General features: G+C 71.2%; 53 protein-coding genes and 2 pseudogenes (2 of these 55 running past the window's edge). 33 read left to right on the top strand and 22 right to left on the bottom strand.

All coding sequences use genetic code 11. From position 1 onward, the window contains the following. A protein-coding gene (locus ACIQBL_RS29345; RefSeq protein ID WP_401946384.1) for an ABC transporter ATP-binding protein crosses the window boundary here: on the top strand, nt 1-458 show its 3' portion. The gene continues 274 nt to the left of window position 1, outside the view; only the last 458 of its 732 coding nucleotides appear in the window; its start codon lies off the left edge, out of view; the stop codon is at nt 456-458. Between the two features lie 93 nt (nt 459-551). Beyond that, on the top strand, nt 552-779 hold the full coding sequence (locus ACIQBL_RS29340) for an aldehyde dehydrogenase family protein (protein WP_401946381.1): 228 nt from the start codon (nt 552-554) through the stop codon (nt 777-779). Here the strand turns inward: ACIQBL_RS29340 and ACIQBL_RS29335 are convergent. Continuing rightward, nucleotides 739-3609 (bottom strand): AAA family ATPase, encoded by a 2871-nt coding sequence (locus ACIQBL_RS29335; RefSeq protein WP_401946378.1) that lies wholly within the window; start codon nt 3607-3609, stop codon nt 739-741. The genes ACIQBL_RS29340 and ACIQBL_RS29335 overlap by 41 nt on opposite strands. A 196-nt stretch (nt 3610-3805) precedes the next feature. Between ACIQBL_RS29335 and ACIQBL_RS29330 the strand changes: the two genes are divergently transcribed. Then, nucleotides 3806-6649, top strand: a complete 2844-nt coding sequence (locus tag ACIQBL_RS29330) for an AAA family ATPase (RefSeq protein ID WP_401946375.1) — start codon at nt 3806-3808, stop codon at nt 6647-6649. Nucleotides 6650-6657: 8 nt separating this feature from the next. Here the strand turns inward: ACIQBL_RS29330 and ACIQBL_RS29325 are convergent, their stop codons facing one another. After that, complete coding sequence (locus tag ACIQBL_RS29325; protein ID WP_401946372.1) at nt 6658-7593, bottom strand: hypothetical protein; 936 nt, start codon at nt 7591-7593, stop codon at nt 6658-6660. Between the two features lie 380 nt (nt 7594-7973). Between ACIQBL_RS29325 and ACIQBL_RS29320 the strand changes: the two genes are divergently transcribed. From ACIQBL_RS29320 to ACIQBL_RS29310, 3 genes and pseudogenes are all read left to right on the top strand, one after another. Further along, nucleotides 7974-8615 (top strand): response regulator transcription factor, encoded by a 642-nt coding sequence (locus ACIQBL_RS29320; RefSeq protein WP_401946370.1) that lies wholly within the window; start codon nt 7974-7976, stop codon nt 8613-8615. 155 nt (nt 8616-8770) lie between these two features. Next, nucleotides 8771-9622 (top strand): annotated as a pseudogene (locus tag ACIQBL_RS29315) (CocE/NonD family hydrolase). After that, nucleotides 9598-9879: a CocE/NonD family hydrolase C-terminal non-catalytic domain-containing protein gene (locus tag ACIQBL_RS29310; RefSeq protein ID WP_401946368.1), complete on the top strand. Its 282-nt coding sequence runs from the start codon at nt 9598-9600 to the stop codon at nt 9877-9879. Before ACIQBL_RS29315 ends, ACIQBL_RS29310 begins: the two are co-directional and overlap by 25 nt. 175 nt (nt 9880-10054) lie before the next feature. On the opposite strand, the gene ACIQBL_RS29305 is transcribed toward ACIQBL_RS29310, so the two are convergent. Continuing rightward, complete coding sequence (locus ACIQBL_RS29305) at nt 10055-10420, bottom strand: hypothetical protein (protein ID WP_401946366.1); 366 nt, start codon at nt 10418-10420, stop codon at nt 10055-10057. A 164-nt stretch (nt 10421-10584) separates the two neighbouring features. Between ACIQBL_RS29305 and ACIQBL_RS29300 the strand changes: the two genes are divergently transcribed. The 3 genes from ACIQBL_RS29300 to ACIQBL_RS29290 all read left to right on the top strand — a co-directional run bounded on the left by ACIQBL_RS29300 (nt 10585) and on the right by ACIQBL_RS29290 (nt 12226). Beyond that, nucleotides 10585-10935, top strand: coding sequence for a hypothetical protein (locus ACIQBL_RS29300; protein WP_401946364.1), 351 nt, complete (start codon nt 10585-10587; stop codon nt 10933-10935). Further along, nucleotides 10932-11771: a hypothetical protein gene (locus ACIQBL_RS29295; protein WP_401946362.1), complete on the top strand. Its 840-nt coding sequence runs from the start codon at nt 10932-10934 to the stop codon at nt 11769-11771. The genes ACIQBL_RS29300 and ACIQBL_RS29295 overlap by 4 nt, the downstream gene beginning before the upstream one ends. A gap of 86 nt (nt 11772-11857) precedes the next feature. Continuing rightward, nucleotides 11858-12226 (top strand): roadblock/LC7 domain-containing protein, encoded by a 369-nt coding sequence (locus tag ACIQBL_RS29290; protein ID WP_401946360.1) that lies wholly within the window; start codon nt 11858-11860, stop codon nt 12224-12226. A 14-nt stretch (nt 12227-12240) separates the two neighbouring features. On the opposite strand, the gene ACIQBL_RS29285 is transcribed toward ACIQBL_RS29290, so the two are convergent. Continuing rightward, on the bottom strand, nt 12241-13173 hold the full coding sequence (locus ACIQBL_RS29285) for a LacI family DNA-binding transcriptional regulator (protein ID WP_401946358.1): 933 nt from the start codon (nt 13171-13173) through the stop codon (nt 12241-12243). Nucleotides 13174-13339: 166 nt separating this feature from the next. Between ACIQBL_RS29285 and ACIQBL_RS29280 the strand changes: the two genes are divergently transcribed. After that, nucleotides 13340-14341 (top strand): alpha/beta hydrolase, encoded by a 1002-nt coding sequence (locus ACIQBL_RS29280; protein ID WP_401946356.1) that lies wholly within the window; start codon nt 13340-13342, stop codon nt 14339-14341. Beyond that, on the top strand, nt 14338-16794 hold the full coding sequence (locus tag ACIQBL_RS29275; protein ID WP_401946354.1) for a glycoside hydrolase family 2 TIM barrel-domain containing protein: 2457 nt from the start codon (nt 14338-14340) through the stop codon (nt 16792-16794). The genes ACIQBL_RS29280 and ACIQBL_RS29275 overlap by 4 nt, the downstream gene beginning before the upstream one ends. A gap of 310 nt (nt 16795-17104) precedes the next feature. Here the strand turns inward: ACIQBL_RS29275 and ACIQBL_RS29270 are convergent, their stop codons facing one another. From ACIQBL_RS29270 to ACIQBL_RS29255, 4 genes are all read right to left on the bottom strand, one after another. Continuing rightward, nucleotides 17105-17950, bottom strand: a complete 846-nt coding sequence (locus tag ACIQBL_RS29270; protein WP_401946351.1) for an MOSC domain-containing protein — start codon at nt 17948-17950, stop codon at nt 17105-17107. A gap of 61 nt (nt 17951-18011) precedes the next feature. After that, complete coding sequence (locus tag ACIQBL_RS29265) at nt 18012-18701, bottom strand: M24 family metallopeptidase (RefSeq protein ID WP_401946349.1); 690 nt, start codon at nt 18699-18701, stop codon at nt 18012-18014. A gap of 60 nt (nt 18702-18761) precedes the next feature. Next, nucleotides 18762-19967, bottom strand: a complete 1206-nt coding sequence (locus ACIQBL_RS29260; RefSeq protein ID WP_401946347.1) for a molybdopterin molybdotransferase MoeA — start codon at nt 19965-19967, stop codon at nt 18762-18764. A 110-nt stretch (nt 19968-20077) separates the two neighbouring features. Then, a complete protein-coding gene (locus ACIQBL_RS29255) occupies nt 20078-20413 on the bottom strand; it encodes a hypothetical protein (protein WP_401946344.1) in 336 nt (111 codons plus the stop codon). Between the two features lie 229 nt (nt 20414-20642). Here ACIQBL_RS29255 and ACIQBL_RS29250 point away from each other — a divergent pair, with 229 nt between their 5' ends. The 6 genes and pseudogenes from ACIQBL_RS29250 to ACIQBL_RS29225 all read left to right on the top strand — a co-directional run. Next, nucleotides 20643-21062, top strand: coding sequence for a molybdopterin-binding protein (locus ACIQBL_RS29250; RefSeq protein ID WP_401946341.1), 420 nt, complete (start codon nt 20643-20645; stop codon nt 21060-21062). Between the two features lie 188 nt (nt 21063-21250). Next, on the top strand, nt 21251-21895 hold the full coding sequence (locus tag ACIQBL_RS29245; RefSeq protein ID WP_401946338.1) for a molybdopterin-dependent oxidoreductase: 645 nt from the start codon (nt 21251-21253) through the stop codon (nt 21893-21895). An 87-nt stretch (nt 21896-21982) separates the two neighbouring features. After that, nucleotides 21983-22924 (top strand): alpha/beta fold hydrolase, encoded by a 942-nt coding sequence (locus ACIQBL_RS29240; RefSeq protein WP_401946336.1) that lies wholly within the window; start codon nt 21983-21985, stop codon nt 22922-22924. A gap of 54 nt (nt 22925-22978) precedes the next feature. Next, on the top strand, nt 22979-23536 hold the full coding sequence (locus tag ACIQBL_RS29235) for a YciI family protein (RefSeq protein ID WP_401946333.1): 558 nt from the start codon (nt 22979-22981) through the stop codon (nt 23534-23536). Nucleotides 23537-23816: 280 nt separating this feature from the next. Continuing rightward, on the top strand, nt 23817-24185 hold the full coding sequence (locus tag ACIQBL_RS29230; protein WP_401946330.1) for an NUDIX hydrolase: 369 nt from the start codon (nt 23817-23819) through the stop codon (nt 24183-24185). A 74-nt stretch (nt 24186-24259) separates the two neighbouring features. Continuing rightward, nucleotides 24260-24517: pseudogene (locus tag ACIQBL_RS29225) on the top strand (DUF1778 domain-containing protein); the annotation flags it as partial. Between the two features lie 44 nt (nt 24518-24561). Here ACIQBL_RS29225 and ACIQBL_RS29220 read toward each other — a convergent pair. After that, on the bottom strand, nt 24562-24993 hold the full coding sequence (locus ACIQBL_RS29220; protein ID WP_401946327.1) for a MarR family winged helix-turn-helix transcriptional regulator: 432 nt from the start codon (nt 24991-24993) through the stop codon (nt 24562-24564). A 181-nt stretch (nt 24994-25174) separates the two neighbouring features. Between ACIQBL_RS29220 and ACIQBL_RS29215 the strand changes: the two genes are divergently transcribed. After that, nucleotides 25175-26584 carry a DHA2 family efflux MFS transporter permease subunit gene (locus tag ACIQBL_RS29215; protein WP_401946881.1) on the top strand — a complete coding sequence of 470 codons (1410 nt, stop codon included), beginning with the start codon at nt 25175-25177 and terminating at the stop codon, nt 26582-26584. A 49-nt stretch (nt 26585-26633) separates the two neighbouring features. On the opposite strand, the gene ACIQBL_RS29210 is transcribed toward ACIQBL_RS29215, so the two are convergent. The 10 genes from ACIQBL_RS29210 to ACIQBL_RS29165 form a co-directional block, all read right to left on the bottom strand. Continuing rightward, the gene (locus tag ACIQBL_RS29210; protein ID WP_401946324.1) at nt 26634-28100 is read right to left on the bottom strand and encodes an FAD-binding protein; all 1467 of its coding nucleotides are present in this window, start codon (nt 28098-28100) and stop codon (nt 26634-26636) included. Nucleotides 28101-28232: 132 nt separating this feature from the next. Beyond that, entirely contained in the window at nt 28233-28427 is a 195-nt protein-coding gene (locus tag ACIQBL_RS29205) for a hypothetical protein (protein ID WP_401946321.1), read from the bottom strand. 81 nt (nt 28428-28508) lie between these two features. Continuing rightward, nucleotides 28509-29396 (bottom strand): PfkB family carbohydrate kinase, encoded by an 888-nt coding sequence (locus ACIQBL_RS29200; protein WP_401946319.1) that lies wholly within the window; start codon nt 29394-29396, stop codon nt 28509-28511. After that, a complete protein-coding gene (locus ACIQBL_RS29195; RefSeq protein ID WP_401946316.1) occupies nt 29377-29616 on the bottom strand; it encodes a hypothetical protein in 240 nt (79 codons plus the stop codon). The genes ACIQBL_RS29200 and ACIQBL_RS29195 overlap by 20 nt, the downstream gene beginning before the upstream one ends. Nucleotides 29617-29776: 160 nt before the next feature. Beyond that, nucleotides 29777-30628, bottom strand: coding sequence for an MHYT domain-containing protein (locus ACIQBL_RS29190; protein WP_401946313.1), 852 nt, complete (start codon nt 30626-30628; stop codon nt 29777-29779). Between the two features lie 694 nt (nt 30629-31322). Next, entirely contained in the window at nt 31323-32693 is a 1371-nt protein-coding gene (locus tag ACIQBL_RS29185) for a dihydrolipoyl dehydrogenase family protein (RefSeq protein WP_401946310.1), read from the bottom strand. Between the two features lie 95 nt (nt 32694-32788). Then, nucleotides 32789-33406, bottom strand: a complete 618-nt coding sequence (locus ACIQBL_RS29180; protein WP_401946307.1) for a VOC family protein — start codon at nt 33404-33406, stop codon at nt 32789-32791. A gap of 94 nt (nt 33407-33500) precedes the next feature. Beyond that, entirely contained in the window at nt 33501-34550 is a 1050-nt protein-coding gene (locus ACIQBL_RS29175; protein WP_401946304.1) for an alpha/beta fold hydrolase, read from the bottom strand. A gap of 203 nt (nt 34551-34753) precedes the next feature. Continuing rightward, complete coding sequence (locus ACIQBL_RS29170) at nt 34754-37144, bottom strand: ATP-binding cassette domain-containing protein (RefSeq protein WP_401946302.1); 2391 nt, start codon at nt 37142-37144, stop codon at nt 34754-34756. Between the two features lie 131 nt (nt 37145-37275). Further along, a complete protein-coding gene (locus ACIQBL_RS29165) occupies nt 37276-38508 on the bottom strand; it encodes an MFS transporter (RefSeq protein ID WP_401946299.1) in 1233 nt (410 codons plus the stop codon). Between the two features lie 100 nt (nt 38509-38608). Between ACIQBL_RS29165 and ACIQBL_RS29160 the strand changes: the two genes are divergently transcribed. Next, nucleotides 38609-39181: a CGNR zinc finger domain-containing protein gene (locus ACIQBL_RS29160; protein WP_401946297.1), complete on the top strand. Its 573-nt coding sequence runs from the start codon at nt 38609-38611 to the stop codon at nt 39179-39181. On the opposite strand, the gene ACIQBL_RS29155 is transcribed toward ACIQBL_RS29160, so the two are convergent. Beyond that, the gene (locus ACIQBL_RS29155; protein ID WP_401946295.1) at nt 39174-40163 is read right to left on the bottom strand and encodes a helix-turn-helix domain-containing protein; all 990 of its coding nucleotides are present in this window, start codon (nt 40161-40163) and stop codon (nt 39174-39176) included. The two genes, ACIQBL_RS29160 and ACIQBL_RS29155, sit on opposite strands and share 8 nt — an antisense overlap. Before the next feature lie 360 nt (nt 40164-40523). Between ACIQBL_RS29155 and ACIQBL_RS29150 the strand changes: the two genes are divergently transcribed. Further along, complete coding sequence (locus ACIQBL_RS29150) at nt 40524-41126, top strand: GNAT family N-acetyltransferase (protein ID WP_401946293.1); 603 nt, start codon at nt 40524-40526, stop codon at nt 41124-41126. On the opposite strand, the gene ACIQBL_RS29145 is transcribed toward ACIQBL_RS29150, so the two are convergent. Then, a complete protein-coding gene (locus ACIQBL_RS29145; RefSeq protein WP_401946291.1) occupies nt 41111-42229 on the bottom strand; it encodes a hypothetical protein in 1119 nt (372 codons plus the stop codon). The genes ACIQBL_RS29150 and ACIQBL_RS29145 overlap by 16 nt on opposite strands. 337 nt (nt 42230-42566) lie before the next feature. Between ACIQBL_RS29145 and ACIQBL_RS29140 the strand changes: the two genes are divergently transcribed. The 12 genes from ACIQBL_RS29140 (at nt 42567) to solA (ending at nt 56035) form a co-directional block, all read left to right on the top strand. After that, nucleotides 42567-43370, top strand: coding sequence for an N-acyl homoserine lactonase family protein (locus ACIQBL_RS29140; RefSeq protein WP_401946289.1), 804 nt, complete (start codon nt 42567-42569; stop codon nt 43368-43370). A gap of 152 nt (nt 43371-43522) precedes the next feature. Beyond that, nucleotides 43523-45178 carry an ABC transporter substrate-binding protein gene (locus tag ACIQBL_RS29135; RefSeq protein WP_401946286.1) on the top strand — a complete coding sequence of 552 codons (1656 nt, stop codon included), beginning with the start codon at nt 43523-43525 and terminating at the stop codon, nt 45176-45178. Then, entirely contained in the window at nt 45171-46088 is a 918-nt protein-coding gene (locus ACIQBL_RS29130) for an ABC transporter permease (protein WP_401946283.1), read from the top strand. The genes ACIQBL_RS29135 and ACIQBL_RS29130 overlap by 8 nt, the downstream gene beginning before the upstream one ends. Further along, complete coding sequence (locus ACIQBL_RS29125; RefSeq protein WP_401946280.1) at nt 46085-47155, top strand: ABC transporter permease; 1071 nt, start codon at nt 46085-46087, stop codon at nt 47153-47155. Before ACIQBL_RS29130 ends, ACIQBL_RS29125 begins: the two co-directional genes overlap by 4 nt. 5 nt (nt 47156-47160) lie before the next feature. Continuing rightward, nucleotides 47161-47850, top strand: a complete 690-nt coding sequence (locus ACIQBL_RS29120) for an alpha/beta hydrolase (protein WP_401946278.1) — start codon at nt 47161-47163, stop codon at nt 47848-47850. Continuing rightward, entirely contained in the window at nt 47847-48851 is a 1005-nt protein-coding gene (locus ACIQBL_RS29115) for an ABC transporter ATP-binding protein (protein WP_401946276.1), read from the top strand. The genes ACIQBL_RS29120 and ACIQBL_RS29115 overlap by 4 nt, the downstream gene beginning before the upstream one ends. Then, nucleotides 48848-49831, top strand: coding sequence for an ABC transporter ATP-binding protein (locus ACIQBL_RS29110; RefSeq protein WP_401946274.1), 984 nt, complete (start codon nt 48848-48850; stop codon nt 49829-49831). The genes ACIQBL_RS29115 and ACIQBL_RS29110 overlap by 4 nt, the downstream gene beginning before the upstream one ends. A gap of 19 nt (nt 49832-49850) precedes the next feature. Further along, nucleotides 49851-50615, top strand: coding sequence for an amidohydrolase family protein (locus tag ACIQBL_RS29105; RefSeq protein WP_401946271.1), 765 nt, complete (start codon nt 49851-49853; stop codon nt 50613-50615). A 20-nt stretch (nt 50616-50635) separates the two neighbouring features. After that, nucleotides 50636-51070 carry a cytidine deaminase gene (locus ACIQBL_RS29100; RefSeq protein WP_401946268.1) on the top strand — a complete coding sequence of 145 codons (435 nt, stop codon included), beginning with the start codon at nt 50636-50638 and terminating at the stop codon, nt 51068-51070. A 29-nt stretch (nt 51071-51099) separates the two neighbouring features. Then, complete coding sequence (locus ACIQBL_RS29095; protein ID WP_401946265.1) at nt 51100-51951, top strand: creatininase family protein; 852 nt, start codon at nt 51100-51102, stop codon at nt 51949-51951. A 32-nt stretch (nt 51952-51983) separates the two neighbouring features. Then, entirely contained in the window at nt 51984-53441 is a 1458-nt protein-coding gene (locus ACIQBL_RS29090; protein WP_401946263.1) for an aldehyde dehydrogenase family protein, read from the top strand. Continuing rightward, entirely contained in the window at nt 53438-56035 is a 2598-nt protein-coding gene (gene solA, locus ACIQBL_RS29085) for an N-methyl-L-tryptophan oxidase (protein WP_401946261.1), read from the top strand. Before ACIQBL_RS29090 ends, solA begins: the two co-directional genes overlap by 4 nt. A gap of 29 nt (nt 56036-56064) precedes the next feature. Here the strand turns inward: solA and ACIQBL_RS29080 are convergent, their stop codons facing one another. Beyond that, nucleotides 56065-56769: a GntR family transcriptional regulator gene (locus ACIQBL_RS29080; RefSeq protein ID WP_401946258.1), complete on the bottom strand. Its 705-nt coding sequence runs from the start codon at nt 56767-56769 to the stop codon at nt 56065-56067. Nucleotides 56770-56918: 149 nt separating this feature from the next. On the opposite strand from ACIQBL_RS29080, the gene ACIQBL_RS29075 reads away from it, so the two are divergent. Next, on the top strand, nt 56919-57514 hold the 5' portion of the coding sequence (locus ACIQBL_RS29075; protein WP_401946255.1) for a cyclase family protein. The gene runs 58 nt beyond the window's last position; the window shows 596 of its 654 coding nt (coding positions 1-596); it begins with the start codon at nt 56919-56921; its stop codon lies beyond the right edge, outside the window.

Here is a 57514-nt window from a genome sequence, read left to right as displayed (position 1 = left end):
CGCTCTTCACCCAGCTCACGGTGCGGGACAACCTGACGCTTGCGCGGCGGCGCCGGGGCAGCACCGTGGACCAGGTGCTGGACTACTTCCCGGCACTGGGCAAACGGCTGAAGGTCGCGGCCGGGATGCTCTCCGGCGGGGAGCAGCAGATGCTGGCCCTGGGCCGGGCCATGATCCAGGACCCCCGGGTGCTGCTCGTCGACGAGTTGAGCATGGGGCTGGCGCCGGTGATCGTCGAGGAGCTCCTGCCGGTCGTACGGCGGATCGCCGAGGACACCGGCACGGCGGTCGTGCTGGTCGAGCAGCATGTCCGGCTGGCCCTCGACGTGGCGGACCGGGCTGTGGTCCTGGTCCACGGGGAACCGGTGTTGAGCGGATCCGCGGCGGGGCTCGCGGCGGACCCCGGCTTGCTGGAGCGTGCCTATCTCGGCGAGCAGGCACCGGAACCCGTCGTCTGACCACGCTCCCGAGTCCCCAATGAGGATACTCATTCTGTCTCTCGGGTACGGAGGGATCGTCATGGGTCTCACGACACGGAAACGGAACGAGGGGTGGAACATACGGAGGTCTTCGGCCCCGTACTGCTGGTGTTCGAGTTCACGACCGAGGACAAGGCGGTAGCCCTGGCCAACAGCACGCCGTACGGGCTCGGCGCCAACATCCAGTCGACGAGTTCCTGCGCTACAAGACCGTGTCGATCATCCAGCCGGAGTGAGGGGGAGGCAGGCCGCGCCGGACCTACGTGTCGGAGCCGAGCCGGCGCGTGCGGTCGCCGGTGAGTACGGCGGTGACGACTTCGGTGCGGGACCGCAGCCCGGTACGGGCGAACAGGCGGGAGAGGCGGTTGGCGACCGCGTCCTCCGTGAGCCGTAGCACCGTGGCGATCTGACGGTTGGTCAGTCCTTCGGCGATCAGCGTGGCGAGCAGGCGCTCGCTCTCGACGGTGGCCTGTTTGCGGCCGGGGACGGTGATCCCGGCCGTGCGCATGGCGGTCCGGGTGTGGAAGCGGTCCAGGGCGGCGCCGCTCCGCCCGAACAGTTCGTAGGCCTCGCGCAGCAGTGCGGGTGGGCCGGCGCCCGCGTCGGCGGCGGCGACGAGGGTCAGCGCCGTCTCGTAGGGCTGGCTGCGCGCGCGTGCCAGTTCCACGGCCTCCCGGAGCCGCTCCCCCGCGATGGCGGGACTGCCCTGCCCTAGCACCCGGGCCGATGCGAGGAGAAATCTCAGCCGTGGCCTTCCCGTGCCCATCCGGTCGGAGACACGTTCCAGGTGTTCCAGACAGGTCGCCGCCTCGGACGTGCGTCCCGTTTCCGCCAGCAACTCCGCGAGGGGAGCCCACAGTTGGTCGGTGCCGGCGAGCTGCCCGTGCGCGTCCGCCGCGTCCAGGCCGCGCCGCAGCGCCTTCTCGGCGCCGGTCGGATCGCCGAGGGTGCGCAGCAGCTCCGCCTCGGCGGCGTCCAGTGAGTACTCCGGTGGGCCCTCCCCCGTGACACGCACGCTGTCGACCACGCGGCGGGCGCTCGTGACGCGGCCCCGGGCGAGCAGGATCGCGGCGGTCCGCGCGGGGATCACGTACTTGTCCAGCGCCGGCGTGTGGAACTGGTTGTTCGCCAGCATCCAGCGGGAGGGCTCCAGCGCCTGGTCCCACTCGCCCCGGAGATGGTGCAGGAGGAACAGGCTGGAGCGGGGCAGTAGTTCGCGCGTGATGCCCTGCGCGGCGAGGAGGGCTTCCGCGGCGTGCAGGTCCCCGCCGTTGAGGAGCTCGTCGGACTTGGCGACGGTCAGCGCGTACGCGTGGTCGGGACCGATGTGCGGCGCTTCCGGGAGGGCCAGGGAGCGTGTGAACCGTTCGGGCCGGCCCAGCGCCAGTTCCGCCGCGTCGCGGAAGCAGGCGATGTTGGCGCGGGCACGGACATCGGTGCTCCAGACGGGTTCCGTCCGGGCCAGGAGGTCCAGCGCTTCGCGCCATCTCGCCAGGAGGCACAGGGCCAGGGCCCGGCCGGTCGTGCCGGCTAGGACGGGCAGCGGCAGTTCGTCCCACCACTGCTCCGTGGCCAGCCGGGACAGTGCCCGCCAGTCCAGGTCGTCGGCCGTCGCCGCCGTGAACAGCGTGGCGGTCTCCTGCAGTTCGAGTCGGCCGAGGATGTCCGGGCGGTCGCGCAGGATCGACTCGGCGATGGTCCGCGCGGTGCGGAAGTCCCCCGCGAAGTAGGCGGCGACGGCGTACCGGTGCAGGGCCGGGACCCGGTCGGCGGGACGCTCGACGAGGTGGCCGGCCGCCCGGCACCACCGCAGCATTCCCCTGCCCTCGGAATCGGGACGCAGACGCTCCCCGGCGGCCGTCAACTCGGCGACCGCGCGGTCCCGGTCGACGAGGAGCCCCGCTTCCGCGATCCGGTCCGCCAGGTAGGCCACCGCGTCGACCTCGTCGAGCCCGACCGTCGGCGGCTTCACCCCGGAGGTGGCCCCCGCCGCATCCGCATCCGCATCCGCATCCGCATCCGCCCACAGTGTCTCCACGGCCAGGGCGGACAGCCGACTGCGTTCCAGCGGCCCGAGCCGCTCCCGTACGGTATGTGCGGCGAGCGGAACGCCGAACGTCCAGCCTTGTGCGGCAGTGCCCTCGGGCCCGGGGAGTTCTTCGACGATCCCGGCGTCATTCAGATCCCGGACGGCGTCGCGGACGGCGTCGGCGGACAGCCCGGCCGACACCACGATCAACTCCACGACCCGGCCGCCGAGAGGCCACAGGACGCTCAGCGCCCCGGCCACCGTGCGACACGGCTCGCCCAACGCGTCCAGCGCCCGCATGAACCGGTCACTGTCGCGCAGCACAGGCGTCGGCGTCCGCACCCCGACGAAGGCGTGCCCGTCCGCCACCCTGATCGCCCCTTGCCGTGCCCACTCGGTGAGCAGAACGTCGACCGCGCCGGGCAGCCCGCGCGTGAGGTCCCGCACCCGCCGGGCCAGCCCGGTGTCGGGGACCGCCCCCAACCGCCGCGCGACCACGGCAGTGATCTCGTCCGGGGCGAGACCGGACAGCACGACCGTGCGGGCCCCCTGAACGCCCGCCAGTTGTCCCACGGTCCGGTCATCCGGCTCCTTCCGGGAGCCGGACATGTTCCCTCCCTCTCCACCAGCGCCGCGCCCCGCGGCCGAGGCCAACAACCGGACACCGGACGGCACCCCCGCGAAGTCGGTCCCGCCGAGCAGGGCCAGCGAGTCGGCGTCCGCGTGCCGGAGATCGTCCACCACCACGACCACGGACGCGGACCGTGCCAGCGCGACGCGCAGCAGTCGTCCCGTCGCCGCCCCGTCCCGTCGCCCGGCCGCCCGCAGCGCCTCGGTGGACCGGCGCTCCTCCAACGCCATGACGAGCCGCAGCGCCAGCAGGAAGGGCCGTGCGCCGTCGCCCGGCACGCACACCACGGCGCGCACGAAAGCCCCCTCGGCACGCAGCCGTTCGGCGACCGTGTGCACGAACACCGTGCGCCCTACGCCCAGTTCGCCCCGGACCAGCACCAGACGTGGCCCGCCCGCGTCCTTCAGCCAGCCGTGGACCTCTTCCAACTCCCGTTCGCGGCCGACGAGGCAGTCGCTCGCTGGCCCCACCCCTGCGGCCGTCCCGCCGCGGGCTGACCAGGGGTTCTCAGAGGGAACAGTCACAGTCCACCGCGCTCTCTTCGACGACATGTGCCGGGCGGGCGGTGACGGGCCCGGGTGTTCCCGGCATCTCCGGTCGGCCATGTGTTCGGTTCTGGTCCCGCGGCCACATTATGATCACACCCCGAACCCGGAAGAGGTGAACGTGCGGGAGTGGGGACCTGTCATCGGCAGGGACGGCGAGATCCGGGAGGTGACGGAGACCCTGCTGTCCACCGGCGCTTCGGCCCGCACCCTCCTGATCCTCGGAGGCCCGGGAACGGGCAAGACCGCTCTGGTGGAACAGGCCCGGCGAGCGGCCACCGAGGAAGGCGCCCACGTCCTACGGCTGCGCTGTCCCGACGGTGCGAGCCCACCCGGTGCCGGGGCCCTGGCCGACGGCGTCCACTCGGTGCTCGCCAAGTTCCACGACCGTCGCAGCCCGGTCCGCGTCGGCGCGGTCCGCCGGATCCGGCTCCAAACGACCGGCCAGGACGGCGAGTTGGCGTTGCTGTCGGTGCTGAGCGAGATCCTCACGGACGCGGCGGCCCACATCCCCTTCGCGGTGGTGGTCGACGACGTGGAACAGATGCCCCAGCCCACAGCTTCCGCCCTCGGCCTGCTGCTGCGCGTCTTCCGCCCGGCCGGGGTGCCGATGGTGCTGGCGGGCCGGCCGATCCCCCCGGGGGACGACGGAGCCTCGCCCCTGACGGCGGCGGCCGACCGGCTGCTCGAACTGCCGCCGCTGCGGCCCTCCGACATCGAGACCCTCGTCGTACGACGGCTCGGCCGCCCGGTCGAACCGGCCCTCGTGACGGCGGTGCTGCGTGCCCTGGGTCCGCTGGCGGGCACCCCCGAGGCCGTGCTGTCGGTGCTCGACGCGATGGAGGAGCACGGTGACTTCCTGGAACTCGACGGCCACATCTGCCTGACCGAACCGGAACGAGCCCTGCGGTTCACCGACGGCATGACGGACCTGAGCCGATTCCGCCGGCCGGGTTCGCCGCCGTACGGCGTCAGCCTGGAGGCGACGGCGGCGGTGGCCCGCGTCGTCGCACACGCCGAAGTACGGCTGGACGATCTGCTCCGGCTGAAGCCGGGCGGCCCCCGGCGGGCCGGTCTCGTCGACCGGTCGCTCACCCCGCTGGTCGAGGACGGGATTCTGACCGTGGACGGGGACGGCCGGATGGCGTTCGCCGTGCCGGCCCTCGCGGCGGCGCTGCGCACACTGCCGACCCCCTTTGACGTGTCGTCGCTGCACGCCCTGATCACCAGGTCGTTGACCGATCGGCTGGGCGCGGAGACCGCGGGCAGCTGCTACCCCCGGCTGGCCGACCATGTGACCGCCGCCGGGGCCGAGTTGGACGACGCCCTCGCGGTGGACGTACTGCTCGCGGCGGCCCGTGCGGACGCCAGGTCGGACTGGCCCCGCTCGGTCCGCGCCTACGCGTCGGCGCTGCGCCGCCTGACACCGTGCGACCCCCGCACGCCCGACGTCCTGCGCGAGTCCGCCGAGTTGAGTCTGCGTCACGCGGACCACGCCGGTGCGCTGGCGCTGGGCGAACCGCTGCTCGCCCACCTGGCCGCGTCGCCCGCCGAGCAGGACCGGGGCCGTCCGGACTTCGTCGCCGGGGTGTGGGCTCTGGCGGCGCTGCACGAGCACTGGTTGCCGTACACCCAGATAGGCGACATCCGGGACCGGGTGGGCGCCGTTGCTCAACTCGCCGAGCTGGCCTGTCCGTTCGGGCTCGTGCCCGTGCCGGCCGGCGCGGGCGGCGGGACGCACCGGCCGTCGACCGACGGACACCGGACGGGATCCGGGCCGCTGCCGTCCGCGCCGGAGCTGCGGCTGCTGGCCGCCGCCGCGGGCAGCCGCGCCGACCTGTCGGCCGCCCTGGACACCCGGCCATCCGGCGCGAACGGCGCACCGGATCTGGACGGTCTGCGGACCGCGGCCGTCCACGCGGACCTGGCCGGTGCCCTGACCGCCGTACTCGGTGACCGCTGCACAGGGGCGGGGCACAGCACCGCCGCGTGGTACCACGCCATGGTCCGCGACTATCTCGAAGGCGACTGGGACCAGGCCCTGGTGTCCGCCCGCCGGATCGAGGCACGCAGCCGGACCCGGGGTACGACGGCGGGCGCCGCGCAGCCGGCCAGGGCACTCGCGGCCGAAATCCTTTGCGTACGGGGCGAGTTGGGGCGCGCGTGGGCTTGGCTGGACCTCGTTCCGGACACCGTGCCGCATCCGCTGGTCGCCTGGGCCAGGCTGGGCCTGCGGTACTGGTCCGGCCAGGTGGAGGAGGCGTTCGAGGGGGCCCTCACGGACGTAGGTCGGGCTCACGGGAAGGGTCTGTACGCGGGAACCGAGAAGGTGCTTCTGCGGTATGTCTCCTTCGCGCTGGTGGCGGACATGCCCCAGGCCATGCCGGAGGCCCTGGCCGAACTGGAGGCGCTGCACGAGGTGGTGGGCTCTCCCACGACACACGAGGCGATGCTCCTCGGCCGCGGTCTGGTGCACGGCGACGCGGACAGCGCGCTGGCCGCCCTGCGGTCGGTGCGACGACGGGGCGACGCCTACCTGGGACTGCTCTGCTGCCTGGCCCTGATGGAGATCGGTGACGAGTCCGAGCAGTGGTTGGCGGAGGCCTCGCGGATCGCGCAGTTGCTGGGGATCGGGCGGGCCACCCGTCACACGCTCGGTCATATGACCCGGCGGCGGACCTTCGGACTGCCGAGGACACGTCCGGCCAAGGAGGAGTTCGGTGAGGAGGACGTCAGGCTGACCACGATGGTCAGCGACGGGGCGACCAACCGGCAGATCGCGGCGCGGCTCGCGTGGAGCGAGAAGACCGTGGAGCGGCGGCTCACCCGGCTCTTCCAGCGCACCGGGTGCCGTTCCCGGGTGGAACTGGCCGCGGCCTGGCTGGACGGCAGCCTCGCCCGCCGCCTCCTGGTACCGGACGGAGCGCCCCGCACGGGTGGGGGTCCCGTGCCGGGCCGGCCGTGACCGAACGGTCAACCGAGTCGGGCCGTGTGGGTGTCGATGAGTACACCGAGTCGGCCGGTCTTCAGGGAGCCGTCGGGCCTCACCTGGAAGTTCCACTCCAGAGCGGGGATGTAGCCGAGCACCAGAAGCGCGTCCGTCCCGCGCAGCGGGGTGTCGCCCCATCGCTCGTTGCGGTACTGGGCCGCGGTCACCACGAAGAGCCGCCGGGCATGGGTCCGGGCGTTCGCGCCCTCGCGGTCCCTGCCCCTGTGCAGGGTCTGCAGGGCCGATTGACCCCGGCCGCCTCCGGGCGACGTGTTCTCTCCTACGGCCAGTGCCTCGCCCCGGGTGGCCGCGGTGTGCAGGCGCGTCGATCGCGCGCCCAGCCCGTCGGTCACCGAGGGAGTGGCCGCCGAGCCCACCAGGACGACGGTGGCGAGGGTACCGACCGGACCGGAGATCAGCTCGAAGATCAGGGCCTGCGCCAGGAGCAGGACATCGTTGTCGTCTCCCGTCAGGGCGATCGGCCCGCTCAGCCGCGAGAGGTCGACCAGTGTCCTTTCACCTCTGTGCAGTCCGAGGGTGACGGTCAGGGAGTACGGATGCGTGGGCCCGCCGCCCCCGTTGCGGGTTCGCCGCAGACTCGCCGTGTCCACCGACCACTCCTTCCCGGAGACGTCCGCGGTCCAGGGCGCCGGTGCTTCCAGGTCCGCCTCGGCGAGCCGCAACGTCAGCCGCTTCCCCGAGTGGACGACGGTGTACACCTCCGGCAGCGGGCGCCCGCCGTGCGGACGCCCCGCGGCCACGGCCCGCAAACCCAGCGCGACCGATTCGAGCGCCTTGCGGTCGGCGCCCGACAGCACCGAACGGCCCTGCCCTGAGGAGGAGTTACGCCTGCGCCGGACCAGCGCGACCCCGAACAGGAGCAGGCCGAGCACCCAGCACAGGGCAATGGACGCGATCATGCGGCCACCTTTGTTGCTAGAAGTTGTCAGAGACGGACACCGGCCCGTGAAGACGCGGGCCGTGGACGTGGAACGCCGACGACGCGGCGGGCCGGCATCCGAAGGGCGTGAGAACGCGCTTCCCCCGGCATCGTCGCGCGCCCGCCGTGTCCGGTGACAGGCGAACCCGCCAACCTTGCCGATCCGTACAGGAGTTGGCGGGATCTCCCGCCCGAGGCCGTCGTGACGTCCGTACCGGGATCGGAGCCGCTCGACCGCTCGCGCCAGATTTCCCTCGGCTATCGGGCGAGGGACCCGTGACACGGATGCGCGGTCTTCGCCGCTGGCAGCATCGTCCTTCCGAACCTCTTGGACGACCTCAGGTGCGAGGTGGGGGGCGCATGCCTCAGCGAGTACCCGGCGAGACCCTGCGCGTGGCGATTCACGCGCCCGCTCCCCCGATCCGCGCCGGACTGGCCGGCTTCGTCGCCATGGAGCCGCGGCTGCGCGAAGTGCCGCGCGACAGGATCCGGGAGGCCCACGCGATCGTGGTCGCCGTGGACGCGACGGACGCCTCCGTCCTGGACCTCCTCCCCAGCCTGTCCGACGAGCCGGACGCGCGCTTCCTGCTGGTCGTGGGCAAGCAGTGGCAGGCCGACGCCCCGGCCGAGCGCCACCCGGGCGTCCGCGCCGTCGTACGGTGGGACTTCTGCAGCCCCGACCTCTTCGTCCGCACGGTGCGCGCCGTGGCCGGCGAGGACCGGAGCGAACCCTCCGCCCCGCCCCCTCCCCCAGCTCGGACACTCGACTCGGTACAGAGGGAACAGGCCCTCGTGGCCTCCCGCGACCGCGCCGCGCTGACCCCGCGCGAGGCGGCCGTGCTGCGCCTGATCGCCGAGGGAAAGCAGTGCGACGAGATCGCGACGGAACTCTCCTATTCCGAGCGCACGGTGCGGTACATCCTCTACGGCGCGATGAAGCGCCTGCGCACCCGCAACCGCGCCCATGCCGTCTCGTACGCCATACGGGCCGGACTGATCTGAGCCGCCGTCGCCCCGCCCGCCGCGACATCGGCCTCCGGCACCGGAGTTGACGGAGGCCACACCGACGAACCTGGGCAGCCACCTCACGCAGCGTCTCCTGCGCCCCGCCACCCCTCACCCGTGATCTGGCCGTCGCGCACGACCTACGGGTGCCGATGCGCGACGGCGCCGTCCCGCCGGCCGACCGCTGGGCCCCGAAGTCCGGCGGCGACGGGCTGCCGACCGTGCTTCTCCGCGCCCCCTACGGCAGGGCAGGCGCCATCGCGGGGCCGATGGTCCGGCCGTTGGCCGAGCGTGGCTTCCAGGCGCTGATCCAGAGCACGCGCGGGACCTTCGGTTCGGGCGGCACCTTCGACCCCCTGCGGCAGGAGCGCGAGAACGGGCTCGACACCCTTGAGTAGGTGATCCAGCAGCCCTGGTTCGGCGAGCCGATGGTGCTGTACGGCATGAGCTACCTCGGCTTCGTCCACTGGGCCGTCGCCGGTCGACTGCCGCCACAGGTAAGGGCGATGGTCCCGGCGGTGTCGGAATCGGCGCTCACGCTGGAGTTCCTCCGCACGGACGGGTTCTCCCTGGAGACACCGTTCGGCTGGGGCGTCATGGTCGACGGCCAGGAACGCCGGTGGGCGATACCGCGCCAACTCCTGGGCGCGAGGCGGGTGCGCCGCGCGATATCAACGCTGCCACGCGCCGAGGCCGACGTCGCCGCGCTGGGCCACCGGTCCGACTACGTCCAGGACGTCCTCGCCCACGACGCCGGTACGCCGCGTTGGACGGCGCTCGACCACAGTCGCCGGGTGGCCGACGTCGCCGTACCGGTGAGCCCGGTCGCCGGCTGGTACGACGTCGTCCTGCCCGGTCAACTCCGCGACCACCAGGCCCTGCGGACGGGCGAACGACAGGCGCGACTCACGGACGGCCCCCGGTCGCACACCTCCAGGGGCGTGACAGTCGCTTGGACACCGGGGGCCGCTCGACGAACGTGTGCGACGGTCTGGTCGGTCTGACCGACGCCGACCGGGTCTCCTGCGCGAGGGTAAGGCTGTGGCCGACGGCGTACCGCTTCCGGCGCGGTCACCGCATCCGGGTCCAGGTGTCCAGCGGGGCGTTCCCGCGCTACGACCGCAATCCGGGCACCGGCGAACCCAGGGCGACCGCCACGACGCTCCGCGCGGCGGACCAGGAGGTGTTCCACGACCCCGGACACCCGTCGGCGGTGCTCCTGCCGGTCCGCTCAACGGAGCGTACGAAACGGCTTGGTTGAGCCGGACCGCGATAAGAGGACTGGACATTGGTGGACCAGACATTAATGCCGCTTCAATCGCGGCGCGATGTCCCGGAATAGGGCATACCCAAGTCCCGGCCGGTCCCGGCGCGCATTTCCGCACCGAGACCGAACCGGCGTCGCGACTACTCAATTGTCATATGCCACTGGACGCTTATACCTCCAGAGCGGCCTCAAGGCGCTTGAGGTTATGCCGCGCCAGTGCCAGATTGCTGCGCTCCCGGTCCAGCGCCAGGTACAGGAAGAGCGAGCCGCGCGCGCTGGCCAGCGGCCTGATCAGGTGGTACTGCCGGCCGAGGGTGATCAGGATGTCCTCGATCTGGTCGTCCACGTTGATGGACTTCAGCGTGCGCTGCTTCGCCCGCACGACCTCGGTGTTGCCCGCCCCCGCGACCTCCAGGTCCAGATGCGGCCCACCGCCCAACGCCCCCAGCGTCATGCCGCTCTCGTAGTCGACCAGGGACACCCCCAGGGCCCCGTCGATAGTCATCGCTTCCTTGAGTGTCGCCTCAATGTTCACGTGGTGCCTCGTTTCCCCTCACGACCCGGCAAGACACGGGATCTCGCCACGAATACGGTCTCAATGCGAACCGTGCGGGTATCAGACAACACCATCTTTGGTCAGAGTTGCGATAGTTGGCAAACAAAGTAGTCTGCTCCCCAGAGTGACTGAAGGGGGGACCTTTGTCATCGCTCGACGCCGCACTTGGCCGCGCCCTGACTACGCCCGGCATCAGCGGAGCCGCACTGGTGGATGCCGTCACGGGCCTTTCCTATGCGGAGCTGGGTGATGTGAGTGCCAGTCAGGACTCCTGCGAAATAGCGGAGATCGCCCGCATCCGCCTCACTCGGGCGGGTGCGTCGGGGGAGTTGGAGAACGTCATCGTGACGACCTCCACCCAGCATCTGGTGACGATCCAACTCGCGCGGCAGGGCGACCCCTTGCTGCTGTGCGCGACCGTCGACCGCGAACTCACCAACCTCACCTGGGCGCTGCGCGAACTGAACCGGCACGCCGACGAGTTGCTGGCATGACGGAAGGCACCAAGGAGCCGCTCCCCGACTCCCGCAACGTTCCCTCCCTGTTGGCGGCCCTCCAGACCCAACAGCGTTCCTGCACCGTGATCGTCACCGGCACCCCGGGTGGCTCGATCCATGTGCGCGACGGCCTGGTGGTCGCCATGGAGACCCCTGGCGCACCCGGTGTCGAGGGCCTGCTGCTGAGGTCGGGCCGGATCGCCGAGGAGGCGTGGGCCGCGGTCCGCGCCGCCGACACCACCCACGAACACCTCGCGGCCGAGCTCGTGCACCGCGGGCTGGTCGGCGCCGGCGAACTCGAGGTCATCAGCCTGAGCGCGCTCTTCGACGCCGCCTTCGCGCTCTCCCTCGCCGTACCCGACAGCTGGGAAGTGACCGACCCCGTACCGACGTTGTACCGCAACACCGGCGTCACCCCCGAGCGACTCCTCGGCGAGGTGTCCCGGCGTGTCAACCTGCTGGCCGGGGAGTCCGGTTCAGTCGCCGCGCTCGCCCGCACCCGCCTTCGGCCGGCGTCCACCGCGCGCATCCCCGGACTCGTCGGCAGGCTTCCCGCCCGCCACCAGGCCGTCCTGACCACCACGGACGGGCGCAGGACGGCGAGGGACATCGCCTTCACTCTCGGCCGAGGTCTCTTCTCCGTCATGATCGACCTACGACTCCTGCTGGACCGCGGTCTCGTCCGACCGCACTCGCCCTCCACGGAGCAGCGGCCGAGCACGGCGCCGCGCAGCGCACCCTCCGCGGCGGCGCCCTCCGCGCTCGACTCCTCGTCGCTCCCGCGGCGCCTCCCGGGCCGGCACTCCGCGCCGGCACAACGGCCCCACGACTGAACACCGCCTGCCCCCGGCCTCGTTCGGACCGGGCTCCCCTCCTGCCTCGTTGTCCCTCCGCCTGCACGCAACAGGAAGAAGACGCCATGAGCGACCCCGTGACCGACCTCCTCATCGCCCTGCGGGACAACGTAATGGGAGTCACCGAGACCACCCTGGCCACCAGCGACGGACTCGTCGTGGCCAGCGACGTGAACAAGACCCATCCCGAATCCATGGCCGCGGTCGCGGCGGCGACCATCGCTCTCGGGCACCGGCTCGCCGATCAGGGCGGCACCGGACACCTGCGCGAGATCAGTGCGCGGTGCAGCACCGGCCATGTGATCGTGACGGCCGTCGGAGAGCGGGCACTCCTCGCCGTCGTGGCGGACGACGGTCTGGACGAGGCGGCGTTCCGCCGTGAGATCCCCGCCATCACCGCGAAGCTGCGCCAGCACCTCGACAACGACGTCTAGGACGTTCAGGACGTCTACGCGGACTCCCGCACGATCACCCGTGCCGGTTCGGAGGCCCTGTCGGCCGCCGGCAGACCCAGCGCGCAGCGTGCGGCACCGCGCCCGACGGCCTCCGCGTCGATGTGCACGGTGGTGAGAGCGGGTGAGAACAGCGCTCCGTGCGGGGTGTCGTCGAACCCGATGACGGCGAGGTCCTCGGGCGCCCGCAGCCCGAGGCGCCGCATCGCGGCCAGCGTGACGAGGGCGAGGTCGTCGTTGTAGGCGAGGACGGCCGTGACGTCCGGGTGTTCGGTACGGAACGCCCGCAGCCGCTCCTCGGCGGTGTCGAGACCGCCGGGCAGGACGAGCGTCGGGCAGTCGGGCAGGCCAGCGGCGTGCGTGGCCTGCCGGACGAGCCGCCCCCGTAGACCGGCCAGAGTCTGGAGTTCGGGGGTGTCCGGCATGACGGTGGCCAGGTGCCGGTGGCCCCGGTCGACCAGATACCGGACCGGTACGTCGGCCTGGGCGGAGAAGACGTCGAGCGGCGTCTCGGCGTCGGAGACGAGGCCGTCCGCGCGGCCCACGTCGCCCAGGTCGATCACGGCCCGCGCGGAGACGGCCTGTGCCACGTCGGACAGGGCCTGCGAGGAGAGATGGCCGTGCAGCACCAGCAAGACGTGCTGGTGCGCGGCGAGTTCGGCGTCCAGGCCCCGGATGTAGCTGCCGAGGCTGCTGCCGGTGGGGACTCCCTCGACGTTCAGCAGGACGATACGGGACGCCCCCTTGCGCAGCGCCTGCGCCGAGCCGTTGGGGACGTAGCCGAGTGTGCGGGCGGCCTGCCGCACCCGTTCCCGTGTCTCCTCGGAGACGTGCCCGGCCGCCCCGTTCAGGACGAAACTCACCGTGGTCTGGGAGACACCACTGGCCCGGGCGACGTCCTTGGCTGTCGCGCGCGGGGACCTGCTCACTGTCTCGCTCCTCGGAACGGGGGCCCGGCGGCCGGGCTTCTGCGTGCGTTCTGATCTGGGGCTTGTGCGGTGCGGGATGCGCTGGATACGGTACCGCAGGCAGGTGGTAATACGATTTACCACGTGCGGCACACGTGCTTCCGACCGGATTCGAGGAGAGCCGCCCATGAAGCTCGACGCGGTCGACCCGGAACTGCGCCGCGCCGTCGCGCGGATACCGCGACTGCCCGTCCGTCGGAAGCGGGCGCGGCGCGTGGTCCGCGCCCTGGTCGTCCGGCGCGGACCGGGCGAGCCGGTCGAGGGCGTCGACGTCCGCGTCCTCGACGAGGGCCGGGGCATACGCGTGTACACGCCCGCCGGTGGCGGCTCGGGGGCGGCACTGCTGTGGGTGCACGGCGGCGGATGCGCCATCGGCGATGTCGTCCAGGACAACGCCTTCTGCGCCACGACAGCCCGCGACCTCGGCATCGTCGTCGTCTCGGCGAACTACCGCCTCGCCCCCGAACACCCCTTCCCGGCCGCGCTCGACGACCTCTGTGCCGCGTGGCGGTGGCTGCGGGAGTCGGCCGGATCCCTCGGGATCGACCGGGCGCGCGTCGCCGTAGGCGGTTCCAGCGCGGGCCCGGGCCTGGCCGCCTGCCTGGCGCAGCGGCTGTACGACGACGGGGGGACGCGACCTGCCGCGCAGTGGCTGTTCTTCCCCATGCTCGACGACCGCACGGCCGCGCGCCACGAACTGGACGGAGTACGGCACCGGGTGTGGGACAACACGGCGAACCGGACCGGTTGGGCCGCCTGCCCCGGCACCGCGCCCGGCGGCCCGCACACCCCCGAGCACGCGGTCGCGTCCCGGCGCGCCGACCTGAGCGGGCTGCCACCGGCCTGGATCGGCGTCGGCGACATCGACCTGCTCGCCGACGAGTGCCGCGCCTGCGCCGGCCTGCTGCGCGAGGCGGGCGTGGACTGTGTGTTCGACCTCGTCCCCGGCGCTCCCCACGGCTTCGAGACCTGGGCCCCCCGACACACGCGTCGCACGGGCGCCGCTGGAGCGCGGCCGTGCCTGGCCGGCCGCACGGGTGACCGGATCGACGGCGACGGTACCCGACGACGCATGAGCCGCCGGCCGCCCGTACAGGTGACCACCCCACAACTCACGGAGCCCACATGATCCGCACGTCCTTCAACGACGGCTGGCAGACCCGCCCCAAGGTCAATCCCTTCGCCGAAATGTCCGGTACGAAGGTGGCGTTCAGGCCGGTGACACTGCCGCACGACGCGATGATCGAGCGGGAGCGTACGGCTCCCGACGGCGAACTCACGATGCAGGGTGGCGCCGAGGCGTACTTCCCGGGCGGGACCTACGAGTACCGCAAGACGTTCGCCGTCCCCGAGGAGCACCGTGGCAAGCGCATCCTCTTCGAGTTCGAGGGTGTCTACCGCGACGCCGTCGTCTTCGTCAACGGGGACTACGCGGGCCAACGCCCCGCCGGCTACTCGCACTTCCACATCGACGCCGACCGTTTCCTGCGCTACGGCGAGGACAACGAGATCCGCGTCGAGGCCCGGACGCATCGTGACTCGCGCTGGTACACCGGCGCCGGTATCTACCGCGACACCTGGATGCTGGTCGGCGAAGTGGTCCGGATCGCGCCCGACGGGGTCCGTGTCACCACCCCGGACATCGACGGCGAGCGGGCAGTGGTCGAGGTCGCGACGAGGGTCGAGAACGACTCGATCGCGATCCGGACGGTCGATGTCGTCACCGAGATCCGCGACGGCGAAGGGACCGTCGTCGCGAGCGACTCCTCCAAGGTCACAGTGTTGCCGGGAGAGCCCGCGACCGTACGCCAACGCCTCTACGTACGGGCCCCGTTGCTGTGGAGTACCGCTTCGCCCGCCCTGTATGCCGCCACCGTGACCCTGAAGGACCTGGACACCGAGACCGTCCCGTTCGGCATCCGGTCACTGCGTCTCGACCCCGAGCACGGGCTGCGGATCAACGACGAGACGGTCAAGCTGCGCGGCGCATGTGTCCACCACGACAACGGGGTTCTGGGCGCCGCCACCTTCGCCCGCGCCGAGGAACGCCGGGTCCAGCTCCTCAAGGACGCCGGGTTCAACGCGCTCCGCATGTCCCATCACCCCATGAGCAAGGCGATGTTGGACGCGTGCGACCGGCTCGGCATGCTCGTCGTGGACGAGGCCTTCGACGTGTGGACGTCCGGCAAGAGCGAGTTCGACTACAGCCTGAACTTCCCCGAGTGGTGGGAGCGCGACATCGAGGCGATGGTCGCCAAGGACTTCAACCACCCCAGCGTCATCATGTACTCGATCGGCAACGAGATCCCGGAGACCGGTACGCCCTCCGGTGCCGCGTGGGGTCGCAGACTCGCCGAGAAGGTCCGCTCGTTGGACCGCACGCGCTACGTCACCAACGCGGTCAACGGCATGCTCGCCGCCATGTCCGAACTGGGCAAGTTGGTGGGGCAGTCACAGGAATCGGCGGAGCGGGCGGCCGGTGAGGGCGAGGAGAAGGGCATCAACACCCTCATGGCCGACGTGGGCGACATGATGAACGCGCTCAGCGCGTCCAGCCTCGTGACCGAGAAGACCGCCGAGTCCTTCGCCGTGCTCGACGTCGCCGGCATGAACTACGCCGAAGCACGCTACGCCCTGGACAAGGACCTCTTCCCCCACCGCGTCATCCTCGGCACCGAGACCTTCCCCACCCGCATCGACGGCAACTGGCGCCTGATCAAGCAACTCGGCCACGTCATCGGCGACTTCACCTGGACCGGCTGGGACTACCTCGGCGAGGTCGGCATCGGCCGCCCGCAGTACCTCACCCCCGAGGGCCCGCGCCCCGAGCACACCGCGCCCTACCCCTACCTCCTCGCGGGCTGCGGCGACCTCGACATCACCGGCCACCGCCGCCCCGCCTCCTACTACCGCGAGATCGTCTTCGGCCTGCGCACCGAGCCCTACATCGCGGTCCGCCGCCCCGAGCACCACGGCAAGACCTGGGCCGGAACACCCTGGTCCTGGAGCGACTCGATCTCCACCTGGACCTGGCCCGGCCACGGGGACCAACCGGTCGCGATCGAGGTCTACGGCGACGCCGACGAGGTCGAACTCCTCCTCAACGGGCGCTCGTTGGGCCGTCGCCCGGTGGGAGAGGACCACCGCTTCCGCACCGAGTTCGACACGACGTACGAACCCGGCGAACTCCTCGCCGTCGCCTACCGCGACGGCGCCGAAACCGGCCGCCACACCCTCCACACGGCGACCGGCCCGATACGGCTCAACGCCGAATCCGACCGCCCGAGCATCACGGCGAACGGCGGCGACCTCGCGTACGTCACCCTCACCCTGACGGACCCGGACGGCACCCCGCACACCGCGGCCGACCGCCCGGTCGCCGTCGAAGTCTCCGGCGCGGGCGCCCTGTCGGGCTTCGGCAGCGCCGACCCGTCCACCGAGGAACGCTTCGACACCACCGAACGCCGTACCTACGAAGGCCGCGCCCTCGCCGTCCTCCGCCCGACCGGCCCCGGCAAGATCCACCTCGTCGCCTCGGCACCGGGGTGCGCGCCGGTGGAAGTCGTCGTCGCCGTGGAGTAGCAGCCCGCTCCCGGGCTGCCTCGACTCAGCCCGGCGCGTCCATCAGCAAGGGCGTGTCGAATGCGCCGGTCCCCGATCGACGTGAGGGTGAAGGCAGCACCTCCACGACTCAGGAGCACCACCGTGACCGTAACGGCGGATCCGGCTCTTCGGGGGACCGGGCACAGGGCGGCACCACATCGAGCCGGTCCGGGTGATCGCCACTCCCCTCGCCACGCACCTGAAGTACCGCTTCACGAAGTGATGCGACCGGCAGGGTCTGATGGACCACCTAGGGGTAGCCAACCCGCGCCCCACCCGGTGGAAGCGGTCACGCAGCCTCCTCCACCGCGATCGGATCGCCCACCCGGACCGTCCCCGCCTCCAGCACGTCCAGGTACACCCCGAGGCACGACAGCCGGCCCAGGTCGAAGACCGGTACGCGGTGCTCGCGGGCGACGGCACGCATGATGCCGGGGTCGGGCGGCAGTTCGTCATGGCCGAGGGTGGGGATCACGCAGCGCGGTGTCGGCACCAGCACCCGGAACAGCGCCTCCCCCACCCGCAGGCGCGACCCCACCCAGGCGTCCTCCGGAAAGCCGGGCCCGCCAAGGGTGTTCACGACCAGGTTCGGGCGGAAGCGGCGCGCGTCGAAGTCCCCGGCGGGGTGGACGGTACGCATCCGGTCCAGGGCGGCCGTGGTGACGAGATGGACCCGGCCGAAGTCGAAGAACGTCCCCGGGGCGACACCGCCGGTCGTGATGCTGTCCCCCGTCGCGTCGACGGTCGCCGACTCCCGCACGGCCTCCGGGACACCGCCCTCGTAGTCGGGTACGGCCCGCTCCAGCCGACTGTGCTCCGGTACGACGGCCGACACGAACACCTGGCGGCCCAGCAGCTTGGACAACTCCCCGTCCAGGTCCGGGTCTTCGACCGGCAGCGCGGTCCCGTCCGGCAGGACGACCCGGACCGCGCCGGAGTCGTCCAGCCGGCTCCGGCAGCGCAGCAACTCGCCCCATTTCCGCGGGTGTTTGGCGCTGCCCACCGCACCCGTCCCGTCGAGGACGGCGTACACCCGGTCCCCCGAGAGCCCTCTCTCCGTGACCGCGGCGGCGATCACGGCCTCACCCGACATCGACTTCACCGGATACCGGTACAGCGCTGCCACAGTCCCCATGGATCAACTATGGCCGCCGGACCGCCGCCACCTCAGCGAATTTCCGAGGCGCCAACCGCCGTCAGAGGGTGAGCAGTTCCTCGTAGAAGCCCCCGAACTCCCGCTCGCGGTCGATGAGATGGACCTCCAGGATCCAGTGGCAGGTGCGGCCCGCCTTGTCGGTGCGGCGGATCGGGGTGTCGTTCTCGGGGGTGATGTACGACTCGACGTGGGCGCCCTCGATCGTCTCGTGGGGGAACTCTCCGACGAGGTGTCCGGCGTGCCAGCCGCCCAGCTCCCAACCCGCCTTGTCGGCAAGGCGGGTGACCTCGGCGTGCAGGCGCCGGCCGGTGATGTCCGGGGTGTTCTGGAAGAAGCGCCGGCCGGCCGCGAACACCGTGGCGAGGTCGTCGCGCAGTCGGTGCTTGACCGGGTCGTCGCCGAGGACGAAGGTCCGGCCGAAGTCGGCCTCGTACTCCTCGAAGATCGGCCCGAAGTCGGCGAACACGATGTCGTCCGCGCCGATCACCCGGTCCGGCGGGTTCTCCTTGTACGGCTTGAGCGTGTTCGGTCCCGAGCGGACGATCCGCTTGTGCCAGTGCCGGGTCGTGCCGAACATCTCGTTCGCCAGGTCGCGGATGCGGTCACTGACCGCCCGTTCCCCCTCGCCGGGCGCCACGAGCCCGCGTTCCTCGATCTCCGCGAAGAGCAGCGTGGCCTTGGCCTGGGCATCGAGCAGGCGTGCGGCCCGCGTGGGTTCGTCATCAGCCATGAGCCGAACCTAGCCAGCTAGATCGTTCCCGGCAACGCGATTCCGTACGGCGGACTCGCTTCACCCCGTGAGCAGGATCAGGGGTACCGGCCGGCCGGGCCGCCAGTCCGGTGCCACGGCCGCGAGGGCGTCCGCGAGGGCCGCGCCGTGCAGGAAGGCGGGACGGTGTCCGCCGACGGGGCGCGCGGTGGCGCCGTCCCAGGTGACCGGGATCAGGCGCGTGCGGCCGGGGGCGGCGCGGATGTCGCCGGTCAGGAGGATGTGCGGCAGGAGTGGCAGTGGTCGTCCGGTGAGGCCGGACAGGAGCGGGGCGAGCAGGGTGTGGGCGGCGGTCAGGGCGGCGTACGGGTTGCCGGGCAGGCCCAGGATCCAGTGGCCGTCCGGGAGTTGGGCCAGCAGTTGCGGATGCCCGGGGCGGCAGGCGACGGCGTCGACCACCCATCGGGCGCCCGTGTCGGCCAGCAGCAGGCGCAGTTGGTCGGTGGGCCCGACGGAGGTGGAGCCGGTCACCACGGTCACGTCCGCGTCGCCGTACGACAGGGTGTGCACGGCCCCGGCCAGGGACCCGCGGGGCCGGTCCGGGACATGGTGGACGGCGACGGTCTCGCCGCCCAGGGTCTCGACGAGGGGTGGCAGCAACGGGCCGAGCGCGTCGCGTACTTGACCGGGTGCGGGGTGGCCGGCGCGGGTCAGTTCGTCGCCGGTGACCAGGAGGCGTACGCGGGGGCGGGGTCGTACGGGAAGGGTGTCGTGGCCGCAGGCGGCGGCCAGGCCGAGCAGCGCGGGGCCGATGCGGGTGCCGGGCGGGGCCAGCGGCGCTCCGGCCGGGGCGTCCTCGGCGGCGCGGCGGATGTGCCTGCCTTGGGCCGGAGCGGGTCCGTGCACGAACGCGCCGGTCCGCTCGGTATGTTCCAGGGGGATCAGCGCTCGCGCACCGGCCGGGACCGGCGCGCCCGTGGAGATCGCGACCGCCTCACCCGCGCCCAGCTGACCGTCCTTCCAGAGGGCACCCGCCCGCACCTCGCCCCTTACCCGCCAGGGGCCGGTCCCGGGGCCGACCGCGTAGCCGTCCATGGCGGCCGTGTCGAACGCCGGCATCGGCCTCGGGGTGCGCAGGGCGTCGGCCAGGGTCAGCCCTGCTGCCCGCGCGAGCGGAACCTGCCGGGCGGGCAGCGGGTTCGGGGCGGCGTGGGCGAGTGCGCGGGCGCTCGCCCACGGCACGTCGCGGCAGGAGGCGGGCGCGGCTGCGGGTGTGAGGACGGTCATGTCCGGCAGCCTCGCGCCGGCGTTTTGCCGTCTGCCGCGCTCCCGGTTGCCGCCGTGGCACGGGCCGCTCACTCGCGCCGCGCCCGGTGCGTGAGGTCAGGGGCTGACGATCAGGCGGACCGCGCCGTGGAACTCCGGCTGCTGTCGAGGGCGGGGTAGCGGACGGCTTCGGCGACCCGGAGTTCGGGGACGTGGTCCATGAGCCACAGCCGGTCCAGTCCGTCGCCGTCGAAGGGCAGGTGTGCGGCGACGCCGTGGATGGCGGGTGCCAGGTGGGCGGGGCGCCGGGCGCGCAGGGCAGGGGACGGTTCGACGGCGAGGACGTGGCGGTCGGGGGGTTCGTGACTGCCCGCGCCCGCACCGACGTTGACGATGGTGCGGGCGTCACCGAGGGCAGCGTGGACCGGGGCGGCGACATCTGGATCACAGGCTGCCACCTCCCGCACGACCGTACCCGCGCGACCCCGACGTACGCGCACACCCCCGACGCGACGACCGTCCGGCGAGAGCCGACGACCCTGTTCGCCGGTTCCTCCGATGTGCCAGGGCGAAGCGAACTCCGAGGTGGCGGATGCGACGGGGTCTGTGACGGGCGCGGCCGGAGAGACTAGCTTGTGGACGCACAGTCATCAACAAATCCGGCAATCCGGACCTTTCTCTGTGAGGCGTTCCGTCATGAGCTTGAGCATCCGCAACCAGATTCCCGGCACCGTCACCGCCGTCACGCCCGGCGCGGTGATGGCGACCGTGAAGGTGCGCCTCGACGGCGGCCAGGACCTCACCGCGGCGATCACGCTGGAGGCCGTGAAGGACCTGGGGCTCACCGAGGGCACGGCCGTCCGCGCCATGATGAAGTCCACCGAGGTCGCGCTCGCCACGAGCCGGGTCGAGGGGCTGTCCATCCGCAACCAGCTGCCCGGCACGGTCAGCGATGTCGCCACCGGAGGAGCGATGGCCGTCGTCAAGGTCACCGTCGACGGGGGCGAGCTGACCGCGGCGATCACCAAGGACGCGGTCGGCGACCTGGGCCTGCGGACCGGTTCGCCGGTGGTGGCGCTGATCAAGTCGACGGAGGTGTCTCTGGCGACGGTCTGACCCGCTCGGGGCCGCCCCGGTCAGACGGTGGTCGGGCGTGGACGCGCGCGGTCGGCGCGGTGGCAGTGGCCACCCGCGTCACGCGCAGGCGCACCGGGACCCGGCCTCCGTCGCGCCGGGTGTGAGCGCCTACGCTGCTCGGGGAAGGTAGCCGTCACCAGGCCACCAGCGAAGAGGGGACGTCCCGCGTGGCAAGCGACCGACAAGACACGGCCGAGGCCGCCGGCGACACGTCCCGCCGTATCCCGCCCGGACAGCGTCATGTGCACGGGTGGCCGGTCTCGCACTACGGGCCCGTCCCCCGTTTCCGCCCCGAGCGCTGGAACCTGCGGGTCCACGGTGCCACCGCCGACGGCGCCGAGCACAGCTGGACGTTCGACGAACTGGCGCCCCTGCCGCACGTCACGGTCGTCGCCGATCTGCACTGCGCGTCGGGCCCGACCTCCACCGACCACGAGTGGTACGGCATCCCCGCCACCGCCGTCCTGGACCTGGTCCCGCCGGCGCCGGCGGTCACGCACGTCATGGCCTGGGCGGAGTACGGCTATTCCGCCAACCTCCGCCTCGCCGACTTCACGGCCCCGCAGACCCTGCTGGCCACCCACCACAACGGCGAGCCCCTCACCGCCGAACACGGCTTCCCGCTGCGCCTGGTGGTCCCGCACCTGTACGGCTACAAGAGCCCCAAGTGGCTGCGCGCCCTCGAGTACCTCACGGAGGACCGGCGCGGCTTCTGGGAGGAGCGCGGCTACCACAACATCGCCGACCCGTGGAAGGAGCAGCGCTACTCCTACCAGGAGCAGGACGACGACGATTCGGGGCAGAACGACTGAGGGTCCGGGATCACTCCTCAGGTCCACAACCCGCCCCGCCACCCGACGATCACGGCACGTAGGCTCGTCTCCATGGTTGCGCATCGCATGGTTGACGTGAACGGTATTCGGCTGCACATCGCCGAGCAGGGCGAGGGCCCCCTGGTGGTTCTCCTGCACGGCTTCCCCGAGTCCTGGCACTCCTGGCATCACCAGTTCGGCCCCCTGGCCGACGCGGGCTTCCGGGTGGTCGCCCCCGACCAGCGCGGGTACGGAAGCAGTGACCATCCGGACGACGTCGAGGCGTACACCATCCTTCACCTGGTCGGCGATGTCGTCGGCCTGATAAAGGAGTTGGGCGAGGAGAAGGCGTACGTCGTCGGGCACGACTGGGGCGCGCCGGTCGCCTGGCACACCGCGCTGCTGCGGCCTGACATGGTGCTCGGGGTGGCCGGTCTGAGTGTGCCGCCGCCGTTCCGGGGGCCGCACCGTCCGCTGGCCATGATGCATGAGCTGTTCGGAGGCCGGTTCTACTGGAACTACTTCGCCCGCCCCGGTGTCGCCGACGCCGAGTTCGCGAGGGACACCCGCACCACGCTCCGCAAGTTCTTCTACTACGCCTCCGCCGCGGCCTCTCCCTCCGGCGAGATCACGCAGCCGATGGTCGACCCCGAGCGAGGCTGGCTCGCGGACATGGAGGACCCCGAGGTGCTGCCGGAGTGGCTCACCGAGGACGATCTGGACGCGCTCACGGAAAGCTTCTCCGGGGGCTTCACCGGTGCCCTCAACTGGTACCGCAACCTCGACCGCAACTGGGACCTGACCGCGGCGTGGGACAACGCGGTGGTCACCCGGCCCTCCCTGTACATCTACGGCGACCGCGATCTCGTCCCCGCCTTTCCCGGCGCCCGCGACATCATCGAGCAGCTGCCGGCCTTGATGCCCCACATGCATCGCAAGCCCGTCGAACTGGCCGACTGCGGACACTGGACCCAGCAGGAACGTCCCGACGAGGTGAACGCGGCGCTCATCGACTTCCTCACGGCGTAGGGGAATCCCGAAACCCGCTCGCCCCGCCCACCCCCACGAGGAGATCCTTCGGGCATGGAGTTTCTCTGCCACCACCGCGACCGGCCCAACTCCCTCGCCCTGCGCGACGAGTTGCTGGAAGAACACTGGTCCTACATGGACCGGTACGCGAAGGAGATGATCGCCCGGGGCCCCACCCTGGCCGACGACGGTGACACCCCCACCGGCAGCGTGCACATCCTCGACCTGCCCGATCCGGCCACCGCCCGCGCGTTCGCCTTCGACGAGCCGAACTACCAGGCCGGTGTCTACCGGGACGTCCTGCTGCGCCGGTGGCGCAACACGCTGGGCCGCACCATGTGGGACTTCCCCGGCGGCCGGACCGGTGGCAACCGGTACCTGGTGATCGGCCTCGGCGCCGAGCGCGACTCTGCGGCAGACCTCGCGGTTCCGCCCGGCCGGGACGAACTCGTCGCGTACGGACCGCTGTTGTCCGACGACGGCGCCACCTGGCTGGGCACGGCGGCGTTGCTCCGCGCACCGGACCCGGAGACGGCACGCGCCGTCCTGACCGAGGACCGGTACGCGGACATCGAGGTGCACAACTGGCAGTTCGGCGGCCGACCCACCTGACGCTACGTCAGGACAGGTGAGAACAGCGCGACTTGGCCGACTCCGGCGGCATCATGACAACCACCGCCGCGGGCCGGCCCGTTACCTGCTCGTGCACATCACCATCTCCAAGACCCCACCCCTCGAACGCGGCCCCCGAAGGCCGTTCGCCGTGTCGGCTCTCCTCGCGACCGTGCTCGCCGCGCTGCCGGCCCGCGTGAACCGACGTCCCCCGGGTAGGAAACCGAGTCGGACGCGGCCGGACGGACGGTCGCTCCTTGTGTGAAGGGACGGTTGGGACATGACGTTGGAGCAGGCCGCCGAGGACGTGGTGGACGCGGTCGTCGTGGACGACGCACGCCTGCTGCTGGTGAACGTGCAGGGCGGCTGGAGCCTGCCGTCCGGTGTCCCCGAACCTGCCGAGACGGCGCAGGCCACCGCCGCGCGCGTGGTGTACGAACTCACCGGTTATCTCGTGGACGGTTCGAGCCTTCTGGAACCCGCGTCGGACGGCGGGGCGGCCGTGGTGTGTCAGCTGTTGAGCGACGACCCGTCGGGAGAAGCGCGGCTCACTGCCGGGCAGCTCCGCTGGGCACCGTTCGCCGAAGCCGTCGCCGTCGGGCTGCCGGAAGCCGTGCGCGCCTACCTGGAGGGCCATATGCCCGTATAGGAACACCGGCTCCCGCGCGTGGCACCACGGGTACCGTGGACGTCACGCCGAACACGCCGAACACGCCGAAAGCCATGAACCTCCGCTTCCGAGACCCCCGGCAGCGCGAGGCCATCGAGGCCGCCGCCAAGCAGGCCGGTGTCAGCCTGCGGGAGTACATCCTCTCGGCGGCCTACGCGCGGGCGACGGCCGTCGAAGAGCGGTTCCTGGAGGGCCCCAAGGAGTCCATGGCGCGCAGCGGCGCGGCTTTCGCCGCCGAGCCCGGTACCGAACAGCGTGCGGCCGAGCGGAACACGCTGTGTGGACTCCGACGCCCGGAGCAAGGGCGCGCCGAGGGAGCGCGACTGGATCACCGCATGAGCCTCGCGAAGCGGCTTCAGGAGGTCGCCTTCCGGATGCGCGCGAGCAGGGTCCGCAGTTGTGCGCGGTCGTCCGCGTCCAGCTCGGCCGTCGCCTCCGCGAGCGCGAGTCCGTCGACCTCCTCCGCCTCGCGATGGCACTCCCGGCCCTTGTCGGTGAGGCGCAGCAGGAACGCGCGCCGGTCCTGCGGATGCCGCAGCCGCTCGACCAGTCCGTCGCGTTCCAGGCTGTCGACGATGCTGGTCGCGGTCCGCGCCGCGACTCCGGTCATCTCGCTCAAGTCCCGCATGCGCAGGGGCTGTTCGGCATGCGCGAGCATCCGCAGGGCGCGCAGCCGGGCGACCGAGGCCCCATTGGCGCGCAGCCGGATCTCCACGAACTGACGCAGCTGGTGCGTCGTCTCGTAGAGCTCGTCGACCAGGATGTCGCTGCTGCCGTGCACTGCCATGCCGTTCCCCGTTCCGCGGTGAGGTCCGATTCTACGAGCACCGGCCGACACCAATGAGCACTCACATAGTGAGTATGCTCAGCATGTGCTGCTGTTCCGACGTCGTCCCGTCCCCCCTGTTTCCCCCGTCTCCCGAATACGCCTCCGACTGCGCCCCGGCCAGCGGCTGGTCGTCCCCGTCATGTGTGTCTGCGTCACGTTCATCGCGATCGTCGACGGAGCGATCACGACCGTCGCGCTTCCCTCCATCGCCCGCCAGTTCGATCTGACCACGGCCGCCCTGGACGGCGTGGTCGTCGTCTACCCGGTCTGCCTGGCCATGGCGATCCCCGCCTCCGCCTGGCTGGTCGAACGGTTCGGCGCCAAACGCGTCCTGCTCACCGCCCTGACCGCGTTCCTCGGCTCGTCGCTGCTGTGCGGCGCGGCGGCCGGCCTCGGTCAGCTCATCGCCTCCCGCGCGGTGCAGGGCCTGTCCGCCGGAGTGCTCTTCCCTGCCGCCGCCTCGCTGCTCTACAGCACCTTCAACTCCTGGGAGCAGGTGCGCATTTCGCGGTACATGATCATCCCGCAGCAGATCGCCCCGGCCGCCGCCCCGGTGCTCGGCGGCCTGCTGGTGGACCACCTCTCCTGGCGTTGGGTGTTCTACGTCAACCTGCCGCTGGGCCTGCCCGCGGTCGTGTTCGGGGCGCTGTTCCTCGCCGAGCACCGCGGGCACCGGCCCGGCCGCTTCGACCTCACCGGGCTTCTGCTGAGCGCGGCGGCCCTCGGCGGGGTGATGTTCGGCGTCTGCGAGGGCCCCAACCGCGGCTGGTCCTCCCCCGCCGTGGTCACCTCCCTCGTCCTCGGCACGTTCCTGCTCATCGCCACCGTCGTCTTCGAACTGCGCACCGCCGAACCGCTGTTGAAGCTCCGCCTGTTCGCGGACCGGCTCTTCCGGGACACCAACCTGATCAATCTGGTGGGCCTGGTGCCGATCCTGGGGGCCATGTACCTCGGCCCGCTCTTCCTCCAGCAGGGGCAGGGCCGTTCGGCGCTCGAATCCGGCACGAGCACCTTCCCCGAGGCCTTCGGTGTCCTGCTGACCGTCCAGATCGCCGGGGTCCTGTACTCCAGGGTCGGCCCCCGGATCATCATCGGCAGCGGCCTGGCCATGGTCAGCGCGGTCCTGCTGCTCCTCGCCACCTGCGACCAGGACACCGGCCTGTGGACCTTCCGCAGCTACATGTTCCTGCTCGGCGTCGGCATGGGCGGCGTCTTCATGCCGACCACGGTCGCCTCGCTGGCCACGCTCTCCCGCAAGGACCTGGCCCAGGCCTCCACGCTCAACACGGTCGTACGGCAGACCGGCGGCGCGTTCGCGCCGGCGGCGGTGACGACGGCCCTGGTCCTGAGCACCCCCACGGCAGCCGCCGCGAATCCGCCCATCACCGCCTACCAGCACGCCTATTTCGCCCTGGCCGCCCTCGCTGCGGTGACCTCCGTCTTCGCCTTCACCCTCCCCGACGGCCCGGCCCGCGCAGCGGCGGCCCGAGGCAGGACCGCGTCGAGCGGGACGGCTCCGCTGCGACGCCGGCACGAGGAGGCGCACTGAGGCCCGAGCCTCAGGGAAGCGCCGGCGAACCCGACCAGGGCGGCGCCGATCAGAAGATGCCCTGCCCCGGCACGAGGATCCCCTTCGGGTCGTACGTCTTCCTCGCCTCGGCGAACCGGCTCCACGCCGGCCCGAAGTGCCGTCTCCAGTCGGCCTGTTGGAAGGGGATCGAACCGACCGGGTACTGGGTGCCACCGGCCGCCGCGACGGTGTCGTACGCGGACCGGTTGGCGCTCAGCAGTCGCCGCACTGTCGCGGTGTCCTCGGGCGGCGTGGTGCGCAGGACCGCGAAGAGGTACGGCACCGGGTCGTCGGGCATGCGCAGCAGCGGGGTGTGGAGGCGCTCACGCAGCAGGGGGTACAGGAGGACGACGCCGGGGCCGAGGTCGGCCGGGGTGAGTGCGTCCAGCAGGGTCGCGGTCACGTCGGCGGTGCTGCGGCCGGGCAGGAGGAGGTTGAGCCACGGGTGGGCGTATGCCCACAGGCCCGCTTCCTTCAGGGCGGCGACGGAGGGGGCGAGCCGGTCGAGGAAGTCGTAGTAGGCGAGGTCAGCGATCTGGACGCCGGAGGCGTTGTGGCGCAGCCCCCGCAGGAGCGTGGCGTCGTCGGGGGTGTCCCCCACGGGCGGTCCGTAGGCGACGGACTCGATGGTGAACCGGTTGAAGGCTCCGGCGGTGTCGGCGCCTACCTGACCCTCCAGGTAGGCGAACCGCCCCTCGGTGGCGAGGAGCCGCTGGTCGCCGAGGAAGGTCTCCAGGTCGTCGTACGGCAGGAGGTAGTGCCGCACGGTCTCCGGGGCCCGCACCAGGCGCAGGGTGGCGCCGACGATCACGGCGCACTGGCCGAGGCCGGCGAGTACGGCGTGGAAGAGGTCGCGGTGGCGGGCCGGGGAGCAGCGGAGCAACTCCCCTGCTCCGGTGACGACTTCGAGTTCCAGGACGTTGTCGACCTGTGCGCCGTGCCGGTGAGTCTGTCCGCCGAGGCCGCCGACGGACAGGGTGCCGCCGACGGAGAGTTCGAGATAGTCGGTGAAGACGGGCGGGGTCAGGCCGTGCGCGAGGGTGGCCCTGGCGACGTCGCTCCACTTCGCGCCCGCACCGACCGTGACCCGCGAACCGTCCGCCCGCACAGGCCCGATGGAGGCGAGCGGCTCGGTCTCGATGACCAGACCGCCCTCGACCTGCGCCTGCCCGTTCGTACCGTGCCCCTGTCCACGCGGGGCCACGCGCAGTCCGTGCGCATTGCAGAACCGGACCATCGCGACGACGTCCCGCACGGAGCCGGGCCGCAGCACCGCGGCCGGACGGCGGTGCACGATGTGCCCGAAGTCGTCGGCGTCGGCGCCGAGTGCGGCGTCGTCGGTGTGGAGCGTCCCGTCCAGGGGCGGGACGCCGCTCAGCGGTCGACCGGTGTCGGTCACCGCCCAGCTACGAGTGAAGGGATCAAAGCCGATGACCACGCCCGAGGCGGCGACCAGGCCGCGCAGAGCAGTGCGTCGAGACGGCGTGCGGGTCATACGGTCCTCCGAGAGCGGCCGGATGCGACGATCAACGGCGGCTCAGTCTAGGCATGTTGGCGTACGGAAGAGGGTTCCGTCCCGGCGAGTTCTCCGACCGGTTTCGCCACGTGCCGTCGCCGCCCGACGTCGCTAGTCGTCGTTTCCGCCGCTGCGGCCCGGTCCCCGGCGCCGCTTCTTCTGGGAGTCGCGCAGCAGTTCGCTCGCGGTGAGTGTCACGGTCGCCACGACGCGGACCCAGCGAGGTCCGCCGCGCTCGGCCCACACCACGCAGGCGCACCCGCCGATGAGGAGCGCCAAGAGGCCCAGCAGCAGCACAACGATCATGTTTCCCACCCCTGGTTCGTACGGTTCCGTGCATCGTACGTTCCTGATGATCTTCTCAGGCTTGGACGAGTTGAATCCGGGTCACCCCTCCCGCATCCACGCCCGAGTACCGAACGACACGCACGCCCGCGAAGCCGCCGCCGCCGCCTCGCTCAACGCCTCGGCGAAGCCTTCCGAGGTCAGCCGGCTCCGTGTCGCGAGGTGATGGGCGAGGACCCCGTGCAGGACGTCCCCCGCGCCCAGCGTGTCCGCCACCTCGACCACGGGTACATCGACCGCGCCTTCGCCGCCCGGGCCCGCCCACACGATGGGGTCCGCTCCCCCGCTGACCGCCGACCAGGAAACCCCGTGCTCGCGCAGGAATCGCAGCGTGTCCGCCGGTGTACTCGCGCCGGGTGGGCGGAAGTCGGCCGAGCAGACGGCCACGTCGATCAACGGCAGCAGGTCCTCTGTGCCGGTCTTCCAACTGCCGCCGTCGAAGAGGGTCGTTCGGCCGACGGCACGCGCGGCACGGGCGGCTGAGACCGCCAACTCCATGTGGTGACCGTCGAGTTCGACGATGTCGCAGGCCGCCACCAGTGCGTCGAGATCACCGGGCGGAGTGAGCCGGTGTCCGGTCGCGTTGGTCGAGGCGACGGCGCGTTCCCCGGTGGACGCGCTCACCAGGACGGAGGAGACGGTGGGCGGGTCGGCAGAGTCGGCTGCCAGGTCGGTGACTTTGACGCCCAGCGCGTCCAGGTCGGCCGCCACCCCAACTCCCAACGGGTGCGCGCCGATTGCGGTGAGGAGTCGCGAAGCACCGCCCAGGTGGCTGAAAGCCACGGCCGCGTTCGCCGCCGGGCCGCCCGCGGCGACCACCTGGTCGCGAGCCGTGAGCTTCTCGTTCGAGCCCGGTGCGTGGTCCACGAGTTGGATGACGTCGAGGGTGCACAGACCGACGAACAGACCTTCAGGACGTCGCCTCTCCACCGGCACCTCCTTGCGCTCTGACCGGCGGCCAGTCTACGAACGCCTGCGAGTCACCGGCTTTCCCGTCGCCCAAGCCGGTCATCCACATGTGGATCCGCTCGATCGCGGCCCGCCGCTGGGCGCCGGTCAGGGCGAAGGCCTCCTCGGCGGCGGGTAGTTGGACGCCCACCTGCTCGGCGTCGAGGAGGAAGTCTCCGGACCGGCCGGGCAGCCGTAGCACCGCGACCTCGACCTCGACGTAGTCGTCATGGGCCTCGCCCTACTGTGCGGCGGCCACAAGGAACATGGAACGGTCGGTCAGGGCCCGCCCCAGCGCCTCTCGGCTCCGATCCCCGCCCGTCACGTCGGCCGGGCGGCGTGCGAGCGTCACCCCTGTCGGGTCACCAGGAGGTGGGCGTGTGCGACGGCTGGGCCGGCTGCTGCGGCGGGAACACGGAGTCGCCGCCGAACAGGGGCGCGGTCACCGGCCCCGAAGTCTGCGCCAGGTCGTCGCCGAGCATCATGTCGGGGTCGAACATGACGATGACGGCGGCCACCAGGAGCACGAGGAGCGGGCCGGCGAGCATGACCAGGAGGAACGCGACCAGGTCGGCGGAGGACTGCGCGGACCCGACGGGGGCCGTGATGTGGACGGAGACCGCGGCCATGCCGGTGTAGTGCATGCCGGTCACGGCCACGCCCATGACGAGGCTCGCGCCCAGGCTCGCCCACAGCGCGTGGATGGAGACCGCCGCCCACAGGGCCGCGGTGGCGGCGCCGATGGCGATCACGACGGAGAGCAGCACGGTCGGGGTGTCGTAGTGGAGGGTGCCGTTCGTGTGGATGGCGGCCATCCCGAGGTAGTGCATGGTCGCGACCCCGAGGCCCGTGACCGCGCCGGCCACGCCCAGGTTCAGCGGCGAACCGCCTCGGTAGCCGACGAGGAACACTCCTACGGCGACCACCGCGATCGCCACGGCGAGGCTCAGGAGCGTCTTCGTCGTGTCGTAGCGGACCAGTGCGCCCTGGACGCTGAAGCCGATCATGGCGATGAAGTGCATGGTCCATATGCCGCAGCCGATCGACACGGCGCCCAGGGCCAGCCAGCGGGCTCTGTGCTGCGGGCGGCGCAGCGAACGGGTCGTGCACCGCAGCCCGAGGGCCGCTCCCAGGCACGCCATCAGATAGGCGGCGACCGGAGTCACGGCGCCGTAGTAGAAGTCGGAGACGGTGGCGGAGGCGGTGACGGTCATCCAGGTTCCCTTCACGTACGTGACGGCGGGCGGCACCGCAGTCGTGGTCGGCCGGCACGGTGACGTGGCGCACGCTCCCGTCGTCCGGGGACCGCGCGGGTTCCGGGCCATGCCGGGCGCGGGCCGGTGCTCGGCCTCCGGTCGGGAGGGGCACGGGGACACGTCGGTGCGCTACGGCAGGGGCGCGCGCGGATGGACCACTCCCGCCCCTGCCGCACGTTCGTACCGGCTCGGCCGGGCGGACCTGTTCGAGCGCGCGGACATCCTGCTGACGGACACAGGACACGGGGAACCGAACGGTCGACTTCAAGCCACCAGGCCGAGTTGTGCATGATTCAATCACGCCACTCACACATTTCCTACACAACCTGGATAGGTGTGAAGAGGTGTTAGCCGAATCGATACTTCACCACGACTGCCCATAAAGCCCACCAGCGTGGGAAGTTCCGATGACGCCCAGCACGATCGCGTTGCTGCGGATGCCGGAGTTGGCGTGATCGGCGAGGCTGGTGCGGAGCCGGGTGAGGTGGAAGAAGCCGGTCAGGTTGACGCCGATGCCCTGCGACGCGCCGGTGATGACGGCGACCCTTGACGGGGGTGTCCATGGCGGCCCTCCGAGTGGTGACGATGTTTTCGGCCACGGCGCCGGGTACCTCGCCGTACCGGTCGCACCTTCAGCACGCGGTGTGACACATCACGCCGACGTCTCCCCCTCCTTCGCCCCGATCCGGTCGCGCAGTTCCTTGAGCGCTGCCACGTAGATCTCCGAGAACGTGGGGAACGGCTGGATCGTGTCCCGCAGCACGTCCAGGGGGACGCGGGCGCGGACGGCGAGGGTCGCCTGTTGCAGCCACTCCCCCGCCTCCGGGCCGAGTGCGTGGGCGCCGGTGAGCACCCGGCCGTCGCTGAGCAGCGTGAGGAACCCGTTGGCGTCGGCGTAGGCGCGGGTGTACGCGGCGGTCTTGGCCACCCCGGAGATCGGGACGGTGGCGCCGAACCGTGCCTCGCTCGCGCCGACCGACGCCGCCTGCGGGTCGGTGTAGACGACGCGGGGTACGGCCGTGTAGTCGGCCTCGCGGGGTTCGCCGAGGATGTTGGCGGCGACGATCTCGCCCTGGTACTTGCCGACGTGGGTCAGCATCCAGAGGCCGGTGGCGTCGCCGACGACCCACAGCCGCTCGGCGGCACGCAGGCGCGAGTCGACGGGAATGCCGTGCTCGTCGGCCTTCACGCCCACCGTGTCCAGGCCGATGTCGTCGACGCGCGGGCGGCGCCCGGTGGCCACGAGGAGACGGTCGCCGCGCAGTTCCCGTCCGTCGTCGAGGGTCAGGACGTAGTCCTCGCCCTCGCGCCCGGCGGCGACCGTCCGCGGGCCGAGCACCAGCTCGACCCCGTCGCGGCGCAGCACCTCGCCGAGCGCCTCGCCCAGCTGCCGGGGCTCGCGGGGCAGGACGTACCGGCCATGGGCTGTGAGGACGACCTCGCCGCCGAGACGGCGTACGGCCTGGGCCATCTCCACGCCGACGGGTCCGGCGCCGAGCACGATCAGCCGGCGCGGGACCGCCTTCATGCCCGTGACCTCGCGGTTGGTCCACACACCGGTCAGCCCGGACAGGCCCGGGACCGGGGGCATCACGGGCGACGCTCCCGTGGCCACGACGACATGTTCGGCGGTGTGGCGGGCCCCGGCCACCTCCACGACACCCGGTCCCGCCAGGCGGCCGGTGCCGCGCAGCAGGTCGATGCCGTTGTCGGCCAGCCAGCGTTCCTGTCCGGCGTCGGAGTAGTCCGAGACCATGAAGTCCCGCCAGGCCAGGGCCTGTTCGACGTCGACCTGGGCGCCGGCCGCGGCTTCTCGTGCCCCGTGCACGGCCTCGCCGGGGCGCAGCAGCGTCTTCGACGGGATGCACGCCCAGTACGAGCACTCCCCGCCGACCAGCTCGCGCTCCACCAGCGCGACCCGCAGACCGCCGTCGGCCAGGGCGCCGGCGCAGTGTTCACCGGGCGATCCGCCGCCGATCACGATGACGTCGTAGTCGTACGCGCTGTCGTCGTTGCGGCTCATCCGTCCGTCCTCCTCGCCTGCGGCCACGACGCCCGGTCACTGACCTGACCCGGACGGTGCGGCCCTTCAGGGCACCGCCCGCCGGGCCGACGTACTCACGACGGCAGCTCGGTGCCTGCCTGCTCGTTCACCATGTACCGCGCGTACCAGTCGGGCCAGTCCGGGTCCTCCGCGCCGGTGCGCGCCTCGTGCTCGCCGTGGGCCGCGGCGGCGCGGCGCAGTGCGCTCGCCAGGTCCTCGGCCGAGGCGAACGTCGTGGCCGCCGGGTCCAGGCGGCCCGGCAGCCGGGTGGTGATCTCCTGGAGGAGCCAGCCGTTGCCGTCCGGGTCGCTGAACGACAGGAACGATCCGTAGCTGCTGCGCTGCGGATCGGGACCGGGCACCCGGGCGTCGGTCCCGCCGTGGTGGAAGACTCCGCCCTCGTCGTGGAACACGTCGCTCGGGTCGGCGCCGACCCGCTTGAGTTCGTCGTGGGCGGCGTCGATGTCGTCCACGATCAGGTGCAGGCCCTGCGCCGAGCCCGGTGTCTGGGCGGTGACCGAGGTGCCGAAGATGACCGAGGCCGGTGAGCCCGGCGGGGTCACCTGGACGACGCGGAAGTTCTCGCCGGTGGCGACGTCGGCGTCGAGCCGCCAGCCCAGCGCCGTGTAGAAGTCCTTGGCCCGGTCCACGTCCCCGACCGGCACCACGACGACCTCGAGCTTCATGTCCATGGGGTGTGCCTCCGTTCTCGGACGAACTGCCGACTCCACCAGACTGGCCCCTCCGGCCGCGATGCGCGCCGGGGAGTCTCACGCGTTCCCGAAATCAGAGACGGTCGGCGTCCAGGACGGCCCGCGCGAACGCCTCCGGGGCCTCCTGCGGCACGTTGTGTCCGATGCCGTCGAGGGCGCGGTGGTCGTACGGGCCGGTGAACTTGGCGCGGTACGCGCTCCCGTCGCCCGCCGGGGTGAAGGGATCCAGCTCGCCGTCGAGGGTGATCGTGGGGACGGAGACGGCAGGCCCCGCGGCGAGTCTGGCCTCGATGCCGTCGTGGCGCGGGTCCCCCTCGGCGAGGCCCAGCCGCCAGCGGTAGTTGTGGATGACGATGCTCACGTAGTCCGGGTTCTCGAAGGCCTTCGCGGTGCGGTCGAAGGTGGCGTCGTCGAAGTGCCAGGTCGGGGAGACGTTGCGCCAGATCAGCTTGGCGAAGTCGTGCCCGTACTGGGCCAGACCCGACTCCCCGCGTTCGGTGGCGAAGTAGTACTGGTACCACCACGCCAACTCGGCGGCCGGGGGCAGCGGTTGCTTGTTCCTCTCCCGGTTGGTGATGAGGTACCCGGTGACCGAGACCAGCGCCTTGCAGCGCCGGGGCCACAGTGCCGCGATGATGTCGGCCGTCCGCGCTCCCCAGTCGAAGCCGCCGAGCAGCGCCTTCTCGATCCGCAGCGCGTCCATCAGGGCGATGATGTCCAGGGCGACCACCGCCTGCTGCCCGTTGCGGAAGGTCTTCGCCGACCGGAACGTCGTGGTGCCGTAGCCCCGCAGGTAGGGGACGATCACCCGGTATCCCTCGGCGGCCAGCAGCGGCGCGACGTCGACATAGCTGTGGATGTCGTACGGCCATCCGTGCAGCAGGACGACGACCGGGCCCTTCGCCGGACCGACCTCCGCGTAACCGACGTCCAGCTCACCGGCCTTGACCTGCTTCAGCGACTCGAAGGACGTACGGCCCGTCACCCGCCCGGCAGTTGACGCCTCCGTTCCGGAGGGAACGGCGGACGCGGCGGACGCGGCCGACGAGTTGAACCATCCCGCCAGGGTCGCGGCCGCGGTCCCCACTCCCAGGGTCCTGCCGAGAGTTCGCCTGTTGATCATGTGAACCGTCCTGCCTGTAGGGGTGCTGGAGTGCCGCCCGCCGGAGGGCAGCCCCGTTCAGGTTCCGCCGCCGGTCGGCCCGGGCGCCACGACCAGATTCCTCGTATGTGGGAGGTCCGGCCTCTCATATTCCCCGGACATGCCCCACCCGTGCGCCCCGCCATCGTGCAACTCCCTTTGAGGACAAGGGAGTTGCACGACAGTCACGCGCCCACGTACGCCGCCAGATGCTCCCCCGTGAGCGTCGAACGCGCGTCGACCAGCTCGGCCGGTGTCCCCTCGAAGACGATCCTTCCGCCGTCGTGACCGGCGCCGGGGCCGAGGTCGATGATCCAGTCGGCGTGGGCCATGACCGCCTGGTGGTGTTCCACGACGATGACCGACTTCCCGGAGTCGACCAACCGGTCGAGCAGGCCGAGGAGTTGCTCGACATCGGCGAGGTGGAGGCCGGCGGTGGGCTCGTCGAGGACGTAGACGCCGCCCTTGTCGGACATGTGGGTGGCCAGCTTGAGGCGCTGGCGTTCGCCGCCGGAGAGGGTGGTGAGGGGCTGGCCGAGGCTGAGGTAGCCGAGGCCCACGTCCGCGAGGCGGGTCAGGATCTTGTGCGCGGCCGGTGTCGCCGCCTCGCCCGTGCCGAAGAACTCCTCCGCCTCGGTCACCGACATCGCGAGCACCTCGCTGATGTCCCGGCCGCCGAAGCGGTACTCCAGCACCGACGCGTCGAACCGCTTCCCCTCGCACTCCTCGCAGGTCGTGGCCACGCCCGCCATCATCGCCAGGTCGGTGTAGATGACGCCGGCGCCGTTGCAGGTGGGGCAGGCGCCCTCGGAGTTCGCGCTGAACAGGGCCGGCTTCACGCCGTTGGCCTTGGCGAAGGCCTTGCGGATCGGTTCGAGGAGTCCGGTGTACGTCGCCGGGTTGCTCCGGCGTGAGCCGCGGATGGCGCCCTGGTCGACCGACACCACGTTCTCGCCGGCCGGGACCGACCCGTGCACCAGCGAACTCTTCCCGGAACCGGCGACACCGGTGATGACGGCGAGCACCCCGAGCGGGATGTCGACGTCGACGTCCTGGAGGTTGTTGGTCGCGGCGCCCCGGATCTCCAGCGTGCCGGTGGGCTTCCGCGTCGACTCCTTGAGCTTGGCCCGGTCGTCGAAGTGCCGGCCGGTGATGGTGCCGCCGGTGCGCAGTCCCTCGACGGTGCCCTCGAAGCAGACGGTGCCGCCCGCCGTACCAGCGCCCGGACCGAGGTCGACGACGTGGTCGGCGATCGCGATGGTCTCCGGCTTGTGCTCGACGACGAGCACGGTGTTGCCCTTGTCGCGCAGGCGCAGCAGCAGGTCGTTCATGCGCTGGATGTCGTGCGGGTGCAGCCCGATGGTCGGCTCGTCGAAGACGTACGTCACGTCGGTGAGCGAGGAGCCGAGGTGGCGGATCATCTTGACGCGCTGTGCCTCACCGCCCGACAGCGTGCCGGCCGGCCGGTTGAGCGAGAGATAGCCGAGACCGATCTCGACGAACGAGTCGAGGGCCTGCCGCAACGCGGTGAGCAGCGGCGCGACCGACGGTTCGTCGAGGCCGCGGACCCACTCGGCCAGGTCGCTGATCTGCATCGCGCAGGCGTCGGCGATGCTGATGCCCCTGACCTTCGACGAGCGGGCACCCTCGTTCAGCCGGGTGCCGTCGCAGTCGGGGCAGGTGGTGAAGGTGACCGCGCGGTCCACGAACTCGCGGATGTGCGGCTGCATGCCCTCCCGGTCCTTGGCGAGCATCGACTTCTGGATGCGCGGGATCAGACCCTCGTAGGTCATGTTGATGCCCGCGATCTTCATCCGGGTCGGCTCGCGGTGGAGGAAGTCCTGGAGTTCCTTCTTGGTGAACGTGCGGATCGGCTTGTCCGGGTCGAAGAAGCCCGACTCGCTGTAGAGCCGGGAGTTCCAGCCGCCGCCCGTGTAGCCGGGCACGGTGATCGCGCCCTCGGAGAGCGACTTCGAGTCGTCGTAGAGCTGTGTGAGGTCGAGGTCGGTCACCGAGCCCCGGCCCTCGCAGCGCGGGCACATGCCGCCGGTGATGCTGAAGCTGCGGCGCTCCTTCACCTTCTGTCCACCGCGTTCCATGGTGACCGCGCCCGCGCCGCTGATCGAGGCGACGTTGAAGGAGAACGCCTTGGGCGAGCCGAGGAACGGCTTGCCGAGCCGGCTGAAGAGGATGCGCAGCATGGCGTTGGCGTCGGTGGCGGTGCCGACCGTGGAGCGAGGGTCGGCGCCCAGCCGCTGCTGGTCGACGATGATCGCGGTCGTCAGTCCGTCGAGGACGTCGACCTCGGGCCGGGCGAGCGTCGGCATGAAGCCCTGCACGAAGGCGCTGTACGTCTCGTTGATCAGCCGCTGCGACTCCGCGGCGATCGTGTCGAACACGAGCGAGCTCTTGCCCGAGCCGGAGACACCGGTGAACACCGTCAGCCGACGCTTCGGGATCTCGATACTGACGTCCTTGAGATTGTTCTCGCGCGCCCCGTGCACGCGGATCAGGTCGTGGCTGTCGGCAGCGTGCGGCGCGGATGCCCGCGTGTCCGTCCTCGTGGCCTCGCTCATCGTGCCTTCCCTCCGTTTGCGCCGGGCCGCCGAGAGTCGCTCGGCGGTCATCGCCCGGCTCGATCTAACCAAGCTTCGAGCGGTACGTCCGCTTCCGGCGTCGATGCGCGGTGACGTCCATGGCAGTCACGCTAGGGGCGGCGCGTGGCCTCGCGCTTCTCGAATCCTGACCGGTCCGGTCGCCTCCTGCCGTGGTGCCCGTGCCGTACGTGGTGCAGGTGACGGCCCAGCGCCACCACGGCCAGGGCGGCGACCAGACCCGTCACACCCCGCCAGCCGAACCGGTCGTACGTCCGCACGCCGAGCCAGGAACCCGCGCTGCCGCCGAGGAACGCGCAGGTCATGTACGCGGTGTTGATACGGGCCCGGGCCTCGGGCCGTAGCGCGAAGATGCGGGCCTGGTTGGCGACCTGGCCGGACTGGACGGCCACGTCGAGCAGCAGCATGCCGGTGGCCAGGGCCAGCAGGCCGGTCGTGCCGCCCCTGTAGGCGGGGACGAGCACCGCCGCCGAGGCGATCGTGCCGAGCACGGCGAGGAGGCTGACCGTGTCGGGGCCACGGCGGTCGGCGAGGCGGCCGGCGAGCGGGGTGCTGAACATGCTGGCGGCGCCGACCAGTCCGAGGAGCCCCACCGCCTGGGCACCCATGGCGTACGTCGGTCCGGTGACGAGCAGGGTGAGGGTGGTCCAGGCGGCGCTGAAGCCCGCGAAGACGGCGGCCTGGTAGAGGCAGGAGCGGCGGAGGGCGGGTTCGGTGCGCAGGAGGTGCAGCGGCGCGGCTATCAGGGACGGGTAACTGTGCCGCGTGGACGGCGTGGTGTCCGGGACGACCCGGGAGAGGATCGCGGCCAGGGCCAGGAAGACCACCGCGGCGACGAGGTACGGCGCCCGCCAGCCGAGCCGCTCGCCGAGGGTGCCGCTGAAGGTGCGGGCCAGGAGGATGCCGCCGATGAGGCCGCTGAGGAGGGTGCCGGTGACGGCTCCACGGCGTTCGGCGGGGACGAGTCCGGCGGTCATCGGGATGATGATCTGGGGCACGACGGTCGTCACTCCGGTGACCGCGCTCGCGGCGACCAGCAGGGGCAGCGACGGCGCGGCGCTCGCGGCGAGGAGTCCGGCGGCGGTGAGCGTGAGCAGGGTGACGATCAGGGGGCGGTGCGGGAGCCGGTCGCCGAGGGGGACGAGGAGGAAGATGCCGGCCGCGTACCCGAATTGGGCCGCCGTGACGACGAGGGCGGCCGAGCCGGTGGAGACGTCCAGGTCGGCGGCGACGAGCGAACTGATCGCCTGCGGGAAGTAGATGGTCGAGACGCCCACACCGCAGGCGAGGGACAGGACGAGGATCACCCAGCGGGGCACGGACACACCTCACGTGAGAACCAGTTTGACTGGTTCGGGCGACGGTAGCAGGCCGGTCGACGTCATGGCACCGCTTAAACCGGTTCTACGGGGCTAGGCTGGAGCCGTGCCACCGACTCCCCGCTTCCGCCAGGGCGCCGGCCGCCCCTGCCTGGATTTCATCCGTACCCTGCGCCATCGCGGTTCGCCCGACGCGGTGGAGGAACTCCCGGACGCCGGGGCGCTGTTGGCGTGGGTCAGGCAGTGCGGCCCCCGCATCCCCGCCGGGGGGAGCGCCGATGCCGCTCACGCACGCGCCCTGCGCGAGGCCGTCCACGCCCTCATCGCCGCCGCCCGGGCCGGCCGGACCCCCGACGCGCACTCCGTCGACCGGGTCAACGCGGCAGCCGCACACCCCGTCCCCGTGCCGCACCTGGACCCCACCGGGCATCTTGTCTGGCAGGCCGACGACCCTGTCCGGGCCACCCTCGCCCTCGTCGCCCGCGATGCCCTGGACCTCGTGACCTCCCCGTCGCTCACCCGCCTCCGCCACTGCGCGGGCCCGACCTGCGGAGCCCTGTTCCTGGACATCTCCCGCCCCGGAAACCGCCGTTGGTGCTCCATGGGCACCTGCGGGAACCGGGCCAAGAAGGAGACGCTGCGCGGCAGGAAGGACAGCGGGGGCGTGCGACCTAGGTGATGTCGGTCGGCGTGGAGGGACGGCGGGCGTATGCGGTGGGGGTCTGCCCGTACCGCTTCTTGAAGGCCCGCGTGAAGTGGCTGCTGTCGGCGAAGTGCCAGTAGGCGGCGAGTTCGGAGACGTTCGGTCGGCCGCGCGGGGCGGTGAGGGCGAGTCGGGCTTCCTCCAGCCGCCGGTGCCGGATGTACGCGGTCACCGACTCCCCGACGGCGGCGAAGGCCCGCTGCAAGGTCCGCAGGGAGACGTTGAGTTCATGTGCCAGCGTCGCCGGGGAGAGTTCGGGCTCGGCGAGACGGCTGTTGGCGAGGTTCTTCGCGGCCTGGGTGAGCGCGGGGGCCAGCAGGGGTTCCACGTCGTCGAACCGACGCAGGGCCACCGCCTTCGCCAGTTCGATCAGGGTGCTGTGCGCGGCTTGTACACCGGCCGGGCCGAGGGCGGTCAACGTCCCCTGGACCATGGCCATATGGGCCGTCAGCAGCCGCGTCTCGACCGAGTCCGCCGGGCCGGTGACGATCCGGTTCCCGAGCAGTGGTCTGAGCAGCGCGGCGGGCAGGAAGAGGATCTGCGCCGAGGTGTTCGGCGCCGTCTCGAAGGCCGACGGCGGCCCGAAGTGCCGCAGGAGGATCTGTCCGGCCGCCACGGTGTGCCGGCTGTGACCGCGCCTGTCTCCCAACGTCCACGCACCGCGCCGCACCACGTAGATCCGCACCTGGTCCTCATGGCCGCGCGGGGTGGCCGCGGCCCGGACTGCGGAGATGCCGTGGAGATCGGTGATCGCCACGTCGTGCACCTTGGTGCCCCGGCTCCTGACCCGGAAGTGACCGGTGGTGTCCGGGCTGAAGACCGGCAGCCGGAACCCGCCGCCGAGTTGCGTCTCCCACTGGTGCCGGAAGGCGTCGAATCCTCGCGGTGCGGCGTCCGGACGGGTGGAGTCCAGCAAGAACGCCCCACGCGACGCCTCGGCCCCCGCTCCCGTGCTCATCACCTTCCGGTCTCCCTCGCGCGCATTGCCCCAACTGCGGCTCGTGGCACGGATGTTCCGCGCGCACGCCGCTGCGGCTCAAGTGTGCGCTGTGCCAAGTTCCTTGGGCTACGACGGTAGGCACGTACCGGGACGGTTCGGAGCCCCGGTGGTGCGCGAGACGAGAAACCTGTGACATCACCCACGCCTCCCCATCCCCCGATCCTCTCGGTGCACGACCTTCAGCCGCAACTCTCCAACTTGCGCTCGTACTGGCTCGGTTGGGACGCCGACAAGGCGGCGGACAGCGACATGCCCATCTGTCGGACGGGACTTCCGCACGCGTTGTTGAACGGTGTGCTGGGATGTCGCGGTCGGTCGTTGGACGATGCCCTGTCCCTGGCCCGCAAGCGGCTGGAGGGTACACCGCATCTGTGGTGGGCGGGCGACGACAGCGGTGCTGGTCCGGCGGAGCAACTGGTGGCCCGCGGCGGAACTCTCACCTCCACACTGCCCGTGATGGCCGTCGATCTCAGGAAGGTGGCCGACGCCACCGTGCCCGGCCTGGAGATCGCACCCGTCGTCGACCGCCCCGGGTTGGCCGACTACGTGGCCACGTACTCGGAGGTGTTGGGGATCCCGCGCGACGCGGTGCCGTCGGTCGTCGACGCCGAAGTGAACCACAACACCGCCCGCTCCCACGTCCTCCGATTCATCGGCCGCGTGGACGGACGGGCCGTAGGAACCGCCCGGTTGTCGATGAGTCACGGCGTCGCCGGTATCTACTGGGTCGCCACTCCGGAGGCCTACCGCAAGCGTGCAATCGCCGGTGCGCTGAGGACGGCGGCGCTTCTCGCGGGGCGTGAACGCGGCCTGCGCGTCGGGACCTTGCAGGCGAGCGGGCGCGGGGAGTCCCTGTACCGCGAACTCGGGTTCGAGACGGTGGGCCACGTGCACCATCTGGAGGTTCAGTACGACGGGTGACCGGGCAGTCCGAGGGTGCGGCGGGCACGTGCGGGGAGTTCCCCGAGGTGGGTGTCGAATGCCTTCCGGTGCTCGGCGCACACGCGGACGCCTGCGAAGTGGGCCGGTGCGGGCGTGAATTGGGACGGGTATACGCAGTCGAAGCAGGTAGGTCCGGCGTTCTCGAGGATCGCGGCGAAACCGGGGAACAGGACTCGGCCCTGGTTCGCGAGGATGTCCCGGTAGTGGTTGTTGTCCTGCGCGGTCGGGCTGAGCCGGTACCAGAGTTTGACGTTCTTGCGGGCCTGGTCGACGGTCCGGGCTGTTTCGGGATTTCCGAGAGTGAGGCTGTCCTCCACGTAGCGATAGCGGCGCATCGTCATATGGATGGGACCGGCTATGTTGCGGAGAAAGTTGACGACGGGAGTCCGCTCCGGGGTGTCGGCCCAGTGGGCGTCGATATTCCAGAGCGTGTCGCGACAGGTGCGGTAGGTGTGTTGACGCAGGTCGGGGTCGGCGTAGGCGAAGGTGTTGCAGATTTCGCCCTCGGCGCGGTGTTTGTGGTAGGCCACCGCGTCGTACATGGCGTCGCAGATCTCCGTCAGGATCTGGTTCTGCTCTTCGGTCAGCCAGGCATCTTCTATGTCGTTGCAGGCGAGGGCGGCGGCGATGAAGAGGCGGGCCTGGGCGTCGCAGTCGCGGATCCGGAACCACTGGGCGGGGCTGTGGGCGATCGCCGCCGCGTAACGGCCGAGGAGTTCGGCGTTCCCCTGCGGGGAGGACTTTTCGGCGGTGATCAGGAGGGAGGAGTAGTACTCGCGGGCCATGTCCCCGTGGACGGCGGTTCCGGCGAAGAGCGTCGACAGGAGTTCGCCGGTGTCGTAGCCCGCGATGACCGGAGATTTCAGGGGAGAGATGTGTTCGCCCCTGAACTCCGCCACGGCGGAAATGGCGGTGAGGCGCGCGAGGGCGATGTACCGCGCACGGTTCGTATGGGCGGGAATGATCGTGCGCACGTATTCCCAGGCACAGGCGAGTGCTTCATCGGCCTGCCGCGGAGTGAGGCCTTCGGGTGCGAAGGTGCCCCTGAGGTCGGCGGGAAAATGCCAGGTGTCATGGGTCATGGGGGCCTTCACTGGCGAGCAATTTCGGGTAGCGACTTTCTGGGGATCACTGTCCATGAAGGGGACAGACCCAGCGCGATTCAATCAGCGGTCGGCCGCACGGCACATACTCCCGTGATGCGGATCCATACGCGTTCGTACACGATCGCCCTTCGTCGCGCCCGGGAGGGCGAGAGGAGTTGTTCACCTCCCTGCAACCGGCTTTTGGATCCACATACTTAGAGTGTGGATCCCCGCAATCGATCCCTTGGACGCGACCCCCTGAACACAATCCCCTGCGTCCCCCGCACTCCCGGAACGGATCACGCATGCACCTTCCGCCCCACCCGCACCCCTCATGACACACCACGGCGTACGAAGGATCGTGCCCCTGCTGCTGGGCTGGGAGGAACTCCCCAAGTCCGTTTCCGTGCACGGCGCCCCGTACGAGGAGCGGCTGCGTGAACCCGTGCCGGCCGTCCTCCTGGAGTGCGACGGCGGCTGGCTGTTGCTCGACACCGGGTTCAACACGGCACTGATCCGGGACCCGGCGCTGCGCCGTCGCTTCTACGGCTCCCCCAACTACCGGCCGATCCTGCCCGGTCCGGGCGAGCCCCTGGAGGAGGCCCTGGACGCGGCCGGCATCGCGATGGACGCGATCCACGCGGTGGCCGTCAGTCATCTGCACGCCGACCACGCGGGCGGGCTCAAGCACTTCGCGGGCCGGGTGCCGGTGCACGTACAGCGCGAGGAGTTGACCTACGGCCTCTCCGCCCGGCCGGAGGTGGAGCGCCACTCCATCTTCCGCGTCGACTTCGACGACCCACGTATCGACTGGCGACAGGCAGACGGCGACACGGAGATCGCCCCCGGTGTGACCGCCGTACTGACGGCCGGGCACACCCCCGGACACCAGAGTTTCGTCGTGGACCTCGCGGACGGCGGCGGCTTCGTGTTCGCCTTCGACGCCGCCGACCTCACCGAGAACATCGAGCACGAGCGCCCGATCGGCGCCTCGATCGGTGTCGATCCGGAGCGCACGGTGGAGCCCATCCGCCGCCTCAAGCGCATCGCCGCGGAACGCGGTTACGAACTCGTCCCCGGTCATGACCCCGTGGTCTGGCCGGAGTTGATCCGCCGCGGGGGCGTGCCGGGCGCGTAGCCGGTAGTGGCCGGATCGCGCCCTCGGCCTGGTTCACACGCCTTTAACACCCGGGACACGAGAGGGACTCTGTGGCCCGTGAACATGTTTTTGGATCCAATCTCGACACTTTGAGATCCATTATTCGAGGATCGGTGCCCAAGGAGGCCCACATGCCGGACCAGTCAGCTGGATCGTCCTCACCCGGCTCCGCCCCGTCGACGGCGTCGCGCCGCACCATGCTCCGGGGCGCGGGGCTCCTCGGAGTGGGCGTCGGCTTCGGGCTCCCCGCTCTGCTCAGTGCCTGCGGTGCCGCGGCCGACGACGCCAAGGGGAGCGGCAGGGGCGGCACGCTGACCCTCGCCATCGACGCGACCAGCGCGGTCAACGACCCGTCGTTCTATACCTCGTTGGGCGACTGGATGGCCGTCGACTGCATCTGTCGCGGCCTGACGTTCATCTCCTTCGAGACCAACGAGCCCACCCCCGACCTGGCCAAGAGCTGGACGATCTCCGACGACCAGCTCACCTACACGTTCGCGCTGCGCGAGGGCGTCAAGTTCCACGACGGTACGACGCTCACCTCGGCGGACGTCCTGGCCAGCCTGGGCCGGCAGTTCGACGAGAAGGACAAGACGCTGCCCAAGGGCGCCACCCGCCCGCTCTCCGACCTGGGCGCGAACGTCGCCTCGCTGACCGCCCCGGACGACCTCACCGTCAAGATGGTCCTGAAGAAGCCGGACCGGACCGCCCTCGGCCAGCTGTCCGACATCGGTGGCCGCATCATCTCCAAGGCCGCGCTGAAGAAGTACGGCGCGAACATCGGCAAGCACCTCGTCGGCACCGGCCCGTTCGCGTTCTCCGCCGCCACCTCCGGCCAGTCCATCACCCTCACGGCCTTCGACGACTTCCGCCTCGGCAGACCGCCCGTCGACCGGCTGGTGCTGCGCCAGGTCCAGGATCCGTCGACCATCGTCAGCTCCCTGCTCAGCGGCGACATCTCGGCCACCCAGTTCACCCCGTACTCCGCCGCCGCCCAGCTGCGCAAGGACGACTCGGTGACCGTCTACAAGACGCCGTACAACGCCAACGCCATCCTGATGATCGACGCCCGCCGCGTCCCCGAGCTCAAGGTCCGCCAGGCCATCAACCTCGCCATCGACCGCAAGGCCATCCTCGACCAGGCCTTCTACGGCGTCGGCGCGCTGCCCGGGGGCTACGCGATCCCGCCCGCGCAGAGCGGCTACGACACCAGTCTGGCCGACCTCTCCACCCAGGACACCGCCAAGGCGAAGAAGCTCGTCGCCGAGGCCGGCGCCGGCGGCCGGCGTATCAAGCTCATGGCGGCCAGCGACTCCTGGCACCCGAAGGCAGCGCAGATCGTCGCCCAGAACCTGACCGACGTCGGCTTCAAGGTGGTCACCACCTCCGTCGACCCGGCCACCTACTTCACCCGGCTCCTCGACGGCAAGGACGACTACCACGATCTGATGATCTGGGAGCGCAACACCTACGTCCCGGACGCCAACGACATGGTCGGCGCCATGGCCAGCCCCACCGGCCTCTACGGCGCGACGATCACCGGCATGGACACGCTCAAGGGCACCGCCTCGCTCGCCGCCGACCTGGAGACGGCCAAGAACCTGCCCCTCGGCGCGCGGCGCACGGCCGCCTACACGAAGATCCAGCGCCGGTGGGCGGAGGACTACATGGTGCTGTCGATGCTGGCCTGCTTCGCCAACCTCGTGGTCAGTGGCTCCCACGTGAAGCACATGAACACCGCCGCGCTGGCCAACCACCGTTGTTACATGGAGAAAGCCAGTGTCTGAGACGACGGCCGCTCCAGCGCCCGTGGCGACCGCACGGCCCCCCACTCCCCCCGCCTCGCCGGCCGGGCGGACCGTCCTCGCTGCCTGGCGTCGGCGCCGGCTGGCGCGGTCCTGGCCGGCCGTGCTGTCCTGGCTCGTCCTGATCGCGCTGGTGCTGGTGGCCCTCGTGGGACCGCTGTTCGTCCAGGCGGACCCGCTGCGTCAGACGTCGTCGGCGCTGCTCCCCCTGGGCTCGTCCGGCCATCTGTTCGGCACGGACGACCTCGGCCGCGACGAACTGGCCCGACTCGTGCACGGCGCCCGCCCGTTGCCGCTGGTGGCGTTCGCGGCGACCGCGCTCGCGGCCGTCGCCGGCACCGGGATCGGGCTCGTCGCCGGGTATGCGGGCGGTGTCGTCGAGCAGGTCCTGATGCGGATCGTGGACCTCGCGCTCGCCTTCCCGTCCATCCTGCTCGTCATCCTCCTCGTGGCGGCCGCAGGACCGGGCACGGTCAGTCTGGTGTTCGGCATCGGAGTGTCCCTGGCACCCGGTCTGGCCCGGCTGGCCCGTGCCCTGACCGCCCGCGAGGCGGCCCGTGACTATGTCGTCGCCTGCAAGTTGGGCGGCACCCGCACCCCACGCATCCTCGCCCGCGAACTCCTCCCGAACATCGCCGGACCGATGCTCGCCCAGGTCGTCATGACGCTGTCGATCGCGGCCGGTTTCGCCGCCGGTCTGTCCTACCTCGGCCTGGGCATCCAACCGCCGCAACCCGACTGGGGATACATGGTCCAGGCGGGCCAGGAGTTCCTCTACACGGCACCCCGACTGGTCGTCCTGCCCGCGACGTTCACGCTGCTGTTCGTCGTCGCCTGCAACTTCGTCGGCGACGACCTGCGCGACGCACTCGACGTACGGGGGCCGGCGTGACCACCGCGCTCCTCTCCGTCCACAGGCCCAAGTGGGCAGCGGGAACAGCCCTGTTGGTCCTACGACGCCTCGCGGTCGTCCCCGTCGTCCTGCTCGCCCTCGCCAGCCTGGTGTTCCTCGCGATGCGCCTGCTTCCCGGCTCACCGGCGACCTCGCTCGCGGCCGGCGGCAACACTCTGTCCGCGTCCGACCTGGCGGCCAACGAAGCGCGCGTCAACAAGGCACTCGGCCTGGACCGACCCCTCCTCGCCCAATACGGCAGCTTCCTCAACGACTTGGTCCACCTACGGCTCGGCACCTCCTTCTACGGCTCCAACAGCGTCCTCGGCCTGCTCGGCGACGCCCTCCCCGCCACGATCGAGCTGACGCTCGCGGCGATGACGATCGCGGTGCTGCTCGGTGTCGTCACGGGGGTCATCGCCGCGCTGCGCAAGGGGAGTTGGATCGACCACTCGACCCGGGCCGTGGCCACGGTGAGTTTCTCGCTGCCCTGGTTCGCGCTCGGCGTGCTCGGCATCGTCGTGTTCGGCGTGTGGCTGCGCTGGCTCCCGGTCCTGGGCCGGCTGCCCAGCTCGCTCGACTACAACCCGACCACCAACTTCGTCCTCCTCGACGCGATTCTCCAGAACCGCCCCGAGCTGGTGTGGCCCTGGATCCAGCATCTGATCCTGCCCGCCGTCACGTTGGCGCTGTCGATGGCCGGGTTCATCACCCGCATCGTGCGCGCCTCCGTCCTGGAGGTCCTCGACGACGACTTCGTGCGGACCGCTCGCATGAAGGGGCTGAGCGAGGGCGTGGTGATCCGCCACCACGTGCTGCGCAACTCCTGGCTGCCCATCGTGACCGTCCTCGGCCTCCAGTTCGGCTCCCTGCTGGGCGGTTCGGTGATCACCGAGACGGTCTTCTCCTACGCCGGGGTCGGCCGCCTGCTCGTGCAAGGCGTCCTGCAACGCGACTACCCCGTCGTTCAGGGCGCCGCCCTCGCCATCGCCCTCCTCTTCACCCTGGTCAACCACGCGGTGGACCTGCTCTACACGGTCCTCGACCCGCGGCTACGGAAAGGATGACCCGCATGGACATCGTGCTGGTCCACGGTGCCGGCGGACGGCCGACGACCTGGTCGGCGGTCGAGCCCCTGTTGGCCGCCCACGGCCACCGGCTGTTCACCGTCACCAACCCGATGACCTCCCTGGAGGACGACATCGCCAACACGGCGGCCGTGCTGGAGGAGACGACGGGACCGGTGCTGCTGGCCGGGCACTCCTACGGCGGAGCGGTCATCAGCAACGTCGGCCGTGATCCTCGGGTCAAGGGGCTTGTCTACATAGCCGCGTTCGGGCCGGACGAGGGCGAGACGGTCAGCGGGATCGTCGAGCGGTACGAGGAGGCGGAGATCTCCAAGTACATGCGGCGCGGTCCCAACGGCGAGTGGAAGTCCGAGACCAGCGAGGAGTTCTGGGCCGAGATAGGTCCCGATCTCTCGCCCGAGCAACGGGCCGTCGTGGAGGCGGAGGGGCGCAAGGCGGAGAACCTCATCTTCACACAACCGACCGGTGCACCGGCCTGGCGCACGCTGCCCAGTTGGTATCTGGTCGCCGACGACGACCGCACACTGCGCCCGGAGATCCAGAACGACATGGCGGCCCGGATGAAGGCGACCGTCGAGCATGTGCCGGGCAGTCACTACACGACCCTGGTGTGGCCCGAGCGCGTCGCCGACCTGATCCACACGGCGGCCCTGGCCGTGGGCGAGGGTTCATGACGTCCGCGCCCGTGCTCGAAGTCCGCGACCTGCGCGTCCAGTTCGACGTTCCGGCGGGCCGGCTGCCCGCCGTGGACGGTGTGGAACTGACCCTGCGGCAGGGCGAAGTCCTCGCGCTGGTGGGCGAGTCGGGGTCCGGGAAGTCCGCCCTGTCGATGAGCCTGGTCGGCCTGAACCGCGGTCCCCGCACCCGCATCAGCGGCGAGGCGGTCTTCAAGGGCCAGGACCTTGTCGCCGCGTCGGAGCGGGAGTTGCGCGGTGTGCGCGGCAAGGACATCGCGGTGGTCTTCCAGGACGCGCTGGCCGCGCTCAACCCGTTGCACCGGGCGGGCGCCCAGGTCTCGGAGATGATCCGCGCCCACCGTGAGGTGACGCGGGGTCAGGCGATGGACCGAGCGGTCGAGTTGCTCGGCGAGGTCGGCATCGCCGGCCCGGACCGCACGGCACGCGCCTACCCGCACCAGCTCTCGGGGGGCATGCGCCAACGCGTGATGATCGCCATGGGCCTGGCCAACGACCCCGCCGTCCTGATCGCCGACGAACCCACCACCGCGCTCGACGTCACGATCCAGGCCCAGGTCCTGGCCGTCCTCAAGCGCGTCCACGGCACCTCCGTGCTGCTGATCACCCACGACCTGGGCGTCGTCGCCGAGGTCGCCGACCGGGTGGCGGTGATGTACGCGGGCCGGATCATGGAACAGGGGCTGCGCGAGGAGGTCCTGTTCCACCCGCAACACCCCTACACGATGGGGTTGTTGGGCTCGGTCCCACCGATCGACGGTCCTGTCGTACGACGGCTGCCGACCATCGCGGGCAGCCCGCTGACCGGGGTGGACCGGCCGTCCGGCTGCGCGTTCGCGCCCCGGTGCCCCTTCGTCCACGACGCGTGTGCCGAGCGGCCCGTGCTGCGGCAGCGGCACGGCGAGGACGGTCACCTGGACGCCTGTGTGCTGCCCTCCCCCGTCCGTGCCACGGCCCGTTCCCTGGGAGGCATCGCATGACCGCCGCGCTCATCCGGGCCCGCGAGTTGCGTGTCGAGTACCCGGGCCGGGCGGGTGGCCGGGTCAGGGCGCTGCGGGACGTCGACCTCGACATCCTCCAGGGCGAGACCCTCGGTCTGGTCGGCGAGTCGGGCTGCGGCAAGTCCACGCTCGGCCGGGCGCTGTTGCGGGTCATCGAACCCGCCTCGGGCCGCATCGAGTTCGACGGCACCGACCTCACCCGGCTGCGCGGTCGCCAACTGCGCCGCACCCGGGCCGAGTTGCAGATGGTCTTCCAGGACCCTTTCGGCTCGCTGAACCCGCGCCGCCGGATCGCGGACATCGTCGCCGAACCCCTCCTCCGAGCACGCGCCGCCACCCGCGCCGAGGCGGCGAAGACGGTGGCCGAACTGCTCGACCTGGTCGGCCTCGGCGCGGAGGCCGGCGGGCGCAGGCCGCACGAGTTCTCCGGCGGTCAGCGCCAACGCATCGGCATCGCGCGGGCGTTGGCGTCGTCACCGCAGTTCGTGGTGGCCGACGAGGCCGTGTCGGCGCTGGACGTGTCGATCCAGGCCCAGGTGCTGAACCTGCTGTCGGACCTGGTCCGCGACCGGGGTCTGACGATGCTGTTCATCTCGCACGACCTGGGCGTCGTACGGCACATCGCCGACCGGATCGCGGTCATGTATCTCGGCCAGATCATCGAAGTCGCCTCCCGCGACGCCTTCTTCGCCGCCCCCGCGCACCCCTACAGCCGGGCGCTGCTGTCCTCCGTCCCCGTGCTACGGCCCGGAGCGACCCGTGAACAGGAGGTGCTGGAGGGCGAGTTGCCCGATCCGGCGAATCCGCCCGAGGGCTGTCTGTTCCGCACCCGGTGCCCCATCGCCACGGAGCAGTGCCGCACCAGCGCGCCCGAGCTGCGCGAGATCGCGCCGGGCCGCAGTGTGCGCTGCCATCTGCCCCTGGTCTCAAGCGAGCACCAAGTCGCGAGTAGCGAGTAGCGAGTAAGGACGAACCGCTTTGATCATCGACGCGTACAACACCACTCAGGACGTCCGCGGCCGTTCCGACTACCTCACCGGTGCCCGCAAGGGCCAGGCCCCGCCGCCGTACACGCCCTTCGAGCCGCGGCGCATCCTCGACCGGATGGACGCGGCGGGGGTGGACATGGCGATGGTGTGCTCGCTCGCGCAGCGCATCGAGAACGACTTCATCGCCTCGCTGGTGGCCTCCTACCCGGACCGGTTCTTCGGCTTCGGGCAGGTGCTGCCGCAGGCCGACGACGCGCTCGACGAGATCGACCGGATGGCCGACGCGGGTCTGGTGGGGCTGAAGCTGCACCCGAGTCTGCACGGCTACCACGTCGCCGACCACGGGTTGTTGGACCCGGTGTTCGAGGCGTGTGCGCGGCGCGGGCTGCTGGTGCTGATCAACGCTCTCGACGACGCGTTCTGCGCACCGCTGTCGATCGAGGAGATCGCGCGGGACCACCCCCAAGTCCCCACGATCATCGCCCACATGGGGGCGGTGTGGAACGTCCCGGAGGCGATCATCGTGGCCGAGCGGCAGCCGCACGTGTATCTGGAGACGTCGGCGACGCTGATGAGCGACGTCAAGCGTGCCTACGCGCGGCTCGGGCCCGAGAAGATCCTGATGGGCAGTGAGTGGCCCGGCTCCGACTTCGACCTGGAGCGTATGAAGATCGCGAAGGCGGTCGAGGACGAGAAGGACCGGGCGCTGGTCGAGGGCGGCAACATGGCCCGGCTGCTGGGGCTGACGGTATGAGTGCCGTGGGGGTGCGGCCCGTGTCCGTACCGGCGTCGATGGACGAGGACGACGTCGAACTCCTCGCCACCGCACAGCACTTGCTGGCCCGGGTGTGGCAGTCGGGCCGTCACGAGGTCGCGACCGCGCTCCGTACCGCGGACGGCCGGGTCCACACCGGAGTCCATGTGGAGGGCTCCTGCCGGCGCAGTTCGATCTGCGCGGAGGGGGTGGCCATGGGCACGGCCCGGGGCGCCCTGCCGGCCGGTGCGGAGTTGAGCATCACGTCGGTGGTGTCGGTGCAGATCAAGCCGGCGGGCTGGTTCCGGATCATCGCCCCGTGCGGGGTGTGCCGCGAACTGATCAGCGACTACTGCCCGGACGCCACCGTGTGGGTCACCACGGTCGACGACGACAAGCCCGTCCCGTTGCGCGCCCTGGACCTGCTGCCCGAGAAGAGCCGACGCCGATGGTGAACGCCATCGGTCCCGAGGAGAGGAGAGCCATGTCGTCCGTCTTCGTCACCGGTCCGTCCGGACGAACCGTCCCCACCGGGCTCGATGTCCCCGAACTCGCCGCGCGGTTGGGCGGGTCCGGATCGCCGGTGCTGTGGGAGGAGTTTACCTGGCCGGAGGCGGAGTCCACGGCCGCCGTCCAGGACGCCGTCATCATCCCCGTCGGCGCCACCGAGCAGCACGGCCCCCATCTCCCCCTCGCCGTGGACACCCGGATCTGCGAGGCGGTCGCCCTCGGGGTCTCCGCGCTGACCGGCGTACCCGTCGTCCCGCCCCTGAGCTTCGGGGTGTCCGCGTCCCACGGTGACTTCGCCGGGACGGTGGCGCTGCGGCCGGAGACCATGATCGCCGTCGTCGAGGACGTCATCGACTCGCTGTACGCCTCCGGAGTACGGCAGTTCATCCTGCTCAACGGGCACATCTGGAACAACGGCGCGCTCGACGTGTCGGCCGAGAAGCTGAGGGTCCGTCATCGGGACGCCCGGGTGCGGGCGTTGGGGTACGTGACGATGTACCCGGGTCCCGAGGTCGACGGACACGTCACCTATGGCCGGGCGTTGATGCACGCCAACTTCTTCGAGACGTCCGTGATGCTGCACCTCGCACCCGAGCTGGTCCGGATGGATCGGGCCACCTCCCATGTCGACGTCGACTCGTTCTGGGACTACCGCATGGACCAGGTCAGCGAGACCGGGGTCTGGGGCAGGGACGTGACCGACGCCGATCCCCAGCACGGCGAGGCGGAGTTCGACCGCTGCGTCCTGACCACAGCCCGGGCGGTGTCCACGGCGGTGCGCGAACCGTGGCCCGACCCCACTCACCGACCCGGACGGCAGGCGTGAAGTCCCGCACGGCAGGCGTGAAGGAGAACACCGTGGACCCCAGCATCGTGATCCCCCGGCTGCCGGACTGCGAGCCCATGCTCATCGGCGGCGAGTGGACCACCGGCACCGCGACGGAACGCGTCCCGGTGCTCGACCCCGCCACCCAGGAGCAGCTCACCACGGTCGTCCAGGCGGGCTCCGCCGAGGTGTCCGCGGCGGTCGAGGCCGCCAACGCCGCGCACCGGGACCGCCGTTGGCGCGGGCTGCCGCCCCGGCAGCGCCGTGACGTTCTCCTGCGTCTCGCCGACCTGGTGGAGCGCGACGCCGAGAAGCTGGCGGTGCTGGACACCCTGGACAACGGCAAGGCCATCGAACGCGCCCGTGGTGATGTGGAGTTGGGCCTGCAGGCCATCCGGCACTTCGCGGGAACGCCGACCCGCCTGGCGGGAACCGTGCACGCGGCCGGCCCCGACCGGCATGTGTACAGCGTCCGCGAGCCGGTCGGTGTGGTGGCCGCCGTACTGCCGTGGAACTTCCCCTTCATGATCGCCGCCTGGAAGCTCGCCCCCGCCCTGGCCGCCGGCTGCACGGTCGTCGTCAAACCGGCCGAGCAGACCCCGCTCACCGCACTGCGGCTGGCCGCGCTCTGCCTGGAGGCGGGAGTGCCCGAGGGCGTGGTCAACGTCCTTACGGGCGACGGGCGTACGGGTGCGGAACTGGTCGCCCATCCCGGTGTCGCCAAGGTGTCCTTCACCGGGTCCACCGAGGTCGGACGGCACATCATGGCCGCGGCGGCACCGTCGTTGAAGCGGCTCACGCTCGAACTCGGCGGCAAGTCACCCAACATCGTCTTCGCCGACGCCGATCTCGACGCCGGCGTACCGAACGCCGTGCGCGCGGTGTTCGGGCACTCCGGGCAGATGTGCACGGCGGGCAGCAGGCTGCTGGTGGAGCGCACGATCGCCAAGGAGTTCCTGGACCGGCTGGTACCGGCCGTGGAGGCGCTGCGGATCGGCCCGGGGCTCGCGGGCGGCATCAACATCGGTCCTCTGGTGTCGCAGGAGCAGTACGACCGCGTCACCGGCTATGTCGCACTGGGCCGCGCGGAGGGCGCCGGGGTGGCCGTGGGCGGTGAATCACTGCCGGGGCCGGGGTGGTTCGTGCCGCCGACGGTGTTCACCGAGGTCACCCCCGACATGCGGATCGCGCGGGAGGAGATCTTCGGCCCGGTCGCCACGATCCTGCCCTTCGACAGCGAGGAGGAGGCGATCGCCCTGGCCAACGACAGCGAATACGGGCTCGCCGCCGGCGTGTGGACCGGCAGTCTGGCCCGCGCCCACCGCACCGCCGCCGCGCTGGAGGCCGGGACCGTGTGGGTCAACACGTACAACGAGTTCGACCCCGCCGTGGCCTTCGGCGGGATGAAGCAGTCCGGCCTCGGCAGGGACCTCGGCGACGCCGCCGTCGACGGGTTCACCGAGCTCAAGAGCGTGACGATCGCCCTGTGAGCGCGCCCGTGACGGCCGGGACGGCCGCCTCGCCCCCGAATCCCCCGCCCCCGCACACCCTGAACGTCGCGGCCGAACGCGCCCGCACCCCCGGCTCGTTCACCGGCCACCACTTCAACTCCGCGGGTGCGGCCCTGCTCGCCAACGGCACCGTCGAGGCGGTCATCGACCATCTCCGCGCGGAGAGCCTGTCGGGCGGCTACGAGGCCGCGAAACACGCGGCTCCCGCCCTGGAGGCCGTCTACGCGCGTACCGCCGAACTCCTGGGCGCCCGGCTGGAGGAGGTCGCCCTCGTCGAGAGCGCGACGGCCGGCTGGCAGCGTGCCGTGTCGGCGCTGCGACTGCGCCCCGGCGACCGGGTGCTGGCCGCCCGCTCCAGCTACGTCAGCAGCGCGTTGCATCTGCTGTCGGTCGAACGCGACCACGGTGTCCTGGTCGAGTTGCTGCCCAACGGGCCCGACGGATCAGTGGACTTGGAGGCGTTGGAGGCGGCGCTGCGCGCGGGACCCGCCGCGCTGGTGACGGCCGCCCATGTACCGACCTCCTCGGGACTGGTCGAACCCGTCGCCGCGATAGGCGTGTTGGCCGGCGGCCACGGAGTGCCCTTCCTCCTGGACGCGACCCAGTCACTCGGCCAACTGCCGGTGGACATGGGCGCCATCGGCTGCGACCTCCTCATCGGCACCGGCCGCAAGTTCCTGCGCGGCCCGCGCGGCACCGGCCTGCTCGCGGTCCGCCGCCCGCTCCTCGACCGGCTCGCCCCCGAGGCACCGGACGTCCGGGGCGCCCGGTGGACGGCCGAACGCAGCTGGGAACTGGTGCCGGACGCCAAGCGGTTCGAGTTGTGGGAGGCCGCGCACGCCTTGCGCCTGGGGCTGGGTGCCGCGTTGGCCGACCTCAGCGGGCTCGGCATCGACACCGTCGCCCGGCACCTGGCCACCCTCGCGGCCTCGCTGCGGGAACGCCTTTCCGCATTGCCGGGTGTCCACGTCACCGACCCTCCGGCTGCGGGCGGTGCCATCGTCACCTTCGTGGTCGACGGGATGGACGCCTCCGATGTTCAGCGTCAACTCGCTTATCGCCGGGTGCATTTGATCGCGGTGCCGGCCGGCCACGGGCGGTGGGACATGGATCACCGGGGACTGACCAAGGTGGTCCGGGCCTCGGTCCACGTCTACAACGACGAGGACGATCTGGACGCGCTGGTCGAGGCGGTGCGGGAGATCGTGTGCCTCGATGGGCGCGGCACGGGGTCGCGTACGGGCCGGTCGGACACGAGGGCGGAGGCGGGCGCCGGGGTCGAGCCCGCAGAGCCCGCGCCGGCACTCTCGGCTCATCCGAACACGACCGGTCCCGAGCCTGACGGCTCGCAGGAACTGCCGCCGGGCACGGGGCGCACGGCACCCGCCCAGTCGCCCTCGGCAGCACTGATCGCACCCACGGCCGAGGACCGGCGCCCCGCTCCCGCTCCGCACACCCCGCGTTCCACCCCCCGTCGCCACGACGCCATCGTGGTCGGCCTGGGCGTACACGGCAGCGCCACCCTGCGTCACCTGGCCGCGCGCGGTCTCGACGTCCTGGGCCTCGAACAGTTCGCCCTGGGCCACGACTTGGGTTCCTCACACGGGGAGACCAGGATGATCCGCCGCGCCTACCCCCACCCCGACTGGGACGCCCTGGTCGACACCGCCTACCAGGCCTGGACCGAGCTGGAGGGCGCTTCGAAAGCCCAACTCCTGGACATCACCGGCGGGTTGTACGCGGCACCGAACGACCGCCCCGATCCCCTGCGCGGCCCCGGCTGCCGGCAGGTCGACGCCGAAGAGGCCGCACGGATCTTCCCGGGGCTGCGACTCCCCGCCGGATTCACCGCGGTGCACGACCCGCGAGCCGGGATCATCGACGCACAGGAGACACTCCGCGCCCAACTGACCCTGGCCGAACGGTCTGGAGCGCACATCGAGGACCACTCCCCCGTCCTCGGCTGGGAACCGGACGGCGACGATGTCGTGGTCCGCACCGCCGAGGGCGTCCTGCGCACCCGCCGCCTGGTCCTGTGCACCGGCCCTTGGACGGCGGCCCAAGTCCCGTCCCTCGCACCCCACCTGACGGTGACTCGTATCGTCAACGCCTATTTCGCCGCCGACCCGGCGGGCCCGCTCGGCCCTTCCGGCCTCGGCAGTTTCTCCGTCGATCTGCCGCAAGGCCTGCTGTACGGGTTCCCCGCGACCGACGGCCGCGGCCTCAAGGCGGGACTGGACAGCGGCCCGGCCTGGGACCCACGGGCACCACGCCCCCACGCCACCGACGACGAACTCGCCCTCCTCGCCGAGGCGGTGGCCCAGGTGCTGCCCGGCGCCGGCCCGGTGACCGAGAGCCTGACGTGTCTCTACACGATGACGGCCGACCGGCGTTTCCTGGTCGGCGAAGTGCCGGGTGTGCCGCAGGTGTTGGTCGTGTCGGCGTGTTCGGGGCACGGGTTCAAGTTCGGCCCGGCGATCGGCGAGGCGCTGGCCGACCTCGTGTGCGGAATCGCCCGCCCGGACCTGGACTTTCTGTCTCCGGCCCGGCTGTTTCCCGGCGGGACCCCGTGAGGGGCCGCGCGGGGTCGGAAAGGGCCCGCTCAGCCATGGAAGACGGTCTGCGACCGGCGCTCGTACCAGGCCGTCAGATGCTCGCCGGAGCTGATGACGTGCTCGCGCATCAACTCGTCGGCCCGGTCGGCGTCGTGGGCGGCCAACGCGTCGATGACGGCCTGGTGCTGACGGATGTTCAGCTGTCGATGGCGTTCGTCGCCGGCGAGGGCGAGCGAGGAGACGTTGCGTGGGAAGCTCTCGTTGATCCGGTCGATCATCCGGGTCAGCCAGGGATTGTCGGCCGCTTCGCAGATGACCGTGTGGAAACAGTCGTTGGCGGCGGTGGTCGTGAGATTGCCCGCGCCCCTCGCCTCACCGGCGGCTCCCGTCACGGCCTCGCACAGGACGGCGTTGTGCTCGCGGAGCGCGGCGAGCCCGCGTTCCGTGATGCGGGAGGCGGCACGCCGGGCGGCCATGCCCTCCAGTTCGGCGCGCACCTCGTACGCCTGGCGGACCTCCCAGGGCGCGGGCACCCGGACCACCGCGCCGCGGTTCGGCTGCATCTCGATCAGCCCGCCGTTCTGCAGCTGACGCAGTGCCTCGCGCACCGGTGTGCGGCTGACTCCGAACTCGGTGGCCAGCGCCGCCTGGCGCAGCGGTTTGCCGATCGCCAGCTCGCCGTTCATGATCCGCGCGCGGATGCGGGCCGCGATGTCGTCGACGAGGGGACTCTCGTCAGTCTGGGGCGTCATCGGAGTCGGTCAAACCCTTCTCGGGGGCGGTCGGGGGGGTGCGCGGTGGTTGAGCAGTTTCCCACGCGGCCGAGGGCGACCTCAGCCACTCGACAGTCGCTCATTTTTGGATCCATTTCAATGATATCCGCATCCAATAGGAGGGCCGCATGAATCTGGACTTCGCCAAGGCGATCGACGTGTCCGTTCCCATCCATCCCGGCATGCTCCACTGGGGCCGACGCCCCGAAATGGAGATCGTCGAATCCCGAACGGCCGGCGATCCCTCCAACGTGAGCCGCTGGCGCATCGGCGCCCACACCGGCACCCACATCGACGCTCCGGCCCACTTCATCGACGGCGGCAGGACGGTCGACCGGCTCGACCTGACCGCTCTCAACGGAACCGCGCGGGTCCTCGACCTCACCCACGTCAAGGAACAGATCACCGCCGCCGACCTCGACGCGGCCGGCCTCGGCACCGAGGAACGCGTGCTGCTGCGCACCAGCAACTCCGAGGGCGTCCTGCGCAGTCCGTGGAAGGCCCGGCAGTGGGTCGGGCTGGCCCCCGACGGGGCGGAACGACTCATCGAGGCCGGGGTGCGCACCGCGGGCATCGACTACCTGAGCATCGAGGCGGTCGCCTACACCACCCACTGGGAGACCCACCAACTCCTGTGCGCCGCCGAGGTGTTGATCCTGGAAGTGGTCGATCTGCTGCACACCCCGGCCGGGGTCTACGACATGCTCTCCCTCCCCCTGCCCCT

The sequence above is a fragment of the Streptomyces sp. NPDC088350 genome (genome assembly GCF_044753545.1).
Lineage (GTDB): Bacteria > Actinomycetota > Actinomycetes > Streptomycetales > Streptomycetaceae > Streptomyces.
Note: the sequence above shows the minus strand (reverse complement) of the source record. Positions and strands in the feature narration are given on the sequence as shown.

Bases quoted from the DNA above. Each gene is read 5' to 3' on its own strand.
- ACIQBL_RS29265 (WP_401946349.1), bottom strand. From the start codon at position 18,701: ATGGCTGATGACGAACCCACGCGGGCCGCACGCCTGCTCGATGCCCAG.
- ACIQBL_RS29205 (WP_401946321.1), bottom strand. From the start codon at position 28,427: ATGATCGTTGTGCTGCTGCTGGGCCTCTTGGCGCTCCTCATCGGCGGG.
- ACIQBL_RS29120 (WP_401946278.1), top strand. From the start codon at position 47,161: ATGGACATCGTGCTGGTCCACGGTGCCGGCGGACGGCCGACGACCTGG.
- ACIQBL_RS29110 (WP_401946274.1), top strand. From the start codon at position 48,848: ATGACCGCCGCGCTCATCCGGGCCCGCGAGTTGCGTGTCGAGTACCCG.
- ACIQBL_RS29280 (WP_401946356.1), top strand. From the start codon at position 13,340: ATGAAGCTCGACGCGGTCGACCCGGAACTGCGCCGCGCCGTCGCGCGG.
- ACIQBL_RS29235 (WP_401946333.1), top strand. From the start codon at position 22,979: ATGGAGTTTCTCTGCCACCACCGCGACCGGCCCAACTCCCTCGCCCTG.
- ACIQBL_RS29260 (WP_401946347.1), bottom strand. From the start codon at position 19,967: ATGACCGTCCTCACACCCGCAGCCGCGCCCGCCTCCTGCCGCGACGTG.
- ACIQBL_RS29095 (WP_401946265.1), top strand. From the start codon at position 51,100: ATGTCGTCCGTCTTCGTCACCGGTCCGTCCGGACGAACCGTCCCCACC.
- ACIQBL_RS29145 (WP_401946291.1), bottom strand. From the start codon at position 42,229: ATGACCCATGACACCTGGCATTTTCCCGCCGACCTCAGGGGCACCTTC.
- ACIQBL_RS29170 (WP_401946302.1), bottom strand. From the start codon at position 37,144: ATGAGCGAGGCCACGAGGACGGACACGCGGGCATCCGCGCCGCACGCT.
- ACIQBL_RS29320 (WP_401946370.1), top strand. From the start codon at position 7,974: ATGCCTCAGCGAGTACCCGGCGAGACCCTGCGCGTGGCGATTCACGCG.
- ACIQBL_RS29180 (WP_401946307.1), bottom strand. From the start codon at position 33,406: ATGGACATGAAGCTCGAGGTCGTCGTGGTGCCGGTCGGGGACGTGGAC.
- ACIQBL_RS29220 (WP_401946327.1), bottom strand. From the start codon at position 24,993: ATGGCAGTGCACGGCAGCAGCGACATCCTGGTCGACGAGCTCTACGAG.
- ACIQBL_RS29185 (WP_401946310.1), bottom strand. From the start codon at position 32,693: ATGAGCCGCAACGACGACAGCGCGTACGACTACGACGTCATCGTGATC.
- ACIQBL_RS29325 (WP_401946372.1), bottom strand. From the start codon at position 7,593: ATGATCGCGTCCATTGCCCTGTGCTGGGTGCTCGGCCTGCTCCTGTTC.
- ACIQBL_RS29290 (WP_401946360.1), top strand. From the start codon at position 11,858: ATGAGCGACCCCGTGACCGACCTCCTCATCGCCCTGCGGGACAACGTA.
- ACIQBL_RS29115 (WP_401946276.1), top strand. From the start codon at position 47,847: ATGACGTCCGCGCCCGTGCTCGAAGTCCGCGACCTGCGCGTCCAGTTC.
- ACIQBL_RS29295 (WP_401946362.1), top strand. From the start codon at position 10,932: ATGACGGAAGGCACCAAGGAGCCGCTCCCCGACTCCCGCAACGTTCCC.
- ACIQBL_RS29270 (WP_401946351.1), bottom strand. From the start codon at position 17,950: ATGGGGACTGTGGCAGCGCTGTACCGGTATCCGGTGAAGTCGATGTCG.
- ACIQBL_RS29250 (WP_401946341.1), top strand. From the start codon at position 20,643: ATGAGCTTGAGCATCCGCAACCAGATTCCCGGCACCGTCACCGCCGTC.
- ACIQBL_RS29275 (WP_401946354.1), top strand. From the start codon at position 14,338: ATGATCCGCACGTCCTTCAACGACGGCTGGCAGACCCGCCCCAAGGTC.
- ACIQBL_RS29140 (WP_401946289.1), top strand. From the start codon at position 42,567: ATGACACACCACGGCGTACGAAGGATCGTGCCCCTGCTGCTGGGCTGG.
- ACIQBL_RS29210 (WP_401946324.1), bottom strand. From the start codon at position 28,100: ATGACCCGCACGCCGTCTCGACGCACTGCTCTGCGCGGCCTGGTCGCC.
- ACIQBL_RS29190 (WP_401946313.1), bottom strand. From the start codon at position 30,628: ATGACCGTCACCGCCTCCGCCACCGTCTCCGACTTCTACTACGGCGCC.
- ACIQBL_RS29080 (WP_401946258.1), bottom strand. From the start codon at position 56,769: ATGACGCCCCAGACTGACGAGAGTCCCCTCGTCGACGACATCGCGGCC.
- ACIQBL_RS29230 (WP_401946330.1), top strand. From the start codon at position 23,817: ATGACGTTGGAGCAGGCCGCCGAGGACGTGGTGGACGCGGTCGTCGTG.
- ACIQBL_RS29240 (WP_401946336.1), top strand. From the start codon at position 21,983: ATGGTTGACGTGAACGGTATTCGGCTGCACATCGCCGAGCAGGGCGAG.
- ACIQBL_RS29175 (WP_401946304.1), bottom strand. From the start codon at position 34,550: ATGATCAACAGGCGAACTCTCGGCAGGACCCTGGGAGTGGGGACCGCG.
- ACIQBL_RS29215 (WP_401946881.1), top strand. From the start codon at position 25,175: ATGTGTGTCTGCGTCACGTTCATCGCGATCGTCGACGGAGCGATCACG.
- ACIQBL_RS29135 (WP_401946286.1), top strand. From the start codon at position 43,523: ATGCCGGACCAGTCAGCTGGATCGTCCTCACCCGGCTCCGCCCCGTCG.
- ACIQBL_RS29155 (WP_401946295.1), bottom strand. From the start codon at position 40,163: ATGAGCACGGGAGCGGGGGCCGAGGCGTCGCGTGGGGCGTTCTTGCTG.